At 74.0% G+C, this 57,000-nt stretch carries 50 protein-coding genes, 1 pseudogene and 1 riboswitch (1 of these 52 only partly in view); of the genes and pseudogenes, 22 read left to right on the forward strand and 29 right to left on the reverse strand.

All coding sequences use genetic code 11. The features are described 5' to 3' along the window. The 5 genes from IE98_RS0117530 to IE98_RS0117550 form a co-directional block, all read left to right on the forward strand. The coding region (locus IE98_RS0117530; protein ID WP_030269951.1) for an LLM class flavin-dependent oxidoreductase at nt 1–771 on the forward strand (771 nt) is incomplete at its 5' end. A gap of 160 nt (nt 772–931) precedes the next feature. Further along, nucleotides 932–1,651, forward strand: a complete 720-nt coding sequence (locus tag IE98_RS0117535; protein ID WP_030269952.1) for a hypothetical protein — start codon at nt 932–934, stop codon at nt 1,649–1,651. A 103-nt stretch (nt 1,652–1,754) separates the two neighbouring features. Continuing rightward, the gene (locus IE98_RS0117540; protein WP_030269953.1) at nt 1,755–2,159 is read left to right on the forward strand and encodes a hypothetical protein; all 405 of its coding nucleotides are present in this window, start codon (nt 1,755–1,757) and stop codon (nt 2,157–2,159) included. 91 nt (nt 2,160–2,250) lie between these two features. Then, the gene (locus IE98_RS0117545; protein WP_043174418.1) at nt 2,251–3,168 is read left to right on the forward strand and encodes a hypothetical protein; all 918 of its coding nucleotides are present in this window, start codon (nt 2,251–2,253) and stop codon (nt 3,166–3,168) included. 82 nt (nt 3,169–3,250) lie between these two features. Then, a complete protein-coding gene (locus IE98_RS0117550) occupies nt 3,251–4,066 on the forward strand; it encodes an HAD family hydrolase (protein ID WP_030269958.1) in 816 nt (271 codons plus the stop codon). A 39-nt stretch (nt 4,067–4,105) separates the two neighbouring features. Here the strand turns inward: IE98_RS0117550 and IE98_RS0117555 are convergent, their stop codons facing one another. The 12 genes from IE98_RS0117555 to hisC all read right to left on the reverse strand — a co-directional run bounded on the left by IE98_RS0117555 (nt 4,106) and on the right by hisC (nt 21,028). Continuing rightward, nucleotides 4,106–5,875 carry a GAF domain-containing protein gene (locus IE98_RS0117555; protein ID WP_030269960.1) on the reverse strand — a complete coding sequence of 590 codons (1,770 nt, stop codon included), beginning with the start codon at nt 5,873–5,875 and terminating at the stop codon, nt 4,106–4,108. A gap of 246 nt (nt 5,876–6,121) precedes the next feature. Next, nucleotides 6,122–9,562 carry a thiol reductant ABC exporter subunit CydD gene (gene cydD, locus IE98_RS0117560; protein ID WP_030269962.1) on the reverse strand — a complete coding sequence of 1,147 codons (3,441 nt, stop codon included), beginning with the start codon at nt 9,560–9,562 and terminating at the stop codon, nt 6,122–6,124. Then, a complete protein-coding gene (cydB, locus tag IE98_RS0117565) occupies nt 9,562–10,569 on the reverse strand; it encodes a cytochrome d ubiquinol oxidase subunit II (RefSeq protein WP_030269964.1) in 1,008 nt (335 codons plus the stop codon). The genes cydD and cydB overlap by 1 nt, the downstream gene beginning before the upstream one ends. 13 nt (nt 10,570–10,582) lie before the next feature. Continuing rightward, complete coding sequence (locus IE98_RS0117570) at nt 10,583–12,124, reverse strand: cytochrome ubiquinol oxidase subunit I (protein ID WP_030269966.1); 1,542 nt, start codon at nt 12,122–12,124, stop codon at nt 10,583–10,585. A 264-nt stretch (nt 12,125–12,388) separates the two neighbouring features. Further along, a complete protein-coding gene (locus IE98_RS0117575) occupies nt 12,389–13,606 on the reverse strand; it encodes a sensor histidine kinase (protein ID WP_420706197.1) in 1,218 nt (405 codons plus the stop codon). Between the two features lie 372 nt (nt 13,607–13,978). Further along, nucleotides 13,979–14,737 (reverse strand): response regulator transcription factor, encoded by a 759-nt coding sequence (locus tag IE98_RS0117580; protein WP_043174420.1) that lies wholly within the window; start codon nt 14,735–14,737, stop codon nt 13,979–13,981. A 119-nt stretch (nt 14,738–14,856) separates the two neighbouring features. Further along, nucleotides 14,857–15,537, reverse strand: a complete 681-nt coding sequence (locus IE98_RS0117585; protein WP_043174421.1) for a VC0807 family protein — start codon at nt 15,535–15,537, stop codon at nt 14,857–14,859. Nucleotides 15,538–15,648: 111 nt separating this feature from the next. Then, the gene (locus IE98_RS50110; RefSeq protein WP_052390635.1) at nt 15,649–16,326 is read right to left on the reverse strand and encodes a DUF5666 domain-containing protein; all 678 of its coding nucleotides are present in this window, start codon (nt 16,324–16,326) and stop codon (nt 15,649–15,651) included. Between the two features lie 16 nt (nt 16,327–16,342). Further along, nucleotides 16,343–17,545, reverse strand: a complete 1,203-nt coding sequence (locus tag IE98_RS0117595; protein ID WP_030269975.1) for an ABC transporter permease — start codon at nt 17,543–17,545, stop codon at nt 16,343–16,345. Next, nucleotides 17,542–18,318, reverse strand: a complete 777-nt coding sequence (locus tag IE98_RS0117600; protein ID WP_030269976.1) for an ABC transporter ATP-binding protein — start codon at nt 18,316–18,318, stop codon at nt 17,542–17,544. The genes IE98_RS0117595 and IE98_RS0117600 overlap by 4 nt, the downstream gene beginning before the upstream one ends. Further along, entirely contained in the window at nt 18,318–19,670 is a 1,353-nt protein-coding gene (locus IE98_RS0117605) for an efflux RND transporter periplasmic adaptor subunit (protein ID WP_052390636.1), read from the reverse strand. The genes IE98_RS0117600 and IE98_RS0117605 overlap by 1 nt, the downstream gene beginning before the upstream one ends. Nucleotides 19,671–19,948: 278 nt before the next feature. Then, nucleotides 19,949–21,028, reverse strand: coding sequence for a histidinol-phosphate transaminase (gene hisC / locus IE98_RS0117610; protein WP_030269978.1), 1,080 nt, complete (start codon nt 21,026–21,028; stop codon nt 19,949–19,951). A 340-nt stretch (nt 21,029–21,368) separates the two neighbouring features. Between hisC and IE98_RS0117615 the strand changes: the two genes are divergently transcribed. From IE98_RS0117615 to IE98_RS0117630, 4 genes are all read left to right on the forward strand, one after another. Then, entirely contained in the window at nt 21,369–22,535 is a 1,167-nt protein-coding gene (locus IE98_RS0117615; RefSeq protein ID WP_030269982.1) for a LacI family DNA-binding transcriptional regulator, read from the forward strand. A 159-nt stretch (nt 22,536–22,694) separates the two neighbouring features. After that, nucleotides 22,695–23,894 (forward strand): metallophosphoesterase, encoded by a 1,200-nt coding sequence (locus IE98_RS0117620; RefSeq protein WP_159400954.1) that lies wholly within the window; start codon nt 22,695–22,697, stop codon nt 23,892–23,894. Between the two features lie 279 nt (nt 23,895–24,173). Beyond that, entirely contained in the window at nt 24,174–25,028 is an 855-nt protein-coding gene (locus IE98_RS0117625; RefSeq protein WP_030269986.1) for a hypothetical protein, read from the forward strand. A gap of 168 nt (nt 25,029–25,196) precedes the next feature. Next, nucleotides 25,197–26,105, forward strand: coding sequence for a glycerophosphodiester phosphodiesterase (locus IE98_RS0117630; protein WP_052390637.1), 909 nt, complete (start codon nt 25,197–25,199; stop codon nt 26,103–26,105). 27 nt (nt 26,106–26,132) lie between these two features. Here IE98_RS0117630 and IE98_RS0117635 read toward each other — a convergent pair whose 3' ends face one another. Continuing rightward, a complete protein-coding gene (locus IE98_RS0117635) occupies nt 26,133–27,608 on the reverse strand; it encodes a vWA domain-containing protein (RefSeq protein ID WP_030269991.1) in 1,476 nt (491 codons plus the stop codon). 315 nt (nt 27,609–27,923) lie between these two features. On the opposite strand from IE98_RS0117635, the gene IE98_RS0117640 reads away from it, so the two are divergent. From IE98_RS0117640 to IE98_RS0117650, 3 genes are all read left to right on the forward strand, one after another. Next, complete coding sequence (locus IE98_RS0117640; RefSeq protein ID WP_159400955.1) at nt 27,924–28,871, forward strand: MarR family transcriptional regulator; 948 nt, start codon at nt 27,924–27,926, stop codon at nt 28,869–28,871. Nucleotides 28,872–28,987: 116 nt separating this feature from the next. Beyond that, a complete protein-coding gene (locus IE98_RS0117645; protein WP_324605780.1) occupies nt 28,988–29,371 on the forward strand; it encodes a roadblock/LC7 domain-containing protein in 384 nt (127 codons plus the stop codon). An 85-nt stretch (nt 29,372–29,456) separates the two neighbouring features. Beyond that, on the forward strand, nt 29,457–29,861 hold the full coding sequence (locus IE98_RS0117650) for a hypothetical protein (protein ID WP_106976609.1): 405 nt from the start codon (nt 29,457–29,459) through the stop codon (nt 29,859–29,861). Between the two features lie 134 nt (nt 29,862–29,995). Here IE98_RS0117650 and IE98_RS44710 read toward each other — a convergent pair whose 3' ends face one another. Next, nucleotides 29,996–30,187 carry a hypothetical protein gene (locus tag IE98_RS44710; RefSeq protein ID WP_052390639.1) on the reverse strand — a complete coding sequence of 64 codons (192 nt, stop codon included), beginning with the start codon at nt 30,185–30,187 and terminating at the stop codon, nt 29,996–29,998. Nucleotides 30,188–30,272: 85 nt separating this feature from the next. Here IE98_RS44710 and IE98_RS49160 point away from each other — a divergent pair, with 85 nt between their 5' ends. After that, complete coding sequence (locus IE98_RS49160; RefSeq protein ID WP_159400956.1) at nt 30,273–30,449, forward strand: hypothetical protein; 177 nt, start codon at nt 30,273–30,275, stop codon at nt 30,447–30,449. 37 nt (nt 30,450–30,486) lie between these two features. Here IE98_RS49160 and IE98_RS51955 read toward each other — a convergent pair whose 3' ends face one another. From IE98_RS51955 to thiC, 6 genes and pseudogenes are all read right to left on the reverse strand, one after another. After that, nucleotides 30,487–30,609: a hypothetical protein gene (locus IE98_RS51955; RefSeq protein ID WP_267882340.1), complete on the reverse strand. Its 123-nt coding sequence runs from the start codon at nt 30,607–30,609 to the stop codon at nt 30,487–30,489. A gap of 96 nt (nt 30,610–30,705) precedes the next feature. Then, nucleotides 30,706–31,572, reverse strand: a complete 867-nt coding sequence (locus IE98_RS0117665) for an AraC family transcriptional regulator (protein WP_030269996.1) — start codon at nt 31,570–31,572, stop codon at nt 30,706–30,708. 195 nt (nt 31,573–31,767) lie between these two features. Next, nucleotides 31,768–31,914, reverse strand: coding sequence for a hypothetical protein (locus tag IE98_RS49165; protein WP_159400957.1), 147 nt, complete (start codon nt 31,912–31,914; stop codon nt 31,768–31,770). 284 nt (nt 31,915–32,198) lie between these two features. After that, nucleotides 32,199–34,372 (reverse strand): annotated as a pseudogene (locus IE98_RS42590) (non-reducing end alpha-L-arabinofuranosidase family hydrolase). A gap of 264 nt (nt 34,373–34,636) precedes the next feature. Further along, entirely contained in the window at nt 34,637–37,267 is a 2,631-nt protein-coding gene (locus tag IE98_RS0117680; protein WP_030269998.1) for an RICIN domain-containing protein, read from the reverse strand. A gap of 590 nt (nt 37,268–37,857) precedes the next feature. Continuing rightward, a complete protein-coding gene (gene thiC / locus IE98_RS0117690) occupies nt 37,858–39,675 on the reverse strand; it encodes a phosphomethylpyrimidine synthase ThiC (protein WP_030270002.1) in 1,818 nt (605 codons plus the stop codon). After that, nucleotides 39,671–39,802: riboswitch (TPP riboswitch) on the reverse strand. It overlaps the preceding gene by 5 nt. A gap of 98 nt (nt 39,803–39,900) precedes the next feature. Between thiC and IE98_RS0117695 the strand changes: the two genes are divergently transcribed. Further along, nucleotides 39,901–40,104, forward strand: coding sequence for a hypothetical protein (locus tag IE98_RS0117695; RefSeq protein ID WP_030270004.1), 204 nt, complete (start codon nt 39,901–39,903; stop codon nt 40,102–40,104). Between the two features lie 159 nt (nt 40,105–40,263). Continuing rightward, nucleotides 40,264–41,736 (forward strand): flotillin family protein, encoded by a 1,473-nt coding sequence (locus IE98_RS0117700; protein ID WP_030270006.1) that lies wholly within the window; start codon nt 40,264–40,266, stop codon nt 41,734–41,736. Nucleotides 41,737–41,821: 85 nt separating this feature from the next. Here IE98_RS0117700 and IE98_RS0117705 read toward each other — a convergent pair whose 3' ends face one another. Together IE98_RS0117705 and IE98_RS0117710 are read right to left on the reverse strand one after the other, a co-directional pair. Continuing rightward, nucleotides 41,822–42,805, reverse strand: a complete 984-nt coding sequence (locus IE98_RS0117705; protein ID WP_030270008.1) for a hypothetical protein — start codon at nt 42,803–42,805, stop codon at nt 41,822–41,824. 78 nt (nt 42,806–42,883) lie between these two features. Next, a complete protein-coding gene (locus IE98_RS0117710; RefSeq protein ID WP_234443578.1) occupies nt 42,884–43,594 on the reverse strand; it encodes a VC0807 family protein in 711 nt (236 codons plus the stop codon). A 210-nt stretch (nt 43,595–43,804) separates the two neighbouring features. Between IE98_RS0117710 and IE98_RS0117715 the strand changes: the two genes are divergently transcribed. Genes IE98_RS0117715 through IE98_RS0117735 form a run of 5 tightly spaced genes read left to right on the forward strand, consistent with a single transcriptional unit; the run spans nt 43,805 to nt 48,944 of the window. Continuing rightward, nucleotides 43,805–44,815 carry a 3-oxoacyl-ACP synthase III family protein gene (locus tag IE98_RS0117715; RefSeq protein WP_030270012.1) on the forward strand — a complete coding sequence of 337 codons (1,011 nt, stop codon included), beginning with the start codon at nt 43,805–43,807 and terminating at the stop codon, nt 44,813–44,815. Next, nucleotides 44,812–45,552 carry a glycosyltransferase family A protein gene (locus IE98_RS0117720; protein ID WP_043174429.1) on the forward strand — a complete coding sequence of 247 codons (741 nt, stop codon included), beginning with the start codon at nt 44,812–44,814 and terminating at the stop codon, nt 45,550–45,552. The genes IE98_RS0117715 and IE98_RS0117720 overlap by 4 nt, the downstream gene beginning before the upstream one ends. A gap of 11 nt (nt 45,553–45,563) precedes the next feature. Beyond that, nucleotides 45,564–47,018 (forward strand): class I adenylate-forming enzyme family protein, encoded by a 1,455-nt coding sequence (locus IE98_RS0117725; protein ID WP_043174455.1) that lies wholly within the window; start codon nt 45,564–45,566, stop codon nt 47,016–47,018. Further along, complete coding sequence (locus IE98_RS0117730; protein WP_030270019.1) at nt 47,015–48,064, forward strand: cytochrome P450; 1,050 nt, start codon at nt 47,015–47,017, stop codon at nt 48,062–48,064. Before IE98_RS0117725 ends, IE98_RS0117730 begins: the two co-directional genes overlap by 4 nt. A 4-nt stretch (nt 48,065–48,068) precedes the next feature. Then, on the forward strand, nt 48,069–48,944 hold the full coding sequence (locus IE98_RS0117735) for an NAD-dependent epimerase/dehydratase family protein (protein ID WP_030270020.1): 876 nt from the start codon (nt 48,069–48,071) through the stop codon (nt 48,942–48,944). Nucleotides 48,945–48,997: 53 nt separating this feature from the next. Here the strand turns inward: IE98_RS0117735 and IE98_RS0117740 are convergent, their stop codons facing one another. The 4 genes from IE98_RS0117740 to IE98_RS0117755 all read right to left on the reverse strand — a co-directional run bounded on the left by IE98_RS0117740 (nt 48,998) and on the right by IE98_RS0117755 (nt 51,453). After that, entirely contained in the window at nt 48,998–49,198 is a 201-nt protein-coding gene (locus IE98_RS0117740; RefSeq protein WP_030270022.1) for a DUF5326 family protein, read from the reverse strand. Between the two features lie 171 nt (nt 49,199–49,369). Then, nucleotides 49,370–50,032 (reverse strand): thiaminase II, encoded by a 663-nt coding sequence (gene tenA, locus IE98_RS0117745; RefSeq protein ID WP_030270024.1) that lies wholly within the window; start codon nt 50,030–50,032, stop codon nt 49,370–49,372. A gap of 55 nt (nt 50,033–50,087) precedes the next feature. Further along, nucleotides 50,088–50,405, reverse strand: coding sequence for a cupin domain-containing protein (locus tag IE98_RS0117750; protein ID WP_030270025.1), 318 nt, complete (start codon nt 50,403–50,405; stop codon nt 50,088–50,090). A 97-nt stretch (nt 50,406–50,502) separates the two neighbouring features. After that, on the reverse strand, nt 50,503–51,453 hold the full coding sequence (locus tag IE98_RS0117755) for an LPXTG cell wall anchor domain-containing protein (RefSeq protein WP_030270028.1): 951 nt from the start codon (nt 51,451–51,453) through the stop codon (nt 50,503–50,505). 475 nt (nt 51,454–51,928) lie between these two features. Here IE98_RS0117755 and IE98_RS0117760 point away from each other — a divergent pair, with 475 nt between their 5' ends. Continuing rightward, nucleotides 51,929–52,306 carry a phage holin family protein gene (locus IE98_RS0117760; protein WP_030270030.1) on the forward strand — a complete coding sequence of 126 codons (378 nt, stop codon included), beginning with the start codon at nt 51,929–51,931 and terminating at the stop codon, nt 52,304–52,306. Between the two features lie 16 nt (nt 52,307–52,322). On the opposite strand, the gene IE98_RS0117765 is transcribed toward IE98_RS0117760, so the two are convergent. Then, on the reverse strand, nt 52,323–52,751 hold the full coding sequence (locus IE98_RS0117765; protein WP_030270031.1) for an SsgA family sporulation/cell division regulator: 429 nt from the start codon (nt 52,749–52,751) through the stop codon (nt 52,323–52,325). Nucleotides 52,752–53,096: 345 nt separating this feature from the next. Here IE98_RS0117765 and IE98_RS0117770 point away from each other — a divergent pair, with 345 nt between their 5' ends. Continuing rightward, entirely contained in the window at nt 53,097–53,624 is a 528-nt protein-coding gene (locus IE98_RS0117770) for an NUDIX domain-containing protein (RefSeq protein ID WP_030270032.1), read from the forward strand. Nucleotides 53,625–53,671: 47 nt separating this feature from the next. Here IE98_RS0117770 and IE98_RS0117775 read toward each other — a convergent pair whose 3' ends face one another. Together IE98_RS0117775 and IE98_RS0117780 are read right to left on the reverse strand one after the other, a co-directional pair. Further along, nucleotides 53,672–55,345: a globin domain-containing protein gene (locus tag IE98_RS0117775; protein WP_078661095.1), complete on the reverse strand. Its 1,674-nt coding sequence runs from the start codon at nt 55,343–55,345 to the stop codon at nt 53,672–53,674. Nucleotides 55,346–55,681: 336 nt separating this feature from the next. Beyond that, a protein-coding gene (locus IE98_RS0117780; RefSeq protein WP_030270034.1) for a dihydrolipoamide acetyltransferase family protein crosses the window boundary here: on the reverse strand, nt 55,682–57,000 show its 3' portion. It continues 10 nt past the right edge of the window; the window shows 1,319 of its 1,329 coding nt (coding positions 11–1,329); its start codon lies off the right edge, out of view; its stop codon occupies nt 55,682–55,684.

The following is a 57,000-nucleotide window of genomic DNA, read 5'->3' on the forward strand; positions in this document are numbered from 1 at the left end:
CGGTCGTTCCGGGACGAGCCGTGGTTCGGGTCGGTGCCGACGCTGACGGCCGCCGCGGCGGCGACCGAGCGGATGCGGCTCGGCACGCTGGTGACCTCGCCGAACTTCCGCCACCCGGTGACGCTGGCGAAGGAGCTCGTCACGCTGGACGACGTGTCCGGCGGCCGTACGACGCTGGGCATCGGGGCCGGCGGGGTCGGGTTCGACGCGACGGCGCTCGGGCAGGAGGCGTGGTCGCCGAAGGAACGGGCGGACCGCTTCGGCGAGTTCCTTCCGCTGCTGGACGAGCTGCTGCGCGAGGACTCGACCACGCGGACGGGCACCTACTACTCGGCCGTCGAGGCGCGGAACATCCCGGGCTGCGTGCAGACGCCGCGGGTGCCGTTCTACGTGGCGGCGACCGGCCCGCGCGGACTGCGGCTGGCCGCCGAGTTCGGCCAGGGCTGGGTGACGTACGGGGACCCGAAGGGCCCGGCGGACGTCCCCGTGGAGCAGGCGCCCGCGGTGGTCGCCGCCCAGTTGGCGAAGCTCACCGCGGCCTGCGAGGCCCGCGGCCGGGACTCGGCCGAGCTGGAGAAGGTGCTGCTCCAGGGTTCGACGGCGGAGAAGCCGCTGCAGTCCCTGGACGCCTTCGTCGACTGGGCCGGCACCTACCGCGAGCTCGGCATCACCGAGCTGGTGGTCCACTGGCCCGTCCCGGACTCCGTCTTCGAGAACGACCTCGCGGTCTTCGAGCGGATCGCCACCGAGGGCCTGGCGCAGCTGGGTTGAACCGTCCCGCCGGGGTGCGCCCGCCGTTGCGCGCGGTGCGCCCCGACGAAGGCGGCGATCGCAAACCGTTACCCACCGGTGCGATCTGATGATGATTTAGTTGTCCTCCGTGACACATCCATTCATACGAAGGACAACCGCCGTCTGCGGCCTCGCTTCCGTGCTGCTGCTCTCCGCGTGCGCCGGATCCGGCCCGGGCGGCGCAGCGGCGCCCCCGTCCGCGGCCGTCGCGCCGTCCGCCGTCGCGCCGTCCGCCACGGGGGCGGCCGGCTCGGGTGCGCCCGCGGTGCGGGAGGCGCCCGACGCGCCGGCGCTGGCCGCCTCGGTCGCGTTGAAGCCGCAGGAGTGGGCGGCCGGGTTCGTGCCCGGCGACCCGTACGAGGTGGCCGCACTGGCCGAGCGGATGGTCGACACCTCCTGCGCGTACGTGCCGAACTCCCAGGGCACCGGCCTGGTCGGGGCGATGGCGCGGACGGTGCGCCGGTCGGCGTCCGGCGCTGCCGCCGCGGTGCTCGGCCGTTCGGCCGCCGAGGTGTACGTGCGGGCCGAGGACGCGCACGAGGCGGTCTCCGCCCTGCGGACCGACGCCCGCCGGTGCCAGGAGGTGACCGACGAGCAGTACGGCCGGAAGTACCGGGCCACCCGCGAGGTCGCGCCGCCGCGGACCACCGCCGCCGACGAGGTCTACGCCGAGGAGGGGCAGACCTCGGCGCTGAGCGCCGGCGCGGCCGAGTTCCCGTTCGTCCACGTCGCGGCCCGCCGGGGTGCGACGGTCGTCGAGGTGTTCGTGGCGGTGGAGCAGGCGCAGGGCGTGGCCGCCGCGCGCGAGCAGTCCCGCACGGTGCTGGCCTCCCTGCTGGGCAAGCTGCCCCCGCAGTAGGCGGCGTCGGCGCGGCAGCGCGCCGCGGAGTGTCCGCAGCGGTCGGTGATACGGGGAGGGGGTATCGTCGGCCGGGGCGGGACACCACGGCGGAGGGGGCACGGTGCGCGGCAGGACGACCGGCGCCAGGACGGCCGTGCTCTGTGCCCTGTTGCTCGGCCTGTTCCTGATGCACGGCAGCCCGGCCTCGGCCGCCGACGGCTGCCACGCCGCCCGCCGTCCGGGCATGCCGGCCGTCGCCGCGCACTCCCACGGGTCGGCCGTCCCGGCGGCCGCAGGTCCGGCCGTCCGCGCACCACAGCCGTACGGCACCGGCGGTCACTGCGTCTCCACCCAGGCACGGGGCGGCGCGCCGCTGCCCGCACCGGGGCCGGCCCCGCTGTGCGGGGACGGTGCGGCGGCCGGACGGGTCGGCCCGGGTGCCGCACCCGCGGCCGGGGAGAGCGGACGGGCGCCGCCGGACGGCGGGCGCGGGCTGCTGCTCAAGGTGTGCGTGGCGCGCAGGTGAGGGCACCACCCGGCTCCCCCACGGGATCCGGGCGCCGCCACCTGCCCTCCCCGGGCCCCGCCGAGGGGCCCGCACACCTCGGAGCACACCTGTGACCACGAAGAACCGACGGACCCGCGTGCTCGCGGCCGCCCTCCTCGCCCTCGCCCTGACCGGCTGCGGTTCGGCCGCGAGCGGTGACGGCATGTCCGGCATGCACCACGGCCAGGACGGCCACATGCACGCCACGGCCTCCGGCTCGGCGGAAGCGGGGCACGACATGCCCGGCCACGACGCGACCGGCCACGGTTCCGCCGCCGGCAGCGGACTCGCCGCCGAGCAGGGCGGCTACCGGCTGGACCTGACTGCGGCCGAACTGCCCGCCGGCTCCCCCGCCGAGCTGCGGTTCACCGTCGCCGGACCGGACGGCGCCCGGCTGACCGCCTTCCAGCCCGAGCAGACCGAGCGGATGCACTTCTACGCGATCCGCTCCGACCTCACCGGGTTCCAGCACCTGCACCCCGCGATGGCCGCCGACGGCACCTGGACGGCACCGCTGACCGCGCTGCAGCCGGGCAGCTGGCGGGTGTACGCCTCGTTCGTGCCGGACGCCGGCCCGGGCAAGGGCGCGGGCCTGGTGCTCAGCCGCCCGGTGACCGTGCCCGGCACCGCCGCCGACACCCCGCTGCCCGCCGCCGCGGCGACGACCACCGTGGACGGCTACACGCTGACCGTGGCGGGCACGCCCACCGCGGGCACCGCCGCCGAGCTGAAGGTCACCGTCAGCAAGGACGGCCGGCCCGTCACCGACCTGCAGCCCTACCTCGGCACCTTCGCCCACCTGACCGCCTTCCACGCCGGCGACCAGGCCTTCGCCCACGTGCACCCGCAGCCGGTGGAGGGCGCTGCGGGCGGGCCCGAGCTGACCTTCCACGCCGAGCTGCCGGAGCCCGGCGACTGGCGGCTGCACCTGCAGTTCCGGACCGGCGGCACGCTGCACACCGCCGCGCTGACCCTGCGAGCCGCCTGACCCCGCGTCCCGGGAGGCCCGCCCCGGCCCTCCCGGGACCGCCCCCTCCCGGGGCCGCGGCCCGGTACGCGAAGATGGACCGGTGACCCCCACCACCCCGCGCCCCCGCCTGATCGCCACCGACCTGGACGGCACCCTGCTGTGCAGCGGCGGCACCGTCTCCGACCGGACGGCGTCCGCCCTGGCCGCGGCCGAGCGGGCCGGCCTGCAGGTGGTCTTCGTGACCGGCCGCCCGCCGCGCTGGATGGCGCAGCTCAGCGGGCACATCGGCGGCCACGGGGTGGCCATCTGCTCGAACGGCGGCGCGGTCGTCGACGTGCGGCGCGGCGAGCTGCTGGAGACCTTCCCGCTCGGTGCGGAGGAGGCCCTGGCGGTGGTCCGGGCCCTGCGCGAGCGGCTGCCCGGCACCGCGTTCGCCTTCGAGTTCCCCGGCGGCTTCGCCCGGGAGCCCGAGTACACGCTGGTGATGTGGGAGTCGGACAAGGAGCACCCGGTCGCGGACGCCGAGAAGCTGATCGCCGACGGCCGGGTCGACGGCCTGTTCAAGCTGCTCGCCAAGCACCCCGACCTCGACCCGGACACCTTCCTCGTCCGGGCCCGCGAGGCCGCCGGGCACCTCGCCGAGATCACCCGGTCCAGCCCGGTCAGCCTGCTGGAGATCAGCGCCGCCGGCGTCACCAAGGCGAGCACCCTGGCCCGCTGGTGCGGCGAGCAGGGCATCGACCGCAGCGAGGTGGTCGCCTTCGGCGACATGCCGAACGACCTGGAGATGCTCGCCTGGGCCGGCGCCTCGTACGCCGTCGCCAACGCCCACCCGGACGTGCTCGCCGCCGTGGCCCGGCACACCGTGAGCAACGAGGACGACGGCGTGGCGGCCGTCATCGAAACGCTCTTCTGAGCCCCCTGCGGACGGGACCCGCGGGCGCGGCGGAAACGCTCAGAGCCTGGCCGTCCAGCGGACCCGGGTGCCGCGGCCGCGCGGACCGGGTTCGTGCCAGGCGTCGCCGCCCAGGGCCTCGGCGCGCCGGGTGAGGTTGCGCAGCCCGCTGCGGCGGCCCCCGTCGGGGATGCCCACGCCGTCGTCGGTGACGGTCAGCAGCACGCCCGGCCGGCCGCCCTCCAGCGCCTCCGGGTCACCGCCGAGCGGCCGCCCCTCGGCATCCAGGTGCACGGTCGCGTCGACCTCCACCGCCACCCGGGAGGCCCGGGCGTGCCGGGCCGTGTTGGACAGCATCTCCCGCAGCGCGGCGAGCAGCTGACGGCCCGTACCGGCCCCCACGAGGCTCTCCACCGGGCCGGTGAAACCGACCGACGGCTTGAAGCCGAGTGCCGCCGCGGCCTGACTGGCCTCCCGCAGCACCCGGGTGCGCAGGGTGTCCGGCTCGTTGCCGGTGTCGTGCTGCAGGGCGTAGATCGTGGTGCGGACCTCCTGGATCGTCGCGTCCAGCTCGTCCACCGCCTTGCCGATGCCCTCCTGCACCTCCGGGACGACCGCCCGGCGGGCCGCACCCTCCAGCATCATCCCGGTGGCGAACAGCCGCTGGATCACCAGGTCGTGCAGGTCGCGGGCGATCCTGTCGCGGTCCTGGAACACCGCCAGCCGCTGCTGGTCGCGCTGGCCCTCGGCGAGCCGCAGCGCCAGCGCCGCCTGCGAGGCGAAGGTCTGCGCGAGCTGCTTCTCGCCGTCGGTGAACGGGGCCGTCCCCCGCGTCCGCCACACCACCAGCCCGCCGAGCACCCGGCCCGACGAGACCATCGGCACCGCCAGCGCCGGACCGAACCGGCGGGCCAGCCGGATCACCACGTCCGGATCGGTGGACATGTCGTCGAAGTAGACGCTCTCCCCCGCCAGCAGCCGGCCCGCGAAGCCGCCCTGCGGCATCAGCTCGCCGCGGACGAACTCGGCGGCCTCGCCCGAGGCGTGCGCCACCCGCAGCCGGCCGTCCGCGGTCGGCAGCAGGATCATCCCCAGGGCACCGTCCGCCAGGTCCCGGACCTGCTCGGCGGCGACCGTCAGCGCGACCTCGGCCTCGTCCGTGGAGAGCAGTGCCGTCGTCACCGCCGCCGCACCGGCGATCCACCGCTCGCGGCGGCGCCCCGCCTCGTACAGCCGGGCGTTCTCGATCGCCACCCCGGCGGCCGTCGCCAGCGCCTGCACGACCTGCTCGTCCTCCGGGGTGAAACCGCCGCCGCCCTGCTTCTCGGTGAGGTACAGGTTGCCGAACACCTCGCCGCGGACCCGGATCGGCACACCCAGGAACGAGGTCATCTGCGGGTGGTGCGGCGGGAAGCCGGAGGAGCGCGGGTCCTGCCGCAGGTCGGCCAGGCGCAGCGGCTCGGGGCGGTCGATCAGGGCGCCGAGGATGCCGCGGCCGGTGGGGAGTTCGCCGATCCTCGCCGCCGTCTCGTCGTCGATGCCGACGTGGATGAAGTCGGAGAGGCCGCCGTGCGGGGAGACCACGCCGAGGGCGGCGTACTCGGCGTCGACCAGTTCGGCGGCACCGGCGGCGATCCGCTGCAGCGTCATGTGCAGGTCCAGACCCGCGCCGACCGAGACCACGGCCTCCAGCAGGCGCTGCATCCGGTCGGTGACGGCGGCGGCCGACTGCAGGCGTTCGGACACCTCGCTGACCAGGGTGTCCAGGCCCAGCGAGGAGATCTCCGAGACCCTGCCCCGGCTCCGGCCCCGCTCGTCGAACGGCTCCATGCAGCCGAGCGTATGCCGCACCGCACCACCCTGCAGGAAGGGCGCCTGCGGAGAGCACCCCCAGGTGCAGCCACATCAGGGGCGCGGGGAACTGCGCAGTCCGGGAGTGGTCCACCGACTGAATCGCGCCGACCCCTGGTTCGTACGTCACCCGCATCCGACGTGCGCAGTTCCCCGCGCCCCTGGGGTGATCCCTGCAGTGCCCGGCACACCCGTGGGGTGGCCCCTGCAGGTGCCCGGTCTGGGTTACGCCTGGACTGCGGGGGTGAGTTCGTGGTGGGCGAGGGTGGCGAGGTGGGAGTGGGGGCGGGTGATGAGGTCGGACCAGCGGCCGCGTTCGGCGATGCGGCCGTGGTCGAGGACGAGGACCTCGTCGACGGTGGTGTCGTCGAGGCCGGCCAGGCGGTGGGTGATGAGGAGGGTGGTGCGGCCGGCGGTGGCGGCGAGGAGGTCCGCGGTGAGGGCGTCGGCGGTGGGCAGGTCGAGGTGTTCGGCGGGCTCGTCGAGGATGAGCACGGGGAAGTCGGCGAGCAGGGCCCGGGCGAGCGCGAGCCGCTGGCGCTGGCCGCCGGAGAGCCGGGCGCCGTGTTCGCCGACCATGGTGTCGAGTCCGTCGGGGAGGGTGTCGACCCAGGGCAGCAGGCGGGCGGCGGCGAGCGCCCCGCGGAGGTCGTCCTCGTCGGCGTCCGGCCGGGCGAGCCGCAGGTTCTCCCGCAGGGAGCTGTCGAAGACGTGGGCGTCCTGCGCGCAGAGGCCGATCACCCGGCGGACGTCCTCGCCGGTGAGGGTGCGGGTGTCGACGGCGTCCGGCCCGAGGGTGACGCTGCCGGAGGTCTGGTCGAGGAACCGCAGCAGGACGTGGGCGAGGGTGGTCTTGCCGGAGCCGGAGGCGCCGACGACGGCGATCCGGCGGCCGGGGTCGAGGTCGAGGTCGATGCCGTGCAGGGCGTCGGTGTCCTGTCCGGGCCAGCGGGCGGTGAGGCCGCGGACGGCGACCGGCAGGGGGGCCGCGGGCAGGGGGCGGGGTGCGGTGGGTTCGGTGACGGGTTCGGGGGCGGTGAGGACCTCGTCGAGGCGGGCCTTGGCGGTGCGGCTGCGCTCGCGGAAGCGGACGGCGGTGGGCATCCCGGCGACGGCCTCGAACGCGGCGAGCGGGGTGAGCACGACGACGGCGAGGCAGACCCCGGGCAGGGCGCCGGTGGCGACGCCGTGCACGCCGACGGCGGCGGCGAGGACGACGGTGAGTCCGGTGACGAGGGTGGTGAGTCCGGTGCCGAGGGCGGTGCCGGCGGCGGAGCGGGCGGCGAGGGCGGTGAGCCGGTCGTCGGCGTCGCGGGCGGCCGCGAGGCGGCGGGGGAGGGCGCCGGCGACGGTGAGTTCGGCGGTGCCGGTGAGGGTGTCGAGGACGGCGGTGGTGAGGGCGCCGCGGGCGGCGGCCTGGCGGCGTTCGGCGCGGCCGGAGATCCGCGCGGCGAGCGCGGGGACGGCGGCGCCGGCCAGCAGCAGGCCCAGGGCGAGGACGGCTCCGGCGGCGGGCAGCAGCAGGCCGAGTGCGGCGGCGGAGCCGGCCGAGACGAGCACGGCGACGGCGACGGGCAGCCGCCAGCGCAGGTGGTGGTCCTGGACGGCGTCGACGTCGGCGACGAGCCGGGCGAGCAGGTCGCCGCGGCGGAAGGCGGGCAGCCCGGCGGGGGCGAGCCGTTCGAGGCGGCGGTAGACCGCGACCCGGACACCGGACAGCGCCTTCAGGACGGCGTCGTGGGAGACCAGCCGTTCGGCGTAGCGGAAGACGGACCGGCCGATGCCGAAGGCGCGGACGGAGGTGACGGCGACCATCAGGTACAGCACGGGCGGCATCTCGGAGGCGCGCGAGATCAGCCAGCCGGAGGTGCCGAGGAGGGCGACCGCGCAGCCGAGGGCGAGGGTCCCGAGCAGGACGGCGCCGGCGAGGCGGGGCCGGGTCGGCGGGTGGGGTTCGGGTCCGTCCTCGGTGACGGGCCGGACCTGCACGGGCGGGACGGGCGCGGGCGGGACGGGCGCGGGCAGCGGTCCGGCCGGGGCGTCGGCGGCGGGGCCGGGCAGGTGGTGGACGCGGTCGGCGGCGGCGAGCAGCGCGGGCCGGTGGGCGACCAGCAGCACGGTGCGGGTGCCGTGCAGGGCGCGGACGGCGTCGACGACGGCGGCCTCGGTGGCGTTGTCGAGGTGGGCGGTGGGCTCGTCGAGGACCAGCAGCGGACGGTCGGTGAGCAGGGCGCGGGCGAGCGCGAGGCGCTGCCGCTGCCCGGCGGAGAGGCCGGCGCCGCCCTCGCCGAGCGGGGTGTCGGGGTCGGCGAAGTCGAGGGCGTGGGCGGCGGCGAGCGCGGCGCGGACCTCGCCGTCGGTGGCCCCGGGGCGGGCGAGCCGGACGTTCTCCGCGACGGTGCCGGCGAAGAGGTGGGGGTGCTGGGGGACCCAGGCGATCTGCCGCCGCCACTCCTCGGGGTCGAGGTCGGCGAGGTCGTGGCCGCCGACCCGGACGGTGCCGGCGTCGGGCCGGACGAAGCCGAGCAGTGCGGCGATCAGGGTGGACTTGCCGGCGCCGCTGGGCCCGGTGAGGGCGGTGGTGGTGCCGGGTTCGAGGGTGAGGGTGGCGTCGTCCAGGGCGGGGGTGCTGCGGCCGGGCCGCAGCACGGTGACCCCGTCGAGTTCGACCGCGGCGGTGGCGAGCGGCGGGACGGGCCGGGTGCCGGCGGCGGGCAGCGGGGTCTCCAGCAGGTCGAAGACCTGTCCGGCGGCGCTGAGCCCCTCGGCACTGGCGTGGTAGAGCGCGCCGACCTGGCGGATCGGCAGGTGGACCTCGGGGGCGAGGACGAGGACGAGCAGCCCGGTCTCCAGGTCGAGGGTGCCGTCGACGAGCCGGAAGCCCACGGAGACGGCGACCAGGGCGACGGAGAGGGTGGAGAGGAGCTCCAGCGCGAAGGAGGAGACGAAGGCGATCCGCAGGGTGCGCAGGGTGGCGCGGCGGTGCTCGTCGGTGATCCGGGCGATGGTGCGGGCCTGGGCCCTGGCCCGGTCGAAGACCTTGAGGGTGGGCAGGCCGGCGACCACGTCGAGGAAGTGGTGGGAGAGCCGGGCGAGCTGCTGCCACTGGCGGTCGGTGCGGGCCTGGGTGGCGAGGCCGATCAGCACCATGAAGAGCGGGATGAGCGGCAGGGTGACGGCGATGATCGCGGCGGAGACCCAGTCGGCGCCGAGGATCCGGGCGAGGACGACGGCGGGGACGACGACGGCGAGGGCCAGCTGCGGGAGGTAGCGGGCGAAGTAGTCGTCGAGGGCGTCGATCCCGCGGGTGGCGAGGGCGGCGAGTTCGCCGGTGCGGCGGCCGTCGAGGGCGTCGGGGCCGAGTGCGGTGGCGTGGTCGAGCAGCCGGCCGCGCAGGGTGGACTTGACCCGGGCGACCGAGCGGTGGGCGGTGAGTTCGGTGAGCCAGGCGACGGCGGCCCGCCCGGCCGCGGTGGCGGCCAGGGCGAGCAGCGGTCCGGTGAGGTAGTACCGGTGCTGTTGGAAGGCGCGGACGACGATCTCGGCGATCAGGCCGGCCTGGAGGACGACCAGGACGGCCCCGGCTCCGCCGAGCAGGACGGAGCCGGCGAGGAAGGCGCGGGTGGCGGCGGCGTACCGCAGCAGCCGGGGGTCGACGGGCTTCATCAGTGGTGCACGGCCGCGGGGATGTGCTGGACGCCGATCCGCCGGCGGAACACCCAGTACGTCCAGCCCTGGTAGAGCAGCACGATCGGGGTGAAGACCAGGGCGACGACGGTCATCACCTTGAGGGTGTAGGCCGAGGAGGCGGCGTTCTCGACGGTGAGGCTCCACGCGGGGTTCAGGGTGGAGGGCATCACGTCGGGGAAGAGCGAGAGGAAGAGCATCGCGGTGGCGGCGGCCACGGTGGTGCCGGAGAGGGCGAACGCCCAGCCCTCGCGGCCGACCTGGTTGGCCGCCAGGGCGCCGAGCAGGGCGAGCACGGCGACGACCAGGGCGGCGAGGCTCCAGCCGTCGCCGGAGTCGGCCTGGGTCCAGATCAGGAAGGCGGCGGCGAGGACGGCGGTGGCGAGCCCGAGCCGCAGGGCCTGGGCCCTGGCCCGTTCGCGGATCTCGCCGACGGTCTTGAGCGCGGTGAACACGGCGCCGTGGAAGGTGAAGAGCACCAGGGTGGTGAGCCCGCCGAGGATCGCGTACGGGTTCAGCAGGTCCCAGAAGGTGCCGGTGTAGTTCTTCTGCGCGTCGATGTCGACGCCGTGGACGATGTTGGCGAAGGCGACGCCCCAGAGGAACGCGGGGATCAGGGAGGTCCAGAAGATGGCCAGCTCCCAGTTGCGCTGCCAGTTCTCCTCGGTGCGCTTGGCCCGGTACTCGAAGGCGACCCCGCGGACGATCAGGCAGACAAGGATGACCAGCAGTGGGATGTAGAAGCCGCTGAACAGGGTGGCGTACCAGTCGGGGAAGGCGGCGAAGGTGGCGCCGCCCGCGGTCAGCAGCCACACCTCGTTGCCGTCCCAGACCGGGCCGATGGTGTTGATCAGGACGCGCCGCTCGGTGGTGTTCCGGGCCAGCGTGCGGGTGAGGACGCCGACGCCGAAGTCGAACCCTTCGAGGAAGAAGTAGCCCGTCCACAGGACGGCGATGAGGATGAACCAGAGGTCGTGGAGGTGCATGCCGTTTCCGTCCTCAGTAGGCGAAGGCGAGGGGCTTGTCGGCGTCGTCGCCGTCGGACGGGCCGCGCAGCACCGGGTCCTTCGCGGGCGGCCGCTCCGAGGTGTCGGGGCCGGGCTCGGCGTACTTGACGAGGAGTCGGACCTCGACGACGGCGAGGATCGCGTAGAGCGCCGTGAGGGTGACGAGCGAGCCGGTCTGCAGGCCCACGCCGACGCTGGGGGAGGAGGCGTTGGCGGTCTTCATCAAGCCGAAGACCACCCAGGGCTGGCGGCCCATCTCGGTGAAGATCCAGCCGAAGCTGTTGGCGAGCAGCGGGAAGCCCATGGTGAGGATGCCGATCCGCCAGCTCCACCGGGTGAAGAAGGTGTTCATCTCGCGGTTCTTGGTGAGCATCAGGCGGGGCGGTTCCTCCTCGCCGGTGCGGTACTCCTCGGCGAGCCAGAACCTGCGCCGGGTGGTCCACAGGCCGATCAGCGCGGCGACGAAGGACGTCATGCCGAAGCCGATCATCAGGCGGAAGCCCCAGTAGGTGACGAAGATGTTCGGGATGTAGTCCTCGGGCTGCCCGCCGTACTTCGCGGCCTCCGCGGCCGCCGTGTCGTTGATGCCGGGGACGGAGCTGGAGAAGTCGCTGTGGGCGAGGAAGGACAGTATTCCGGGGATCTCCAGCTCGACCGAGTTGTGGCCGCGGGAGACGTCGCCGACCGCGAAGATCGAGAACGGGGCGGGCGACTGGGTGTCCCACAGGGCCTCGGCGGCGGCCATCTTCATCGGCTGCTGCTCGAACATGACCTTGGCCAGGGTGTCGCCGCTGACGGCGGTGCCGAGGCCGGCGACCACGGCCATGGCCAGGCCGACCCGGAGCGAGGTGCGCATCGCGGCGGTCTTCCGGCCGTCGGTCTCCTTGCCGCGCTTGGCCCGCCACAGGTGGAACGAGGCGATGCCGACCACGAAGGCGGCGCCGGTGAGGAAGGCGGCGGTGAGGGTGTGGAAGGCCTGGACGAGGGTGGTGTTCTGGAACAGCACCCGGGCGATGTCGGTGAGCTGCGCCTTGTGGGTCGCCGGGTCGACCTTGTAGCCGACGGGGTGCTGCATCCAGGAGTTGGCGGCGAGGATGAAGTACGCGGAGAGCACGGTGCCGAGCGCGACCATCCAGATGCAGGCGCAGTGGATCTTCTTCGGCAGCCGGTCCCAGCCGAAGATCCACAGGCCGATGAAGGTGGACTCGAAGAAGAAGGCGATCAGCGCCTCCATCGCGAGCGGGGCGCCGAACACGTCGCCGACGAAGCGCGAGTAGTCGGACCAGTTCATGCCGAACTGGAACTCCTGCACGATGCCGGTGACCACGCCCATCGCGATGTTGATCAGGAAGAGCTTGCCCCAGAACTTGGTGGCGTGGAAGTACTTCTCCCTGCCCGTCCGCACCCAGGCGGTCTCCAGACCGGCGACGGTCGCGGCCAGACTGATCGTCAGCGGGACGAACAGGAAGTGGTAGACGGTGGTGATGCCGAACTGCCATCTGGCGACCGTCTCGTGCGCGACTGCCAGGTCCACAGCGCTCTCCTCACATTCGCCATCATTCGGACAAACGGGTGTATAGCACGCATCCACCCCGAACCATGCCAAGCTTGTCCGCTTGTGAAAGTGAACACGTTCACAAGCGCAGTATGCACCACTCCTACATCGGCGGATGAGGCGGGGGGTGTGTTCGTGCGTCCATCGGATGATCCGACGGACGCGGTGGCGCTCACAAGCAACGACCGGGCGGGTCGGTTCGACGACCCGGCACTTGACAGGGCGGGCCGGCGGACGACCGGCTCAGAGCTGGCGCGGCAGCAGCACCCGGAAGGCGGCGCCGTCGCCCGGTGCGGTGTCCAGCGTCAGGCTGCCGCCGTGCGCGCTCACCAGGGCCGAGGCGATGGCCAGGCCGAGGCCCGCTCCCCCGCCCTCGCGACGGCTGCGCGAGGCGTCCACCCGGTAGAACCGCTCGAAGACCAGGGCGGCCTGGTCGCCCGTCAGGCCCGGCCCGCGGTCGGCGACCTCCAGCAGGCAGCGGCCGTCCACCGCCCCGACGCCGATCCGCACCGCGGTGCCCGGCGGGGTGTGCTTCACCGCGTTGCCGACCAGGTTGGTGACCACCTGCCGCAGCCGCGCCTCGTCGCCCATGACCGGGGCGGCCTGCGGCGCTCCGGCACCGGCCGGGCCGGTCAGCGAGACGGGCCGGCCCGGGTCCAGCGCGGTCAGGTCGTGCAGGGCGTCCGCGGCGAGGGTGCGCAGGTCCATCGGGGCGAGGTCGAGCGGGCGCTCCTCGTCGAGCCGGGCCAGCATCAGCAGGTCCTCGACCAGGCCGCCCATCCGGACGGCCTCCGCCTCGATCCGGTCCATCGCCCGGTCGGTGTCCGGCAGCGCGCCCATCCGGTGCAGTTCGGCGAAGCCGCGGATGCCGGCCAGCGGGGTGCGCAGTTCGTGCGAGGCGTCGGCGACGAAGCGGCGCATCCGCGCCTCGGACTCGGCCCGGGCCGCGAACGCCGCCTCGATCTGCGCCAGCATCCCGTTCAGTGCGGCGGACAGCCGGCCGACCTCGGTGCCCGGTGCCAGCTCGGGCATCCGGTGCGAGAGCTCGCCGGAGGCGATCCGGGCGGCGCCCTCCTCGATCCGGCGCAGCGGTCCCAGCCCGGCCCGGACGGCGAACAGGCCGAGCACGGCGATCAGCAGCAGCACCGCGCCGCCGATCGCCAGGAAGGCGGTGCGCAGCCGGTTGACGGTGCTGCGGACGTCGTCCAGGGAGACCGCCACCAGCACGTAGGCGGGCAGCTGGGTGCTCTGGCCGGTCGCGGTCGGGGAGCCGGAGGCACCGCCCGGCATGCCGACGGCGGCGCCCGGGTCGACCGGCAGCACCAGGACGCGCCACTCCCCCGCGTCGCGCTCGGCGGGCACGTCGAAGGCGGTGCGCTCGTGCGAGGCCAGGGTGCCGCCGGTGAGTCCGCCGAGGTAGGGGGCGCCGTCCGAGTCGCTGACCGGCTGGCGCAGCACCATCTCCACCGCGCCGTCGGCGGACAGGTACTGGACGACGTACTGGCTGGGCAGGAACTGGTTGATCCGCCGCCCGGCGCCGGCCGCGCCGCCGGGCCCGCTGCCGTCGGTCTGGCCCGGTGCGGCACCGCCGGACCGCTGGCCGGTGCCGTTCTGGCCGCCCTGGCCGTTCTGCTGGCCGCCCGCCGGCATCCGGCCGGGGACGCGGCGGGAGAGCGGTTCGCCGAAGCGCTGCAGCTGCTGGTCGGTGCGTTCGACCAGCTGCGACTCGACGGTGGCGATGACCAGGGTGTCGCTGACCACCAGGCCGGTGGTGACCAGCAGCAGGGCCAGTACGAGCAGCCGGACGCGCAGGGAGAGCCGGGCGAGCAACGGTCAGGCCTGCGGCGGGCGGCGCAGCGCGTAGCCGATGCCGCGGACGGTGTGGATGAGCTTGGGCCCGTGCACGGAGGCGCCGGAGTCGAGCTTGCGGCGCAGGTAGGAGATGTAGGACTCGACGATGGAGAGGTCGCCGCCGAAGTCGTAGGCCCACACGTGGTCGAGGATCTGCGCCTTGGAGACCACCCGGCCGACGTTGGCCATCAGGTAGTGCAGCAGCTTGAACTCGGTGGGGGAGAGCGAGACCGGGTGGCCCGCCCGGGTCACCTCGTGCGCGACCGGGTCGAGGGTGAGGTCGGCGACGATCAGCCGGCCGTCCTCGGCGGGGCCGCCGGCCCGGCGGAGGATGGCCCGGATCCGGGCTATCAGCTCCTCCAGGCTGAACGGCTTGGTGACGTAGTCGTCCGCGCCGAGGGCGAGGCCCTGGACCTTGTCGCCGGTGGCGTCCCGGGCGGTGAGCAGCAGCACCGGCACGTGCTCGCCGGCGGCCGGCCACCGGGTCTGGTCGCGCAGCCGCTCGACGACGGTGAAGCCGTCGAGGTCGGGGAGCATCACGTCGAGGACGACGAGGTCGGGCCGCTCGGCGGCGACGGCGGCGAGGGCCTCCTCGCCGGTCGCCGCCGAGGCCACCCGGAAGCCGGAGAACCGCAGGCTGGCGGAGAGCAGTTCGCGGATGTTCGGCTCGTCGTCGACGACGAGCAGGAACGCCTCACCGGGAGCGGCCGCCCCGCCTGCGGTCTGTACTGTCCCTGACACGTGCGCTGCGCCTCCCGGTCCTCACGAAATCTTCTCATCGGACGATAGCCCGGGAAGGCTATGCGGGGTTGATGAAAGTTGGATGATGCTGGCCCCGCCATCGTAAGCGCTCCACCCGGCTACCCGGCGGTCACCGCCGAAGCCGCCGCGGCCGCCGCACCGCGGGCCCGGGCGCGCTTGGCGTAGAGCACCGTCCACAGCACCAGCAGGCCGGTCACGGCGTAGGCGAGCACCGAGTTCACCGCGACCATGGCGCCGGTGGACAGCACGTACGCGAGGCCGACCCGGACGATCGCCTCGACGACGTAGCCGAGGCCCCAGCCGAGGGTCAGGTTGCGCTGCACCCGGCGGAAGCCCTCGAACTGCCAGAGGCCGTTCCACCGGGCCAGGCCCTCGGCGCTGCCGTCGGTGCCGAACTTCCGGCCGAAGTAGAACATCAGCGGCCGGGGCGCGGCCAGCGAGACCAGGCAGACCACCCCGAACAGCCCGGTCACCAGCGAGTCCTTGACCAGCAGCAGCCGGGCGCTGTTCGGGCCGGCCACCGTGACCAGCACGGTGATCGCCAGGAAGACCAGGGTGATCGCGGCGAACTCGTCGACCCGCCGGTGCCAGGCGAGGTAGACGATCACGTCGACCACCGGCCACAGGCCGGAGAGCAGCAGGGCGGTGACCTCGCCGTGGCCGTGGTCGACCAGGTTGTTGTAGGTGAGCAGCGGCGCCACGACGTTCAGGCCGATGGTCAGCACCCAGCCGAGCGCGGTCGCGCCGCCGCCACCGCGGGCGGGCTTGTTCTCCGACACGGTTTCCCCCGATTTCTCTGTACATGTCGAGCCCGGACAGCCTAGTGAGGCCCCGTCAGGTCCGCCATGAAAGAAATGGTCAAGAGGGCCCCCGCCGGGCCCGTCCGGGAGTCAGCGGCTGCCGGTTCCCGCGCCGCCGTTCGCCGTCCCGCCGGTGCCGCCGTTGCCCGTGCCGCCGCCGCGTCCGCCGAAGCCCCCGAAGCCGCCGGCCGCGCCCTCGGTGAGCTGGGTGGCGGTGTAGGTGCCGTCCGAGCCCTTCTGGCCCAGCACGGTGACGGTCTGTCCGGGCTGCAGGTCGCCGACCTTGCCCTCCTTGTTGAGGGTGACCTTGGTGCTGTCGCCGGTGGTGACCTTGACGGTGTTGCCGGAGGCGTCGGTCAGGTAGACGGTCGTGCCGTCCACCGAGGCGACGGTGCCGCGGGTGAAGCCGCCGCCCTGGCCGCCCGGGAGGTTGCCGCCGGCGTTCCCGCCGGCGCTCCCGGCCCGGCCGCCGCCGTAGCCGCCCGCGCCGCCGCCGTAGCCGCCGAAGCCGCCCGGCCCCGCGCCCTGGCGGCCGGCCGTCGCCTGCCGGCCGCCGCCGTTCCCGTCGCCCTTGGCGTACCAGGCGCCGCCGGCGAAGGCCGCGGTGGCTATCACCGCACCGGCCAGCACCAGGGTGGGCCAGGGCAGACGGGGGCGCGGCGGGGCGGCGAGCTCCGCGGCGATGTCGCGGGCGTCGGGCGCGGTGTTCAGCAATTCGGTCGCCTCGACCGGGCCGAGGCTGCGGCCGGGCTCGTTCTCGCTGGTCATGTCGGATGCTCCTGGGTCACTCGTGGCGGAGGGCTTCGATCGGGCGCAGCGAGGCGGCCCGGCTGGCGGGGTAGCTGCCGAAGAACAGTCCGATGGCGACGGCGATGCCGAAGGCGCCGAGGACGGACTCCGGGATGACCACCGGCTCGATGCCGACGATCGTGAAGTGCGAGCCGATCAGGCCGGCCGCGACGCCGAGGCCGGCGCCGGTCACCGAGAGCAGGGTGGACTCGGTGAGGAACTGGCCGAGGATGACCGCGCGGGGGGCGCCGAGCGCCTTGCGGATGCCGATCTCCCGCGTCCGCTCGGTGACGGTGACCAGCATGATGTTGGTGATGCCGATGCCGCCGACCAGCAGCGAGATCGCGGCCACCGCGCCGAGCAGCACGGTGAAGGTCTTGGTGGTGGACTCCCGGGCGGTGAGCAGCGAGGTCTGGCTGCTGATCCGGAAGTCGGCCTTGGTCGGGTCGGCGATGGCGTGGGTGCCGAGCAGGATGCGGGTGATGTCGCCCTGTGCCTCGGTGGTGGCCTCGGCGGAGGTGGCCTGCACCATGATCTGGTTGACCGAGCCGAAGCCGGTGAAGGCGTTCTGCACGGTCGGCAGCGGGGCGATCACCACGTCGTCGGGGTCGTTGAAGCCGGTGGAGCCCTTCGGGGTGAGCACGCCGACCACGGTGAAGGGGGTGCCGCCGATGGTGATCCGCTTGCCGACCGGCTCCTCGGTGTCGAAGAGCTGCTTGGCGGTGGTGGCGCCGATCACCGCCACCTTGCGGGAGTTGAGGACGTCGTCGTTGGAGAAGTAGTCGCCGTCCCTGACCTTCTGGTTGGCCGTCTCGAAGTAGGCGGGGTAGGTGCCGACGATAGAGCCCGGCTGGTACGAGATGTTCCCGTACAGCGCGGTGCCGGAGGTGGTGACGACCGGTGCCACCGACTTGATGGACGTGCTGTCGGCGTCGGTGGCGAGCGCCTTGGCGTCGGCCACGGTGAGCGCCTTCGCGGCCGTGGCGGCCCCGCGGCCGGCGTTGGAGGAGACGGTCAGCGCGTTGGTGCCCAGCGAGGTGATGGACGCCTTCACCGCCTCCGAGGAGCCGTTGCCGACGGCGAGCAGCAGGATCACCGAGGCGACGCCGATGAGCACGCCGAGCATGGTGAGGGCCGAGCGGACCTTGTTGGCGACCAGGCCGCCGACCGCGAAGCGGATCATCTGCCAGAGGATCACGCGGGCACCTCCGCGGCGAGGGCGGGCGGCGGGCCGTCCACCGGGGCGCGGCGGACGTCCTCCACGACCGCGCCGTCGACCAGCCGCAGCACCCGCTTGGCGTGCAGCGCGACCTCGTCCTCGTGGGTGATCACCACGACGGTGCGGCCGGAGGCGTTCAGCCGGTCGATGATCGCCAGCACCTCGGCGGTGGAACGGGAGTCCAGGTTGCCGGTGGGCTCGTCGGCGAGCAGCAGGGCGGGGGCGGTGACCAGCGCGCGGGCGACCGCGACGCGCTGCTGCTGGCCGCCGGAGAGCTCGTTGGGCTTGTGCTGGGCACGGTCGGCGAGGCCGACCAGCTCCAGCGCGGCGAGCGCGCGGCGGCGCCGTTCGGCGGCCCGCACCCCGGCGTAGGCGAGCGGCAGCTCGACCTGGGCCAGGGCGGTGGTGCGGGGCACCAGGTTGAACGACTGGAACACGAAGCCGATCTTGCGGTTGCGCACCAGCGACAGCCGGCTCTCGTCGAGGTGGCCGACGTCGGTGCTGTCGAGCAGGTAGCGGCCGGAGCTGGGCACGTCCAGGCAGCCGAGGATGTTCATCAGGGTGGACTTGCCGGAACCCGAGCTGCCCATCACGGCGACGTAGTCGCCCTCCTCGATGTCGAGGCTGACGCCCAGCGGCTCGCCGGTGCCCGGTGCCGACGGGCCGCGCAGCGCGTGCACGGCGGAGTCGCCCTGGCCGTACGACTTGGTGACCCGGCTGATCCGGATCACCGGGGGCTTGGTGGCGGCCATCAGCGGTTGCCACCGCCGGTGCGGGTGCCGCCGGTGCCGCCGCCGGTGCGGGTGCCGCCGCCACCGAAGCCGCCCGTGCCGCCGAGGCCGCCGGCCGCGCCGGGGAAGGCGCCGTTCGGGAAGCCGTTGCCGGTGGCGGCGGTGGTGGAGGTCAGCTCGACCTTGTCGCCCTCGGCGAGGCCCTCGACCACCTGGACGGTGCTGTCGCCCTCGATGCCGACGGTGACCGACACCCGCTCGGTGGAGCCGTCCTCGTGGACGACGGTGGCGGTGCGGGAGCTGCCGGTGCCGGCCAGCGCGGCGGTGGGCACCGAGAGCGCGTTGTTGGCCTCGCCGACGACGACCGAGATGGTCGCGCTCAGACCGGTGCGCAGCTTGGCGGTGTCGCTGGTGATCTGCAGCACCGCGCCGTACTGGACGGCGCTGCCGCTGCCGCCGGAGGAGCTGGGCAGCGAGCTGACGGACAGCACGGTGGCGTTCAGCTTGGTGTCGGACTGGGCGTTGAGCGTGACGGTGGCGGACTCGCCCTTCTTCAGCTTGAGCGAGTCGAGCTCGGAGAAGTTGGCGCTCACCTGCATGCCGGTCGGGTTGGTCAGCACCACGAAGCCGGTGGGGGTGCCGGAGGAGGAGGACGTGCTGCCGGTGCCCGTGCCGCTGCCGCTGCTCTTGCTGCCGCTGCCCGAGGAACCGCTGCCGGCGGAGCCGCCCGTGCCGGTGCCGCTCACGGAGTCGCCGGCCTTGCCGGCGACCGAGGCGACCGTGCCGTCCGCGGTGGCCTTGAGGGTGGTGCCGTCGAGGGCCGTCTCTGCGTTGGTGAGGGCCGTCTCGGCGGAGTCCACCTGCTGCTGGGCCTGGGCCACCTGGGCGGCGTCCACCTTGGTGGTGGTCGTGGTGGTCGGCGTCTGCTGGGCGGTGCTGCCGCCGCGGCCGCCGGTGCCGCCGGTCGTGGTGGTGACGGTCTCGCCGGCCTTGGCCTTGGTGAGGTTGGCCCTGGCGGTGGCCAGGGCCGACTCGGCGGCGTCCACGTCCTGCTGGGCGGCGGTGGTGTCGACGGTGGCCAGCACCTGGCCCTTGGTCACGGTGTCGCCGACGGCGACCTTGACCGAGGTGAGCCGGCCGCCGGTGACGAAGTCCTGCCCGGTGTCGGAGGGCGAGGAGAGCGTGCCGGAACCGGACACGGTGGCGAGGACCGTGCCCTTGGCGACCGTGGCCGTCCGCACGCGGGTCCCGCTGGCGGCGGAGCTGGTTCCGGAGTCCAGGGTGGTGTACGCCAGGGCGGCCCCGCCGACCAGGGCCACACCGAGCGCGGAGTTGACGAGGACGGCACCACGCCGTCGCGGGAGCACCTTCATGGCGGACAGCTTCGCCCCGCGCTCTTTCCGGTTGCTGGCGCCCCCCTGGGAGCCCGCTGGGACCGTCAATCCGGACAATCCACGCGTACCACTGCGTCAGGGCGGTTCTCTCTACCCTCCGGGGATGAACCGTTGATCCGGCTCCCAGGAAGTTCCCAGCCTTTACGCCCGAGCTTCTGAACTTGCCGGGTTCCCGCCGGGACGGGTACGGGCGTGCGACGGGCCCGCCGCCGTCGCCGGCGGCGGGCCCGTCGGGGGACCCCCGCGGGGTCCTCGGCTCAGAGCTCCTTGCGGAAGGCCTCGGCGGTCGCCAGGAAGATGTCGTTGCCGGCGGTCTCGCCGATCGACACCCGGACGCCCTCGCCCGGGAACGGGCGGACGACCACACCGGCCGCGGCGCAGGCGGCGGCGAAGTCGACGGTGCGCTCGCCGAGCCGCACCCAGACGAAGTTGGCCTGCGAGTCGACGACCGTCCAGCCCTGGGCGCGCAGCCCGGCCAGCACCCGGCTGCGCTCGGCGACCAGCGTCTCGACCCGCTCCAGCAGCGCCTCCTCGGCGCGCAGCGAGGCGACGGCGGCGTCCTGGGCGAGCTGGCTGACGCCGAACGGCACCGCGGTCTTGCGCAGCGCGGTGGCCACCGGCTCGTGGGCGACCGCGAAGCCGACCCGCAGGCCGGCCAGGCCGTACGCCTTGGAGAAGGTGCGCAGCACGCAGACGTTCGGCCGGTCGCGGTAGAGGTCGATGCCGTTGGGCACCTCGGCGTCGCGGATGAACTCGATGTAGGCCTCGTCGACCACGACCAGGATGTGGCCGGGCACGGCGTCGAGGAAGCGCTCCAGCTCGGCGCGGTGGATCACGGCGCCGGTGGGGTTGTTCGGGTTGCAGACGAAGATCAGCCGGGTGCGGTCGGTGATCGCGGCGAGCATGGCGTCGAGGTCGTGCTCCTCGTCCGCGGTCAGCGGCACGGGCACCGGGGTGGCGCCGGCCACCTGGGTGATGATCGGGTAGGCCTCGAAGGAGCGCCAGGCGAAGATCACCTCGTCGCCGGGGCCCGCGGTGGAGAGCACCAGGGACTGTGCGACGCCGACCGAGCCGGTGCCGGTGGCGATGTGCTCGGCCGGGACGCCGAAGCGGGCGGAGAGCTCCTCGGTGAGGCCGGTGACGGCCATGTCCGGGTAGCGGTTGAACGAGGCCGCGGCGGTGGTGACCGCCTCCAGCACGCCGGGCAGCGGCGGGTAGGGGTTCTCGTTGGAGGACAGCTTGTACGCGTCGGCACCGGCCGGCTTGCCCGGCTTGTAGGTGGGGATGCCGTCCAGGGTCGGCCTCAGCCGGGGCCCCTGCGCTGCGGTACCGCTCACGGTCGTTCTCCTTCTGTGCTCTCTTGGGCGCACGTGCCGGGCCGCGCACACCGGGTTCGCCGATCCCGCGCCGCCCCTCGCCACACACCCGCGCCACCCCGGTCGGGTGCCCCGCACGATACCGGCCGGGCTCACCCATGCGGGTGAGATGCCCGATCGGGTTACGGGTGCAGATCAGCCATTCTGCCGCGTCCCCACGGCACATGTCAGAGGTAACAGCCCCGGATCGGAGCGGGTATCGAAGGGTGTGATCCGTTCCGACTCTTGGAGAAACGTATCTTCAGACCGGTGGCCGGGCCCGGTCACAGCCTGCTGTCATGCGCCATACGATCGGTCCGCCATGACAGCAGCAGCCAACCAGAGCGGTCGGCGGTCCGCCTCGCGGCGCCTGGAGCGGGCCGGCATCCGGGACGTCGCGGCGGCCGCCGGAGTGTCGATCACCACGGTCTCCGACGCCCTCAACGGGAAGGGCCGCCTGCCCGAGGAGACCAGAAGCAGGGTGCGCGAGGTCGCCGAGCGCCTGGGCTACCGCCCTTCCGCGGCCGCCCGCACCCTGCGCACCGGGCGTTCGGGCCTGATCGGCCTCACCGTCACCACGTACGGCGAGGAGCCGTTCACCTTCACCGAGTTCGCCTACTTCGCGGAGATGGCTCGGGCCGCCACCAGTGCGGCGCTCGGCCGTGGCTTCGCCCTGGTCGTGCTCCCCGCCTCGTCCCGGCACGACGTCTGGAGCAACATCGCCCTGGACGGCACGGTGGTCATCGACCCGCCCGACCAGGACCCGCTGGTGACCGAGCTCTACCGGTCCGGCGTGCCCGTGGTCAGCGACGGCAAACCGGGCAACTGCCCGGTCACCGCCTGGGTCGACAACGACCACGAGGCCGCCGTGCTGGACATCCTCGACCACCTGTCGGAGGCCGGGGCCCGCCGGATCGGCCTGCTCACCGGAACGAGCACCGACACCTACACCCGGCTCTCCACCGAGGCCTACCTCGGCTGGTGCCGGCGGGTCGGCCAGGAGCCGGTCTACGAGACCTACCCGGCGCACGACCCGGCGGCCGGCGCGGTGGCGGCCGACCGGCTGCTCGCCCGGCCGGACCGCCCCGACGCGGTCTACGGCCTCTTCGACCCGAACGGCACCGACCTGCTGGCCGCCGCCCGCCGGTACGGCCTGCGCGTCCCGGACGACCTGCTGCTGGTCTGCTGCAGCGAGAGCGACGTCTACGCGGGCACCGAGCCGCCGATCACCACCCTCTCGCTCAAGCCCCGCAAGATCGGCACCACGGTGGTCAACCTGCTGATCGACGCCATCGAGGGAGTCGACCCCGGCTCGGGCGGCGGCCACCGCGCCGAGGGCGCACGGCTCTTCCCGCCGCGCTTCCGCACCGCGGGGACGGGACCGCCGCCGGGCACCCTGATGCCGACCGAGCTGATCGTCCGGGCCTCCTCGCAGCGGCGCAGCACGCGCAGGACGGTGAGCCCGCCCCGTTCGCCGGACGGGGGCTGAGCCGCGGTGCCAGCCCCGGCCCGGCCCGCTCCGGCACGAGGTCCAGACCATCCCAGACCGGGTCGGACCGGGCCGCCCGGCCCGGCCCGGTGACGCTCCGAAGGATTGGATGCCCACCAGGTGAGGACGCCGGGAGAGTGGTCTTCCTATGATGGTCGAATGACACCCGAGGACCGCTTCCCCGGGCCTGATCTGCCCCACTCAGGCCCCCGCCACCACCAGGACCTCGACGTGCTCCCGTACGGCTCCTACTACGAACCGTCCGAGCCGCCGGCCGGCTACGGCTACGACGAGACCCACAGCGGCTACGGCGGCGCGCACTACCTCGAACAGCACTGGCACGCCCCGGCCCACCACGGTGCGCACCCGGGCAGCCACGACGCCACCGTGCAGCTCGGCACGCTGCACCGGACGGGGCACGAGCAGGCCGTCCACGAGCAGCCGCCGGTGGCCGTCACGACCGGCGAGGACCCGCCGACCATCGAGCTCGGCCCGCCGCTCACCGAGCAGCCGGTGAACTTCCCGTACCCGCAGCCGGAGCCCGGCGAGGCGCCCGGCCCGCTGTACGTGATCGGCGACGTGCACGGCTACCTCGACGAGCTGCTCGCCGCCCTGCGCCAGGCCTCGCTGATCGACGCGGAGGGCCGCTGGGCGGCCGGCCGCTCCCGGGTCTGGTTCCTCGGCGACTTCACCGACCGCGGCCCCGACGGCATCGGCGTCATCGAGCTGGTCATGCAGCTCGCCGCGGAGGCCGCCGCGGCCGGCGGCTACTGCCGGGCCCTGATGGGCAATCACGAACTGCTCTTCCTCGGCGCCGCCAAGTACGGCGACGAGCCCGTCCAGTCCACCGCCGGCACCGCCTCCTTCCTCGCCGCCTGGCGCCTCAACGGCGGCCAGCAGCACGACCTGGACCGGCTGGAGTCGCACCACATCAGCTGGCTCTCCCGGCTGCCCGCGATGGCGCTGGAGGACGGCCACCTGCTGCTGCACTCCGACACCACCGCCTACCTCGAGTACGGCGAGTCGATCGCCGAGGTCAACGACGCCGTCCACGACCTGCTCGCGGACGAGGGCGCCGACGAGTGGTGGGACTGCTTCCGCCGCTTCACCAAGCGGTTCGCCTTCCGCGGCGAGAACGGCCCGGACGCCGTGCACGAGCTGCTCGGCGCCTACGGCGGCTACCGCGTGGTGCACGGCCACAGCCCGATCCCGTACCTCACCGGTGCGGTGCACGCGGACGACGGCGCGCCGCCGCACGTCCCGGGCCCTTACATCTACGCGGACGAGCTGGCCGTCGCGATGGACGGCGGGGTCACCATGGACGGCCGCCTGCTGATCGCCCGGCTGCCGGTGAACTGAACCGGCCGGTGACCGGCGGGCCGGACGCCGGGACCGGGGGCTGAACACCCGCGCCGCGGACCGAACACCCCCGCCCTTTCCTGACGGGGTGTCGGCGACAGCTGACGGAGCGTCGACGAAGGGCACGGAACACGTTCCGGAGGCACTGAAAATCCGGAAAGCGACTGTCTGAGCCTCGGTGGTCACCCCTACCATCGAGGCACCACGCAGCCGCCCGCCCGTCACCGGGCCGCCGCGTCGCACCAGTCCACCTCCGTGAATCAGCGGAACGGGGTCCCCATGACCGACGCCCCGCACCTGCTCGCCGAGGACCGCCCGGACTACGAGCGCATCCTCGACGAAGCACTGCGCGACGCAACCATCCTCGAAGCACTGCGCGCCCCCGACCACCACCTCAACGCCGAACAGCTCCGCACCAAGGCGATGCTCAACGCGGAGACCGTCGCCGCGGCCGCGGCACCGGAGTACCGCCACTACCTCGGGCTGCGCGAGAACCTCGGCCGCGCGCCCGCCCCGGCCCACCCCCACGGCGGCGGGCTCGGCGGCGAACTCTCCGGCCGGCTGCGCTCCGACGAGGGAGCCGGCCTGTTCCCGGTGCTCACCGTGCTCGCCCCGATCCTGTCCTGGTCCGCCGCCGCGCTGCTGCTCGCCATCGGGTACGCGCTGCGCGCCGCCCGGCCCGCCCTGGCGCTCGGCCGGAGCGTGGTCACCGCCGGCTGGGCCGCGATCGCGGTGGGCACCGCCGCGATGGCCGTGGGCATCGTCGGCCTGCTGCTCACCGCACTGCGGGACGGCTCCGCGGGCCCGGCCGGGCAGGACCCGAACCTCGCCGCCGACGTCGCCGAGGCCCGCCGGGCCTGGCACACCGCGCTGCGCGACCGCGCCCTGCTCCCCTACCTGCACGACAACCTCGGCTCCGCCCCTGCACTGTCCCCGCAGCCCGCGGGCCGGCCGGTGCCGCCCGACCTCCTGAGCCCCGGCTACAGCCGGCCCGGGTACAGCAGCGCCGGATTCACCAGCCCGGGCGTGGAGGGGCTGACCGACCAGGAGGGACGCGAGCCGCGGACGGCCGAGTTCACCAGCCCCGGCTACACCCCGCCCGGCTTCACCGGGCCCGACGAGGTCTCCAGCTGACCCTCCGTCCCCGGCGCTGCCCGCCGCACTCGCCGTCCGCCGCACCTGGTGCCGTGTCAGCCCGCGCGTCGCTCCCGTCACCCGGTCGGGCGGTCGCGCTGGGCCGAGCGGCGCACAGCACCCGTGGCACCGGCCCCCGGACCGGCGCGCGGGCCCACCATCCCCGGCATGAGGACCTCCCGGCGGACCCTGCGGGCCGCGACGGCGCTCGCCGCCGCCCTGGCGGCCACCGCGTTCGGGCTGCCCGCCGGCGGCGTGCACCGCACCGGGCCGCCGCCCGGCGCGGGCGACACCGCGGGAGCACCGTCCGCCGGCGGCGCGGTGCTGCCGCAGCCGGTGCCCGCCGTGCCGGTGCCGCGCTGCCCCTCGCTCGCCGTGGCCGGCCACCGCGGCGCGCCGACGGCCGCCCCGGAGAACACCCTGGCCGCCTTCCGGGCCGCCCTGGCCGGCGGCGCGGACTGGCTGGAGACCGATGTACGGACCACCCGGGACGGCGTTCCGGTGCTGATGCACGACGACACCGTCGACCGGGTCACCGACGGCCACGGCCGGGTGGCCGAGCTGACGGCCGCACAGATCGCCGCCCTGCACGTCACCGCCGGCCCCGGCCCCGCGCAGCCCGTCCCGACCCTCGACGACCTGCTCCACGAGCTCGCCGGCACCCGGACGAGACTGCTCATGGAGATCAAGGAGGAGCACGGCCCCTCGGACGCGGTGCGGGCGGCCCGCGCCGCCGCGGCGAGCGGGGCCGACGTGGTGCTGTACTCCTTCTTCCCCGCGATGCTGCAGGCCGCCCACCGGGCGGCACCGGGCCTGCCGGTCGTCCTCGTCCAGGGCCGGGCCGTCGCCCGGGACCCGGGCGGGCTGCGGCTGGACGGCATCGCGCTCGACGAGCCGCTCGCCACCGCCGGGCGGATCGCGCGCGAGCACGCCGCCGGCCGGCAGGTCTACGTGTGGACGCCGGACCACGACGCCGACTGGCGGGCGGCGGCCGACCGGCACGCCGACGCCGTGATCACCGACGTGCCCGCGGCCGCCCGGGTGTGGGCCGACGCCCACTGCCCGCCGGTGCTCTGACGCGCGGTCGGGTCCGCGGCCCGGCCGTCAGTGCAGGATGCCCGCCCGCCGGGCGGCGACGAGCCAGGAGGGGAACTCGGTGAGCAGCCGGTCGTAGAGCTCCGGGTCCGAGATCGAGTCGATGTCGTCCACGGCGAAGAAGCCCACGTTGTCGACGCGGCGGCCGGGCAGCGTGTCGAAGCGTTCCAGCACCCCGTAGTCGGACTGCCCGAGGCCGACGAACTGCCAGAAGACCGGCTCCTCCACGGCCGCCCGCAGCTCCTGCTCGATGGCCGCGTTCCGGTAGACGCCGCCGTCGGAGAAGAACAGCACCAGGGTCGGGTCCGCCGTCGGATGCGCCCGGACGTGCGCGCGGACCTCGGCGATGACCTTCTGCTCCTCGTTCTGGATGCCGACGAAGCGCATGTCGACCTGGCCCGGCAGCAGACCGTGCCGAGGCCTCTTCGGACGGCCGAACAGGGTCAGCTCGCCGACCCGCACGTGGGTCGGGATCCACTCCGGCAGCTCGGCGAGGTGCAGGTCCGGCAGGCGGGCCGGGTGGGTGGCGAAGGTCCACGCGTGCATCCGGCCGTCCTCGGCCAGCTGCGCGGCGACCGCGGCCATCCGCTCGACCACCCCGGCGACCGTGCCCCGGCGGTACAGCCCGGACATCGACCCGGAGGCGTCCAGCACCAGCACCACCCGGGCCCGGACACCGGCCGCGCCGTGCTTCTCCAGGCTCACCGCGACCTGCTGCTTGCGCAGCGAGAGCCGCTTGCGGATGTCCACCGGCAGCGCCTCCTCCGCGGCCGTTGCCGGCCCGGTGGCGCGTACTTGCGGGGTCGGAGGCGTCTGCGGGGTCGGTGGTGTCCGCGGGGGCTCCGGCTGCGGGGGTGTCGGCTGCAGGGGTTCCGGCGCCGGAGGCAGGTGCGTCGGAGGCAGGTGCGGGGCGGCCGACACCTGCGAAAGCGGCGCGGCTGCGGGCGGTTCGACGGCAGCGGGCGGTTCGACGGCTGCGGGCGGTTCGACGGCTCCGTGGTCGGCGGTGAGGCCGGCCCAGCCGGTGGCCCAGCCCTGGCCCACCGCACGGAACTTCCACTGGCCCGCCCGGCGGTAGAGCTCGCCGCCGACCACCGCGGTCTCCCGGCCGGCGGCGATCGGGAAGTGCGCCAGCGGGTCGCCGGTCCGGGCGTCCGTCAGCAGCAGCTCCAGCCCGCGCAGCCGTCCGAGGCTCCCGTCGTCGACGGTGGCGCAGAGCAGGATCCGATCGACCTCCGGCGCGAGTCCGGCGAGGTCCGCGTCGACCGCGCGGGCAGCGCTCTGCCGGACCCGGCCGGAGGGGTCGGCCGGGCGGGGGCCGCCGACCGCGCAGCCGTCCCCGAGGGCGCGGCCGTCGGCGTCGAGCAGGACCGCCCAGACCCGCACCGACGGCCCGTCCGGCGCCGGCGCCCAGGAGAACGCGGCCCGCACCTCCGGCACCCCGACCATCACGTTGGCGCCCTTGCCCAGCGAACTCGACGTCATCCCGCCAGTCTGCCAACCGGGACGCAGCGGCGGCAGCCCGACGCCGTTCTTGCCGTGGACATTCCACGGAAATCCCGCGGGATATCACGCCGGAATTGCCGCTGTCCATCACGCGGCGGAGTGGCTTGACTACGGATCGACAGGGACGGTTGGATGTCGCACGTTGCCATCGGCGGGGAATTCGCCGGTATTCGGCCGCCGCCGAGGGGGAGTCGTGCATGAATTCGCCGGGACCGGCCGAATATTTCTCCGCACTGCCGCTGCGGGGCTTTTCGTGACCGTTTCCGATCGCCGCGCGGACCGCGGGGCGCGGGCGTGACGGCACCCCGAGCGACGGGCGGTGCGGCGCTGCCCGCCGTGGTGCGGACGGACGCCGCCGGTCGGCTCGCCACCGCCCTCGCCGCCACGCCGGGCGGACGCCCCTCCGGCACCCTCACCGTGCTCGGCGACCCGGGCGGGGTGTTCCACCTCGCCTCCGGCGTCGTCACCGCGGTCGACTCGCCCGGCGCCCCGGACGTGGCCACCCTGCTGCTGCGGTCCGGCCGGGTCAGCACCACCGACTGGGAGGCGGCCTGCCGCGCGGGCGCGGCCGGCGAACGGACCGGTGCGGAGCTCGTCGCACGGGACCTGCTGGGCGCGGCCGAACTCCAGCTGATGTGCACGATGGCCGCCCTGGACGGCGCCTTCGCGGTGGCCGCCGGCCGGGTCGACGGCTGCACCCTGGCAGGTGGTCCGGCCCGGCACCACCTGCCCGCGCCGCAGGGCGTGGACCCGGAGTGGCTGCTGCACGAGACGGACCGCAGGCTCCGCGCGCTCGCCGCACTCCGCCCCCCGCTCTGCCCGCTGCGCGACCGGATCGGCCCGACCACCGGGGCGCGCCGGGAGGCGGCGGCCGGGTCCGCCGGCCGGCTCACCGGCGAGCGCCGGGAGATCCTGCGCTGCGCGGACGGCCGCCGCAGCGCACGGGACATCGCCTTCCGGCTCGGCCGGGGCCTCTACGCCGTCACCGTGGAGCTCTCCCGGCTGCTGGCCGAAGGGCTGGTGGAGGTCGTACCGCACGGGCCCGCCCCCGCCGGGCCGGGAGCGCTGCCGGCACCGGTCGGCGGCACCGGGGTGACGACGGCCCGCCGACCACCGGATCCGCCGCCGGCGTACCAGCCGGCGGGACGGCTGCCGGTCCGCCGGCGGGGTGCCAGCGGGATCAACGACGTCCTCGCGTGGCGGTCGGCCGCCGGGCGGCACCGGCGCGCCCGCGATTCCTGACCGGCCTGCCCCCGCCCCCGGGCATTCGTCCGCAATTCCCGCGCGTCGGCGGGGCGGTTCGGCATGCCCGAGAAATCGTCCGGCACCGGCCGGCACATTCCCAGAACAGGAGAGATGTGAGCAGCGAGAACGGCGAATTGCTCGCCGAAATGCGTGGGCTGCGCGACCGGGTCGCGGGTGTCACCGACCTCGCGGTGGCCGCCGTGGACGGCCTGCTGATCACCGCGGACGCCGAGGACGGCATCGACACCGAGGGCCTGGCCGCGCTCGCCGCCGCGGCGCTCGGGCTCGCCCGACGGGCCGGCCAGGCCACCGGCAAGGGTCTGCTGCACCGGACGGTGGCGCAGTTCAGCCACGGCTACGTGGTCGTCCAGCCGATCGGCCGGATGGGGTTGATGACCGTCCTCGGCGACTCCGGGATGGACATCGCACGGCTGCACACCGAGTCCCAGGCCGCCGCCGACCGGATGGACCGCCTGCTGGCCGCACCCCAGTCCTGACGCACCGCCCGACCGGGCCGCCTGCCCGCACCCCGCCCGAACCACGAGAAGGAGCACCGTGAGCACACCGCAGGGATTCCAGAGCATGTCCGACCGGGTGAACGCCCTGGTCAAGGGCCTCCGCACGGAGGTGCCCGAGTGCCTGGCCTCGGGGATCATCGACATGTCCACCGGCATGCTGCTGTCCGTCGAGACGGTCGACTCGCACCCGCCGGAGGTCCTCGACATGCTGGCCGCCGCGACCCTCGACCTCTTCCAGGGCCGCAACGTGGTGATGATCGAGGGCATCTTCAAGGAGCGGCGCGGTGTGGTGAGCGACCGTCACTACTTCCAGGAGATCCTGGTCAACAGCGACAACCTGGCCCACCTCTTCCTCCGGGTGGACAGCGCCGACGACATCGTGGCCGTGGTCGTCTGCCGCAACAGCGTCAACGTCGGCATGCTCTTCGCCCAGTCCCGCCGGGTGCTGAAGGACCACGGCCGGCTCTGACCCCGGCGCGGCCCGCACCGGCACGTGCGGCGGGTCCGGACTCCCCCGGTTCGGGGGCCCGGACCCGGCGCACGGTGCATTCCGCGGCAGGTGCCTTCGGCGGCGGTCGGCTCGCGGCCGCCGTTCGGCGGCGGTCAGTCGGTGGCGGGTTCGGTGGCTCGGCCCGTACTGCGCTCGGCCAGCAGCATCACCGCGGCCAGCAGGACCACCAGGACCTGCGTACCGCCCCGCACCGCGCCCGGGCCGGCGACCGGGACACCCGCGCGGGGCTGCCGGCCCTCGCCGAGGCCTACCTGGCGTTCGCCCGGGCCAGGCCCGCGGTCCACGCCGCCATGTTCGCGCGCGGGACGGGCCTCGCGTTCGGCAGCGCGGCGACGCCGGCCCCGCCGCGGGCCGCCCCGGACGAACTCCATGCCGCGGTCGGACCGCTGGCCGCCGCCAGCGGCGCCCGACCCGGAGGCCTGCACCGAAGTCCTCCGGAGCACCCTGCACGGCCTGGCCGCCCTCACCGGGAGCAGCCGGCTGCGCCCCGGCGCCCACCGTGCACGGCTCGACCTGCTGGTCGGACTCCTCACCGCGGGCACCTGAGCACCCCCACCCGCCCCGGCCTCACGACCGGACCGGGTCAGTAGTGGATCGCGGACGGCGGCGCCTGCGTGATCACGGTGTCGCCCGAAAATTCGATCTTGAAGTTCGACGGGGCGGACCTGCGGAACTCCTCGATCAGCGCCAGGTGCTCGGGGTTCACCTCTCCCCCGGGATCTCGGTCCGGCACCCACGCTAGCGGCCGGGTCCACCGAGGTCGCCCGGTTCGTCCCCGAGCCGCCATGACCTCCGACGTCCGTCAGGACACCGTCCGCTCCACCGGGATCCAGAGCTGGCTGGTCGCCTCGGACCAGTCGGCCGACGGCCGGGTGCGGAGGATCTCCGGACCCGGGCGGGTGGCGTACGGATTGGACGGGAACCACTCCGTGAAGACGTCCCGCCAGAGGTACTGCAGGGACTGGGGGAACGGGCCGGTGTTCTCGAAGACGGCCCAGGTGCCGGCCGGGACGGCCAGGACGTCGAGGTCCTCCGGAGCCTCGGCCCCGGTCACCACCGCGTGGTAGTAGTCCAGCAGGACGCCCTCCTCCCGGCTGTCGGAGAGGTGCACGACCGCGGAGACGATGCCCTCCGGCTCCTGGTCCGACAGTTCGGTGATGCGCTGCACGGTCTCCGGCGGGACGCCCCCGATCATCTCGGCGATGTGCGGGTTGACCCCCTCGTGGATCAGCGGGACGCGGGCCGTCCGGCCGACGACCCGGAACGCGTCCTTCTCGACGATCCGGTACTTCATGGTGGTGCTCCCTTCGACGACGAGTCGGAAGGACATCCGGGGCTGCGAGTGCAGGACCGCACCCGTCCGCCGGGCCTCGCCGGGGCCGACCCCGTGCATCGCACGGAACGCCCGGGCGAAGGCCTCCGCCGATCCGTAGCCGTGCCGCACGGCGACCTCCAGCAGGGTCCGCTCGCCCGCGAGCACCTCGGCGCCCGCGACGGTGAGCCGCCGGCGCCGGACGTACTCCGACAGCGGGATCCCGGCCAGCGCGGAGAACATCCGCCGCAGGTGGAACTCGGACGTCAACGCGATGCGGGCCAGTTCGGCCGCGTCGATCTGCCGGTCGAGGTGCGTCTCGATGTGCGCCATGACCTGGTTCAGCCGGTCCAGCACTCGGCCTCCTTCCCTTCCGCCCACCACCGTAGGAAGGGACAGCCTCCCCCGACCCGACAATCCGTGCCCGTTCCGGTCGGGTCCACGGGACGGGAGCGGGGGCAGGAACGACGGCCGGACGGAACCGCACGGAGGGGCGCCGCGCCGGGAAGCCCCCTCCTGCCTCCCGGTGCGGCGCCCCCCGAACACCGGGTCTCAGTCCGCCAGCGGCAGGTAGACCCGGTTGCCCTGGGCCGCGAACTCCTCCGACTTGGCCTTCATGCCCTCGACGGCCTCCGCGTCGTCCTCGGGCTCGGGCGCACCGTTGCCATACTTCTCTGTGATGGTTCGACTGATCTTCATCGAGCAGCGGTTCAGTCCGAACCCAGCACGTTCCCTGGTGCCCGACGTACCGACGGCCAACGTCCGCCGGATTCCGGTGCTCACCAGCCCGCGAATGTCGCACACTCCTCGGCGTCACCCTCTGTTCTCGCAGGACCCGCTGATGACAGTCCACGAAAGAGGAACCCCAGCCGACGCACGGCTGGGGTTCCTCTATGCGGTAGTACCGGTCAACAGGTCGCGTCGGGCCCGTTCCTACGTGCCGGCAGGCCGCACCCGATCGTGATCACCGCCGATCGGGCGGGTCAGCGCTGCAGGGTGAGGACGCCGGGCCGGTACGGCAGCTGGTCGTAGGGGCCGCTCGCGGTGGGGGACTTGCCCTGATAGAGGAACTGCAGGTTGCACGGGTCGATGGTCATGGTCTGGTCCGGGTTGGTGCGGACCAGGTCGCCGTGGCTGATGTCGTTGGTCCAGGTGGCACCGCTGTTGGCCTTGCCCGCGAAGGGGTTGCTCTCGGTGGCGGCCTGCGGGGTCCACGAGCCGTTCAGGCTGGTGGCCGTGAACGAGCGGAAGTAGCGCTGCTCGTTCGCGCCCCGCGCCTCGACGATCATGAGGTACTGGTTCCGGTCCTTGACCTTGTAGACCTGCGGCGCCTCGAACAGGTTCTTCACGGTGTCGGTCATGACCGTGGTGTAGGAGGAGCCGAAGCTGCCCGGGAAGTTCCCGATCGGCATGCTCGCCCGGTAGATGGGATCGCTGGAGGTGCGGTAGACGAACGGCCACGCGCCCCACTGGTACGCGAGCACCCAGATGGCCTTCGGCGCGAAGTAGAACAGCGTGGGCGCCACCGCGGCCTGGCCCATCCCGCTCTGCCCGGCGGACGCCATGTCCGACCAGTTGGTGCCCACCCGTTCGCCGGCTGTGCCAGCGCACCCGTGGAGGACCACCGGTAGCTCGACGGAAGGGCGCACGTGCCGCCCGACGCGGTCGGGGTCGGGGTCGGGGTCGGCGCCGGGGTGGACGACCCGGACGACCTGAAGGTCCAGTGCTGGTTGGCAGCACCCCAGGAGTCCCAGATCTGGACGGGGGTGCCGTTGGCGGTCTGGTTGCCGGGGGTTTCCAGGGCCCGGCCGCTGGCGATGTTGATCAGGGTGTAGGAGCCGTCGCCGTTCCGGGCCGCCTTCCAGTGCTGGTTGGCGCCGCCGTTGGAGTCCCAGACCTGCATCTTCGTGCCGTTGCCGGTCTGGCCGCCCGGCTCGTCCAGGACCCGGCCGCTGGCGACGTTGGTCAGCGTGTAGGAGCCGTCGCCGTTCTTGGTGGCCTTCCACTGCTGGTTGGTGGCGCCGCCGGCGTCCCAGACCTGGAGCTGGGTGCCGTTGCCGTTCTGCCCTGCGGGCTCGTCGAGGACGCGTCCGGCGGCACCCATCGCGGAGAGCGTGTAGACGGTGCCGGAGTTGATGCCGCCGTCCGGCGTGCTGTTGCCGGCGCCGCCGAGAGTGGTGAGGGCGGCGGTGTAGGCGGGCTTCTTGTTGCCGTTGCTGTCGAACAGCAGCGGGTTCTCGCCGCCGCGCCAGGAGTCGCTGTCGCGGATGCCCCACACCGTGATGCCGGTGCAGCGGGCGACGTTGAGGCAGGCCTGGACGGCGCTCGTGTAGGCAGTGGGGGACGCCTGGGCGATGTCGAGTTCGGTGATCTGGACGTCCACGCCGAGCGCGGCGAAGCTGGACAGGGTGGTCCGGAAGCTGGCCGGGGGGCCGCCGGCGCCGAAGTGGCTCTGGAATCCGACGCAGTCGATGGGCACGCCGCGGGACTTGAAGTCCTTGACCATGCTGTAGACGCCCTGGGTCTTGGCGTCGGTCCAGTTCTCGATGTTGTAGTCGTTGTAGCAGAGCTTCGCCGAGGAGTCGACGCTCCGGGCGGTGCGGAAGGCCTCCTCGATGAAGCCGTTGCCCAGCACGTTCTGGAACACCGAGCTGCGGTGTTGACCGCTGCCGCCGTCGGCGAAGGCCTCGTTGACCACGTCCCAGGCGTAGATCCTGCCCTTGTAGTGGGTCATCTCCTGGGTGATGTGGTTGTCCATCACACTGCGCAGGGTGGTGGCGTCCTTGATGGACGAGACCCAGTTCGGCAGTTGGGAGTGCCAGACCAGGGTGTGGCCGCGCATCCTCTGGCCGTGGGCGGAGGCGTGGTTGACGATCGAGTCGGCGGCGCCGAAGGTGAACGACCCGCGGGAGGGCTCGACGGCGTCCCACTTCATCTCGTTCTCCGGGGTGACCATGGTGAATTCCCGGTCGAGAACGGTGGAGTACGTCGAGTCCCCGAGCCTGCCCGCGGCCACTGCCGTGCCGAAGTAGCGGCCGCTACCGGCCGCTGCGTCACCGAGGACGGTCGGCGTGCCGGCACTCGACGTGAATGCGGCCTGGGCGACCAGCGGTACGGCAGCACCCACGGCGGCGAGCACCACGGCGGCGGCGATCAGGCGGCGGGTCGCCGGACGGCGGCGATGAGAGCGGTTCTGATCTGGCAACGGCTTTTCCCTCTGGCGCAGTGGGTCGCGGTTCGGCCCGATTACCCATCAGTTGTCGCTGCTCACATGAAGGTTGCCGTGATCGGGAAGAATTTCCTGTCGAGCCGGAGACCGGCGCGGCCCTCGTCCCGTCGGGGCGAAGTCGCGGCGGATCGCGAGGGCGCCCGCGGCGGGGCAGCGGGCCGTTCGGCTCGCGGCCCCGCTCAGGGGGTCGGGTCAGGAGGGGTCGCCGTACTGGAGACCGCGGCCGTTGGTGCCGATGTACACGCGACCGTAGACGTCGGGGTCGCCGGTGACGATGCCCTGGCTGGCGAAGTTGCCCCACTGGTGCGCGTCGTCGTTGACCCGGACCCAGCCGGCGCCCTGGTCGGTGGAGCGGAAGACGCCCGCGACGCCCTTGACGGTGCCGATCAGGTACAGCGCCTGGTACGAGGTGCCCGGAGCGGCCTTGCCGAAGCCGAGGGCGGAGGCGGACTGCACCGAGGAGAGCGTGGTGAAGCTGCGGCCGCCGTCGGTGGAGTGCAGCAGACCCGTGCCGCCGCCGGAGAGCCACAGGTCACCCGCGACACCGGGGACGGCGCTGAGCTTGCCGCTCGGCAGGTTGGAGGCGCGGGCGCCGAAGGTCGCGCCGCCGTCGGTGCTGGCGTAGAGCGTGCCGTTGTTCAGCGAGTAGAAGGTGCTGGCCGAGGACCGGTCGGCGACGACCACGGCCCCGTTGCCCAGACCGTTGACCTTCGACCAGCTCGCGCCCCGGTCGGTGGAGCGGTACGGGGCCTGGCCGGCCTCGGTCCAGACGAAGCTGGAGCCGTCCGCCGCGATCGCGATGCGGCCGCTGTCCGCACTGGACACCGGCTCGCCCCTGAAGCCGTTCCAGGTGTGGCCGCCGTCGGTGGAGAGGGCGCCGTCCTGCTCGCCGCCCCTGCCGACCCGGACCACCAGCGAGGGGTTGGACTGGGCGAAGTCGACGGAAGTGCTGTTGTAGATCGTCGGGTTGACCAGCCGCCCGGACGGCTCCTTCTTCAGGTCGTCGTACACGAAGCCGCCCTGGTCGCCCATCGAGGTGATGAGGGCGGCGGCGCCGGGCGGGGAGACCGCGTCGTACAGCGCCGTCTCCTCCAGCCCACGGGCTCCGACGAACCAGTGGCTGGTGCCGCCGTTGTCGGTCGCGTCGGCGTCCTTACTGGCCCAGATGCCGTTGCCGGTGCCGTACATCACGTGCCCGGAGTCGAACGGGTCGATGCTCAGGGCGGTCATCCAGTGCCCGATGCCGGTGCCGAGGTACGGGGCGATGGAGGCGTCCCGCACGGACTTGTCGGACTGGGTCTTCCAGGTCGCACCGCCGTCGGTGCTGCGGTAGACCTCGTCCTGCGGCCACCAGCGGTCCAGCGTGGTGACCATCACCGTGGACGGCTTCTGCGGGTCGACGGCCAGACCGGAGAACCCGTAGCCGCCCTTGGACGGCGAGATGTTCTTCCACGCCCCGCCGGAGGCGTTGTACTTCCACACCGAACCCGCCGTCACGTCGTTGGGCCCGGGGGCGTTGCTGTACGTCAGGTACAGCGAGCCGTCACCGGAGAGCACGCCGTGCTGCGGCACCTGGCCGGTGGGCTGCCCGGAGACGGCATGCCAGGTGTTGCCGCCATCGGTGGAGCGGTAGAGGTTGGTGGACCTGTCGGCGACGCCGACGTAGATCGTGTTGCTGCCCGCCGGGCCGTACGTCACGAAGGAGATGCCCGTGCCGGAGCTCGCCCCGTCCTTGACGGGGAACGAGGAGACCTGGTTCCAGGTCTGGCCGTGGTCGGTGCTGCGCCACAGGCCGTTCTTGCGGGTGCCCAGCAACAGGGTGTCGTGGTTCGCGGGGTCGATCACCAGGCGCTCGCCCGCCCCGCGGCCGTCCTCGTTGCCGCCCAGCTTGAACGGCAGGTCGGTGCGCTGGAAGGTGCGGCCGCGGTCACTGGAACGCAGGAGCGCGCCGTTGCCGGCCCAGCCGTTGGTGTAGGTGCCCGCCGCGAGGTAGAGCCGGTCGGGGTCGACCGGGTCGGTGGCCAGCGACTCGATGCCCAGCAGGTTCCAGTCCTTCTCGCCGACCCAGTCGGTGAGCGGTGTCCACTGCTCGGCGCCGGTGTCCCAGCGGTACGCGCCACCCATGTCGGTGCGCGCGTACAGCAGGCCCTTCTCCTTCTGGTTGAAGACCAGGCCGGTGACGTAACCGCCGCCCGCCACCGGGGCGTTGTGCCACACGTACGATCCGGCCCCGGTCTGCGCGCCGCCGCTCTCAGCCACCTTCACCAGTTTCCACTGCTGGTTGGCGCCGCCCCAGCCGGGCCACTGGATGACCTGCGCGCCCCGGGCCGTGGAGCTTCCGGAGACGTCCAGGACCTGACCGCTCTTGCGGGAGGTGAAGGTGACGGCGTCGGAACCGCTCACGTCGTCGATCCGCCACTGCTGGAAGGCGGAGGAGCTGTCCGTCTGCTGCTCGGCGGCAGCCGCCTGGGCGGTCGAGCCGCCCGCGATCCCCAGCACCTTGCCGCTGTTGCGGTTGACCAGCTCGTAGTAGCCGTCCCCGGTGGACTTCAGTCGCCACTGCTGGTTGGCGGTGTTCTGGTCGGTCCACTGCTGAATGCGGGTGCCGTCGGCGGTGGAGAAGGCGTTGACGTCCAACACCTGGCCGCTGCGTACCGAGACCAGCCTGTAGTAGGCACCGTTGTCGACCGTCGCGGCCTGGGAGTCCTCGGGTGTGAACATGAAGTACGAGACGCCGGCGAGGGGCACACCGAGCGCCAGAGCGGTGGCGCTCAAACGACGGCGGTGACGCCCGCGGCGCCGGCCGTTCGAGGGGTTGCTCATGGGTAGACGTTCTCCTTGCGAACCGTGCACGAGAGAAGGCGGATCGGGACACCGGAACCGGCCGGATCCACTTCCTTGTGGTCACAGGCTCCGCAAAGGGTTGCCGCGAGCCGGGAACTTCTTCGGGTCACCTCGTGGTCAGGTGTCGATCAGCGTCCAGGGTGACGTCGGCTCCACGGCTGAGCAGTCACCTCGGATGCGGTGGCGCCGGGAAGCAGTACTTCTCCGCAATGCTTTTGCTGATCTCCATCGAGGACGACTCCAGTCTGGAAGCAGCACATTCGCGGCCCGACGACGGAGCAGCGCCACCACGTGCGTCGGTCCGCCGGAGGACTCCACGGCGAATCGGCGGTCCTCGGTCCAGCCCGCCCCCACGAACGGGAACGGCGGGGCAGGCCGCCGGCCGACCCACGAGACACCGCTGAGGAGATGTGCGCCGGTCAGGGATCGATCGGGGAGAAGACCTCGACCACGCACTTCGCCGCGCCGCTGCGTTTGATCCTCGCGTCGCTCGGCTTCGACGCCCAGCGGCGGAGCGCTGCTCCGGGAAGCCCCCTCCACCTCCCGGAGCAGCGCGGTCGGTACCGGTCTCAGTCCGCCAGCGGCAGGTAGACCCGGTTGCCCTGGGCGGCGAACTCGGCCGACTTCTCGGCCATGCCGGCGAGCGCCTCGGCGTCGTAGCCGGAGGCGACCGCGGTGGAGCCGTCGCCGTGCTCGTCGCGGATCTTCTGACTGATCTTCATCGAGCAGAACTTCGGCCCGCACATGGAGCAGAAGTGCGCGGTCTTGGCCGGCTCGGCGGGCAGCGTCTCGTCGTGGAACTCGCGCGCGGTCTCCGGGTCGAGGGCCAGGTTGAACTGGTCCTCCCAGCGGAACTCGAAGCGGGCGTCGGAGAGCGCGTCGTCCCAGGCCTGGGCGCCGGGGTGGCCCTTGGCGAGGTCGGCCGCGTGGGCGGCGATCTTGTAGGTGATGACGCCGGTCTTCACGTCGTCCCGGTTGGGCAGGCCCAGGTGCTCCTTGGGCGTGACGTAGCAGAGCATGGCGGTGCCCCACCAGGCGATCATCGCGGCGCCGATGCCCGAGGTGATGTGGTCGTAGCCGGGCGCGACGTCCGTGGTGAGCGGGCCGAGGGTGTAGAAGGGTGCCTCGTCGCAGATCTCCTTCTGGAGGTCCATGTTCTCCTTGATCTTGTGCATCGGGACGTGGCCCGGGCCCTCGATCATCACCTGGACGTTGCGCTCGCGGGCGATCCGGCCGAGCTCGCCGAGCGTCTGCAGCTCCGCGAACTGGGCCTCGTCGTTGGCGTCCGCGATCGACCCCGGGCGCAGGCCGTCACCGAGCGAGAAGGTGACGTCGTACGCGGCGAGGATGTCGCAGAGCTCCTCGAAGTTGGTGTAGAGGAAGTTCTCCCGGTGGTGCGCCAGGCACCAGGCGGCCATGATCGAGCCGCCGCGGGAGACGATGCCGGTCTTGCGGCGGGCGGTCAGCGGCACGTAGCGCAGCAGCACGCCGGCGTGGACGGTCATGTAGTCGACGCCCTGCTCGCACTGCTCGACGATGGTGTCGCGGTAGACCTCCCAGCTGAGGTCCTCGGCCCGGCCGTCGACCTTCTCCAGCGCCTGGTAGAGCGGCACGGTGCCGATCGGCACGGGGGAGTTGCGCAGGATCCACTCGCGGGTGGTGTGGATGTTGCGGCCGGTCGAGAGGTCCATGACGGTGTCGGCGCCCCAGCGGGTCGCCCAGGTCATCTTCTCGACCTCCTCCTCGATCGAGGAGGTGACCGCGGAGTTGCCGATGTTGGCGTTGATCTTCACCAGGAAGTTGGTGCCGATGATGGCCGGCTCGACCTCGGGGTGGTTCACGTTGACCGGGATCACGGCACGGCCGCGGGCGACCTCGTCGCGGACGAACTCCGGTGCCAGCCCCTCCCGGAGGGCCACGAACTCCATCTCGGGCGTGATCACGCCCTGCTTGGCGTAGGCGAGCTGGGTGACGGCGGCGCCGGCCCGGCCGCGCAGCGGGCGCCGCGGGCGGCCGGGGAAGACCGCGTCGAGGTTGCGGAGGTTCCCGCCGCGCGGCGAGGTGTGCTTGATGCCGTCGTCCTCGGGGCGGGCCTCGCGGCCCTCGTACTCCTCGACGTCGCCGCGCTGGCGGATCCAGGCGTCGCGCAGGGCGGGCAGGCCGCGCCGCACGTCGGGCTCGTAGGAGGGGTCGGTGTACGGGCCGGAGGTGTCGTACAGCGGGACGGTCCGGCCGTTGGTGAGGAGGACCTCCCGGTACGGCACCCGGAGGTCGGGGCGGCTGCCCTCGCGGTGGGCCTTGCGCCAGGCCGGGGTCGGGTAGCCGGTGGACGCGCTGCTGACGCCCCGGCCGGAGACAGACTGCGGCTGTGCTTCAAAGGTGGTCATGAGACCCTCTACTCCCTACGCCGGCATTACCCGGTCAGGTTCCTGCGGTCGGCGCAGCGGTCGGTCCGTGTACCGCGGACCTTTCAGCGCCCTCTCAGCCCGGTGCTCCGAGCTCCCGTTGGTCGCAGGCGGATGCCTGCGACAAGACGTCAACACCGTAGCGGCAGCGTCGTGGCAGGTCCAGACGGGTTCCGGCCAGTGGACGGGCGCGGCAGACTGGCCGGCATGGTGGGCAGCACAGGGCGGGTGACCGGGCGCGTCGGGCCGGGACTGGTGGGCGAGGTGATGGTGTTCGTTCCCGAACGGCGCGGGACGGAGGCCTTCCTGGCGCACCCGGCGGTGCCGGGCGAGGCGCTGGCGGTGGGCACTCCGGTGGTCGTCGTGGAGTACCAGCCGCCGCGCACGGTGTACGTCGCGGCGGTCCTTTGACGGAATCTTGACGCACTCCTGGGCGAATCGCGGCCGCCGGGCCCTTCCGCAGCGATCACCACAGGCGCAGAATCTCCTGCTGCCGCCGGCTACCGCGCCTTCCTGCACACCAGAGCGCAGCCACGGGACACCGGCGTGCCCTGAAGGGGGAATCAGCCGATGTTGATCGGCATCGCGGGGGCCGTCGCGGCTTCCATCGTCGTACTGATCGTGCTGTTCAAGCTCATGTGGCGGGTCGCCGAGCCGAACGAGGCACTGATCATCTCCGGGTCCCGGCACCGCTCCGAGGGGGTCGCGGACGGGCTCGGGTTCCGTATCGTCACCGGGCGCGGCACGCTGGTGCTGCCCGGTGTCCAGGTGGTGCGCCGGCTCTCGCTGGACCTCAACGAGGCCGAGCTGGACGTCGAGTGCGTGACGTCGCAGGGCATCCCGGTGCACGTCAAGGGTGTGGTGATCTTCAAGGTCGGCGACGACCCGGTGTCGATCGCCAACGCCGCCCGCCGCTTCCTCGACCAGCAGAAGATGATGGGCCACCGGGTCCACAACGTCTTCGCGGGCCATCTGCGGTCCATCGTCGGCGGGTTGACGGTCGAGGACATGATCCGCGACCGGGAGCGGATGACCGGGGAGACCCGGGCCGCGTCCGGCAGCGAGATGGAGAAGCTCGGCCTGATCATCGACTCGCTGCAGATCCAGGAGATCCTCGACCCGACCGGCTACATCACCAACCTGGCCGCCCCGCACGCCGCCGCGGTGCAGCGGGACGCCCGGATCGCGGCCGCCGAGGCGGACCGCCGGGCCACCGAGGCCGAGCAGGAGGCGTTCGCCCGCAAGGCCGAGGCCACCCGCAACTCGGGCATCCAGCAGGCCGGTTACCAGGCCGAGCTGGAGACGGCGCAGGCCCGGGCGTTCCAGGCCGGTCCGCTGGCGCAGGCCGCGGCCCGGCAGGAGGTCGTCGTCCAGGAGACCAAGGTCGCCGAGCTGGAGGCGGACCGCAAGGAGCAGCAGCTGCAGGCGGACGTCCGCAAGCCGGCCGACGCCCGGGCGTACGAGACCCGGACGAAGGCGCAGGCCGACCGCGACGCGCGGATCTCGGCGGCCGAGGCACTGGCCCGGGAGACCGAGCTGAAGGCCGCGGCCGAGGCGAACCGGGTGAAGATCGCCGCCACCGCGGAGGCGGAGGCCACCAAGGCCCGCGGCCTGGCCTCGGCCGAGGCCACCCGGGCGACCGGTCAGGCCGAGGCCTCGGCCGCGGAGGCCAAGGGCCTGGCGGCGGCCGAGGCGGCCCGCGCGCTCGGTCTGGCCGAGGCGGAGGCGATCAAGGCCCGTGCGGCGGCCCTGGCGGAGAACCAGGAGGCGGTCGTCGCCCAGCAGTTGGCCGAGAACTGGCCGGAGATTGTCCGGGCCGGTGCGGAGGCCTTCGGCAACGTCGAGCACATGGTGCTGCTGAACGGCGCCGAGGGCATGGGCGAGATGATGGCCAAGGCGCTCACCATGGGCGGCACCGGCCTCGGCCTGGCCCGGCAGCTGCTGGCCGCGATGGGCCCGCAGCAGGCACCGGCCGAGCCGGTGGCCGCCGCCGGGCGCGCGGTGAGCCACGCCATCCCCGTCCAGGAGGGCTCGGAGGGCTGAGCACGGCGGCAGCCCGCCCTCGCCGCGGTGTGCGGTGGGGGCGGGCTGCTGCGTGTCCGGGGGCGGGCGGGAGCGGGATCAGGGCTCAGGCCCGGTAGGCCTCGGCGAGGGCGGTGAAGACGGCCTTGGGGCGGCGGACGCCGTCCTGCAGGGCGACCGCGCCGTACGAGCCGAGGTCGAGGTCGTGGGCCGGGTCGTCGGGACGGTGCGGGGCGCGGTAGCCGGCCCAGGTGAACCAGAAGGCGGCGTCCAGGCCCTCCTCCTCCTCGAAGACCGGCAGCAGCTCCTGCAGGTAGCGCACCTGCTCCTGCTCGTCGCGGACGAGGCCGGCACGGACGGCGGGCGGCTGCGCGGTGCGGTCGATCACGTCCCAGCCGAGGCCGCCGCGGTCGCCGGCTCCGGCGTAGGTGCAGCAGCCGAACTCGGTGACGGCGACCGGCTTGCCGTGGGCGGCGTGAGCGCGCAGCTCGTCGCGGTAGCGGGCGGCGTTGTGGGCGTCCCGGTAGGCGTCGACGGCGACCAGGTCGAAGGGCGTCCAGTCGATCCGCTCCCAGGTGCCGGAGGCGTAGGTGATCCGGCCGCCGAACACGGCGCGGCAGGCGGCGGCGGTGTCGGCGAGGAAGGCGTCGAGGCGGGCGGTCACGGCGGGCATCGTCTGCCGGGTGTCGGGGCGGAGGAGCGCGGCGATCCGCTCGCCGAGGTCGGCGCCGGGCAGGAACCCGTCGGCGAAGAGCGTGAGTTCGCAGCCGAGGACGAGGACCACCTCGGCGCCGGCGGCCCGCAGTTCCTCGGCGCGACGGGCGCAGTCCAGCAGGACGGGCCCCATGGCCCGCTCGTCCAGGCCGCAGGGGAAGGGCGCGAACCAGACCTCCAGGCCGTGCGCGGCGGCGTGCTCGGCGGCGAGGGCGATCCGCTCCGGGTCGGCGCCGGTGATCCGGACGGCCGTGCAGTGCAGGTCCTCGGCGATGCTGCGCATCTCGGCGCGGACCTCGGCCGGGTCGAAGTGCGGCCGGGAGGACTCCCCGTCGGGGGTGAAGCCGGTGTCGTAGTTGATGCCCTTGGCGCGCATGGCGGTCGGTCCCCCGTGGTCTTGGTGCGGCTGGTGGTCGGGTGCTCGGTGCGGGTGCTCGGTGCGGGGCGTGTCCCGTCACTCGGCGTCGGCGATGACCTGCTTGGCGATCCGCTCGGCGACCGTGTTGCCGGCGAGGATGCCGACGCCGATCGCGGCGACCAGGAAGACGGTGCCGAGCCAGGCCATGGTCTCCACCGGCAGGGTGTAGGCGCCGACGACCCGGGCGGTGCACTCGGCGACCAGGACGGAGCCCCAGACGAGCGAGAAGGTCCGCTCCCGGCGGCGGAAGGCGGCCGAGCCGGCGGCCAGCCGGTCCCAGGCGGCGTCCCGGGCGGCGATGCCCTTGACGATGAAGGGCTTCAGGCCGGCGGTCATCAGCGGGCGGCGGCCGAAGGCCGAGACGATGATCGAGATGCCGATGATGCTGCTGATCGCGCCGTCCTTGGCGAGCATCAGCCGCGGGTCGCCGCTGATCGCGGAGAGCGCGATGCCGGCGGTGTTGACCACCAGCATGAGCAGCGCGAGTCCGTTGAGGGTGCGCTCGCGGAGCAGACCGGCGACGGTGCGGACGGCCGGCACGGCGCTGGAGAGCGCCAGCGAGGGCACCAGGCCGAGGCCGAGGGCGCTGTGCGCGGCGAAGTACACGCCGAGCGGGACGGCGACGTCGACCGCGAGCGGCCTGAGCGCCGCCAGCTTGGTGGCGGTGGCCTCGCTGCGGCCGGTCTTCGCGGCCTGCTCGGTCCGCTCGGTCGTGTCGATCGCCGCGGTGGTGGTGATGGTGGCCATGGTGTCCGCTCCCCGTTGTCGGTGGTGCCCTCTTCCCGATGCATCGAGAATCCCGTGGACGGGGGGCCGCCCGGCAGTGCCGGCCGCACCGGGATCCGCATGACGGATGTCACGGCCGCGTCCCGGCAGGGAGGTTGGGGGTGATCGCCGACCGGTCCTGAGTACGGGTACTCAGGCCGTGGCCGCCCGCGTCCCGGCAGCATGGCGGGCATGGACCTTCGATTCCCGAGCGTGGGCATCACCGCGGTGGGCGCCGGCCTGCCGGCCCGGGTGCTGACGTCGCAACAGCTCCAGGACGAGGTGGTGGCCGGCAGCGGACTCCGGCTCCCCGACCGGATGTTCGAGAAGGCCACGGGCATCGTGACCCGCCGCTTCGCCGCCGACGACGAGTACGCCTCCACCCTGGCGCTGGCCGCCGCCCGGAACGCCCTCGACAGCGCCGGGTACGACCCGCTCGACATCGACCTGCTGGTGTACGCCTCCGCCACCCGGGACGTCTGCGAACCCGCCACCGCCCACCTGGTGCAGGCCGAACTCGGCTCCCGGGCGCACGCGTTCGACGTCTCCAACGCGTGCAACAGCTTCATCAACGGCATCGACGTGGCCCGCGCGATGATCCTCGCCGGCCGGGCCCGGCGCGCGCTGGTGGTCACCGGTGAGACGCCCAGCCGGGCGATGCGCCGCGACCCGTCCGGTCTCGCCGACTTCCGGGACGGCTTCGCCGGCTACACCTTCGGCGACGCGGGTGCGGCCGTGGTCGTCGAGCCGGTCGAGCGCGGCGGCATCCTCGACGTGGAGACCGAGACGGCCTCCGAGCACTGGGCGGTCGGCGGGATACCCGGCGGCGGCTCGCGCCACCCGCGCGGCGACGAGTACAGCTACTTCCGCGGCGGCGGCAAGGAGTTGCGCGGCGTCTTCGAGAAGATCGGCGGCGACATCCTGACCCGGGTGGCGGCCCGCACCGGCCTCGGCTGGGGCGCCTACGCCCGGGTGCTGGTGCACCAGGTGACGCTGCCCTACCTGGAGCGCTTCGTGGAGCTCACCGGGGTGCCGGCGGAGAAGCTGGTGCTGACCGTGCCCGAGCTGGGCAACGTGGCCAGCGCCACCCTGGGCGTCCAGCTCGACCGGATCCACGGCGAACTCGCCTCCGGCGACAAGGTGCTGATGGTCGGCCTCGGCGGCGGCGTCAGCCTGATGACGATGGTCTGGGAGGTGCCGTGACCGCGCTCTGGGTGGTCGTCCCCGCGTACCGCGAGGAGGTCCGGATCGGCGGCACCCTGCGCGCCCTCGCCGCGCAGCGGGACACCGACTTCACGCTGCTGGTGGTGGACAACGCCTCGGACGACCGGACGGTCGCCGTGGTCGAGGAGTTCGCCGCCGGCGCGCCCTTCCCGGTGCACGTCCTGGTGGAGCCGGAGAAGGGGGTCGGCTGCGCGGTCGACACCGGGTTCCGGCACGCCATCGCGCACGGTGCGGGCCTGCTCGCCCGCACCGACGCCGACTGCCTGCCGGAACCCGGCTGGACGGCCGCCGCCCGCGCCGGGATGCTCGCCTCCTGCGGCCTGGTCTGCGGCCACATCACCGCCCGCCGCGACGAGCACGGGCCGGTCGGCCGCCGGGTGTTCCGGGCCCTGGTGGTGACGGGCGCCTTCTTCGGCCGGATCCGTCCCGCGCACCACCGCCGGCACGGCTACCTGGTGCCCTACCGGATGCACGCGGGCAACAACATGGCGATCACCGCGGCCCTGTACGAGGCGGTCGGCGGGATGCCGCGCCGTCCCTCGCCGACGGACCGCACCTTCATCAACCGGGTCCGCCGGCACACCACCGCGATCGTGCAGCAGCGCGACATGGTGGTGCAGAACTCCACCCGCCGGATCCGCGCCTACGGTGTCCTCGGCACCGCCCGCTGGTACCTGGAGCGGGGCAGCGGCGGCCGCTCCGTCGACCCCCGATGAAGGAGCCGGACGTGCTCGACCACCTCAGCCGGGTGCTGCGCGAAGGCGCCGACCGGCCGGCCGTCCTCGGCTGCACCCGCAGCGGCTCCGTCCGGGTCCGGGCCCGCTGCGGCGAGATCGCCGACCTCGCCGACCGGTACGCCGCCGCACTGCACCACGGCCACGGGCTGACCGCCGGGGACACCCTGGGCGTCGCCGTCCGGCCCGGACCGCGCGCCCTGGCGCTGATGCTCGCCGCGCACCGGCTCGGTCTGCGCGCCGCCGTCCTCGACCCGTCCGCCGGTCCCGACGTGCTGCTCGCCCGCCTCGAACTGGCCCGGCCCGCCCTGGTCGTCGCCGACGCCGCCGCGCAGGCCGTCGCCGGCTGGGCCCGCGGCCTGGCCCGCCGCGCCTCGCTGGAGCTGCCCCGGCTGGACGCGCTCGGCCCGGTCGCCACCGCCGGTCCGCGCCGCCCCGGCTGCGCCCCCGCCCTGCGCACCGTCGGCGGACGCCCGCCCGCCCCGTACGACGGGGACGGCGACGCCGTGGTCGTCTTCACCTCCGGCACCACCTCGGCCCCGCGGGCCGTGGTGCACACCCGGGCCTCGGTCGCCGCCGGGATGCGGGCCGTCGCCGGGCTGGTCCGCCCGCAGGCCGGGGAGGCCGTGCTCGGCGGCACCTTCTTCGTCCTGGTGCCCTCGCTGGCGGCCGGCGCCACCGTCGCCCTGCCGGCCCGCTCGCCGAAGGTGCTCGGCCGGCAGGTCCGCCGTCTGGAGCCCGCCGAGACGTACCTGACACCGCCGCAGCTGCGCGGCCTCGACCACCTCACCGGCCGGGTCTGGACGGGCTCCGCCCCCGCCTCCGCCGAACTGCTGCGCCGCGCCAAGCAGGCCGGCGCCACCGAGGCCTGGGGCGTGTACGCGCTCACCGAACTGTTCCCGGCCGCAGCCGTCGAGGAGTCCGAGAAGTCCGCCTTCGACGGCGACGGCGACCTGCTCGGCCACCCGCTGCCCGGTGTCACCACCCGGCTCGCCGACGGCGGCGAACTGCTGCTCTCCGGGGCCGCCGCCCGCGACCGCTATCTCGGCGAACTCCCCGACCCGTGGGTGCGCACCGGCGACCGCGCCCACCTCGACGCCGACGGCCGGATCGTCCTCGCCGGCCGCTGCAAGGACATGGTGCTGCGCCGCGCCGAGAACATCTACCCCGGCCTGTACGAGCCAGCCCTGCACCTGCCCGGTGTCGAACTCGCCCTGCTGGTGGGCGTGCCAGCCGGGGACGGCGACGAGCGGCTGGTCGCCCTCGTCCAGCCGCGCCGCGGCACCGACCCGCGGCGGCTGCGCGCCGACCTGGAGCGCCCGCTCGCCCGGATGGGCAGTGCCCGCCCCGACGCCGTCCTGCTCGGCGAGGTGCCGCTGGCCGGGCGCTCCCGCAAGCCCGACCGGGCCGCCGCCGCCCGGTTCTGCGCCCGCGAGCTCGCCCGGTGAGCCCCGCGGACACGGTCGCCCGGGCCCGCACCCACCGCACCGCCCGGCGGCTCGACCGCCGGGTCTACCAGGCCTCCCACCCGGTGCTGTTCGCCCTGCTCGCCGCCACCCGGCGCCGCCCGGTGCTGCGGCTCGGCCGCACGGTGCTGGTGCACGGCGCCGAGGCGTACCGCGAGGTGCTCACCCGCGTCCCGCTGGACCGCACCGCCGAGGGCACCACCGGCGGCGCCGCCGCCCGGCGGACCGACGGCGGGCTGCTCTTCGACCAGGACGGCGGCGAGCACCGGGCCGCCCGCCGCGACCTCACCGAGCTGCTCGGGGCGAAGGGCACCGAGCAGCTGCGCCCGGTCTGGCGGGCCGTCCTCGACCGCCGTCTGGGCGCACTCACCGGCACCGTCGACCTGGTGGACGTCGTCCGGGAACTCGCCGGGGCCACCGCCGCCGCGCTCACCGGCAGCACCGCCGGTCCGCTGCACCTGGCCCTGGCCTGCGCCGACGCCGCCGCCGAGGCCGCCCGCGAGCACCTGCCCGGCCTGCCCCGGCGCACCTCCACCGCGGCCGCCGAGCACCTCAACTCCCTGCTGCCGCACGGCCGGGACGCCATGCTCGCGGTCGCCGCGGTCAACACCACGATCGCCGCGCTGCCCAGGGCCGCCGCCTGGTGCGCCCGGGCCGGCCTGTGGGACGGGGTCTCGCCCGAACTCGCCGTCGAACTGCTCCGGTTGACCGCCCCCTCGCCGCTGCTGCCGCGGGTCGCCGCCGGCGACGGCACCGCGGACGGCTGCCCGATCGGCCGCGGCGACCGGCTCGTCCTGGTGGCCCGGCACGCGGCCGGCGCCCACCGCACCGGGTCCGCCGACCCGCAGGCCGCCCAGGCGGTCTTCGGCGCCGGCCCGCACGCCTGCCCCGGCGCCCGGCTCGCCCGCGCGCAGCTCACCGACTTCCTGGCCGCGCTGGCCCCGCACCGGCCTGTCGTCGTCCGGGCCGCGGTGGACCGGCGTGCCGCCCTGCCCGGCTACTCCTCGCTGCTCGTACGGAAGGGCTGACCGCATGCTCCGGATCGCCGTGACCGGCGCCAGCGGCTTCTGCGGCTCGTACGTCGCCCGGGCGGCCGCGGCCGGCGGCGCCGAGGTGCGCTGCCTGGGGCGCCGCCCCGGCCCGGTCGGCCGCCACGTCCGCTGGGACGCCGCCGCCGAGGCCCCCGACCTGGCCGGCGCCGACCTGGTGGTGCACTGCGCGGCCGCCGTCGGCGACCACCCGCCGGGCTCCCCCGCCGAGGCCGAGCAGCACGCCGTCAACGTGGACGGCACCGCCCGGCTGCTGGAGGCCGCGGCCGGTCTGCCCGTGGTGTTCGTCTCCAGTGCCAGCGTCTACGACCCGCGTGCCGACCGCGCCCTGGTCCGCGAGGACCACCCCACCGCGGGCGGCCACCGCAACGCCTACGGCCGCACCAAGGCCGCCGCCGACCGGCTGGCCCTGGCGGCGGGTGCCGTGGTGCTGCGGCCGCGCGCCGTCTACGGGCCCGGCGACCCGCATCTGGTGCCGCGCCTGCTGGAACGGGTCCGCCGCGGCCTCCTGCTGCTGCCGGGCGCCGACGTCCCGCTCAGCCTGACGGCCGTCCAGAACCTGGCCGACGCCTGCCTCGCCGCCGCCGACTGGGAGCCGAGCGCGTACAACATCGCGGACGCGGCGCCGTACCGCCGCGACGCGGCCGTCCGCACGGTGCTGGCCGGGCTGGGCGTCCCAGTACGGATCGGCCACGTGCCGACCGCCGCCGCCGAGTTCGCGGCCCGCCGCGGCCTGCTGCCCGGGCTCACCCCGTACGCCGTCGACCAGCTCGCCCGCCCGGTCGTCCTGGACACCGCGAAGGCCGTCGGCCGGGGCTTCCGGCCGCGGTGGGAGCTGGCCTCCGCACTCGCGGCCTGACGCGCCCGGGCCCCGGACACCGTGGGGTGTCCGGGGCCCGGGGGTGGTCCGGCTCAGCTCTTGGCGGCCTTCTTGACCAGGATCACCACCGCGGCGCCCAGGCCGACGACCAGCAGGACCTTGATCAGGAATCCGATCAGCGAGCTGACCACGCCGACCACGAACCAGATCAGGTTCCAGGCCAGGATCAGCACCAGGATCGGGACGACGATGTTGCGCACCCACGAGGGCAGCGACTTCCAGAGCTCGGCCATGTCCGTTCCTTCTCTCCCCTCGGGCTCGGCGCCGGTCCGTCCGCCGCTTTCCCGCTCGCTTCCGATGCTTCGATCGTAGGCGCCACCGGGAGCCGGATCGAGGGCCTGCGGCCCGGAGAGAACCCGGAGATCACCCCGAGGCCGGCCACCGGGTCATCCCTCACGGGGAGATCAGACCGGCCAGGTCTCACCGCGCCAGGCGGCGTCCCAGAACATCCACTCGTAGCGCGAGGTGGTGGTGAAGTGCCGTACCGCCCGGCGCCGTTCGGTCGGGGAGATCTCCTCGCCGAGCCGGTCGGTGAGGTCGAGCACCCGGCGGACGACCGACTGGAAGGCCTCGTCGCCGTAGGTGGCGATCCACTGGGCGTAGAGCGGGTCGGGGGAGGACTTCGCCAGCAGCTCCTCGCCGACCCGGGCGTAGATCCAGTAGCAGGGCAGCACCGCGGCGACCGCCTCGGCGAAGGACCCGCCGTGCACGGTGGCCAGCAGGTAGCTGGTGTAGGCGAGGGTGGTGGGCAGCACCGGTTCGGCGGCGGCCTCCTCGGCGCTCCCGCCGAAGGCGGTGAGGAACGCCCCGTGCATCTCCTGCTCGGCCGCGAGCGCGCCCACCGCGTCGTCGGCGAAGGCCCGCACGTCGGCCTCGTGCGGCGCCTTGGCGGCGCAGACGGCCAGCGCCCGGGCGTAGTCGCGCAGGTAGTGCGAGTCCTGCACCACGAAGTGGCGGAAGGCCTGCCGGGGGAGGGTGCCGTCGGTGAGGCCGGCCAGGAAGGGGTGGGCCAGGATCTCGTCGTAGACCGGCTCGATCGCCGACCAGAGTTCGTCCGTCAGGGCCACTGCTCTCGCTCCTCGTGTCGGGTGGTCGCGCCCGGCCGCCCCTATCCGGCGGAGGTCAGTCCTCGGGCGGCGAGAAGATCACCAGGACGCGCAGCTCCTCGGTGATGTGGTGGAAGCGGTGCGGCACCCCGGCCGGCACGTAGACGACGCTGCCGCGGCCGACGGTGGCGGTCTCCCGGCCCACGGTGATCTCGGCCCGGCCGCTGATCACCTGGTAGATCTCGTCCTGGGCGTGCGGGGCCTGGGTGTCGGTCTCGCCGGGGGCGAGCGCGTACAGCCCGGCGGACATGTTCCGTTCCTTGAGGAACTGCAGGTAGGAGCCCTGGTGGGCGGCCCGTTCCGCGTCCAGCTCGTCCAGCCGGAAGACCTTCATCGCGCGCTGCTCCTCTCCGGGTCGGGACCATTCAACACCCGGACGGCCTCCGGCCCGGCACCCGCACGGGGTACCGGGCCGGAGGGACGTGCGGACGTCAGGCGCGGTGCGAACCGGCGTTGCGACGGCGCAGCACGACCAGCGTGCCGACACCGAGCGCCAGCACACCGGCACCGGTCGCCGCGATCACACCGGCGTGGTCGCCGCCACCGGTGTTGGCGAGGCGGTCGCCGGCCTTCGCCTTGGCCTTGGTGACCGTGGCGGTGGACGGCTTCTTGGTCGGCACCACGCCGCCCGGCTTCACGGTCGGCTTGTGGGCCGGCTTGGTGGGCTTGCTGCTCGGCTTGGCCGAACCGCTCGGCTTGGCCGAACCGCTCGGCTTCGCCGAGGTGGAGGCCGACGCGGAGGCGGAGGCGGAGGTGCTCGGCTGGGCCGAGGCGGAGGAACCGCCGCCGGCCGCGACGATGGCGAACTCCTGGGGCTCGCCGACGACGGTGTTGCCCGCCTCGGCCTCCTCGTCGTCCAGCGCGAACAGGACGGCGAGGGACTGCGCGACGGCCGCACCCGGCTTGGCAGCAGCGCCCAGGCTCAGGCGGACGTCGATGTCCAGGGTCTCGCCCGCACCGACGAACAGGAAGGAGTCCTCGTCCGGACCCTCCTCGCCGAGCTGGCCCAGGATGACCGCGACGCTGCCGTCCTCGCCGCCCTCGACGGACGCGCTCAGCCACTTGCCGCTGTCGGGGTGCTTGTACTGGACCTTCACCTGGCCCGCGGTCAGACCGTTCTCGGCGCCGAGGACGACGGCCGGGATGAGCAGCGCGTCGCCACCGGAGTTGGCGATCTGCTCGGTGAAGGTGGCCTCGGTGCCGCCGGCGGTGACCTGGGCGGGGAAGTTCTTCAGCGTCACGCTGCCGCCCGCCTTGGCGGCGGCGGCGTGGGCGATACCCGGCGCGACGGGGGCGGCCAGGGCGGCCGGGGCGGCGAGGACGGCCGCTCCGGTGACGAGCGTCGTGGCGGCGGATATCGCCAGGGCACGGCGCAGCTTCATGGAAACCTCACAGGTCTGCCGGCACACCCGGTGTGCCGGCACGGGGGAGTGTCATGGGGGCGGCATCCGTGGATGCCGCGGACCCGCGGTGTTCCGCAAGATCGGAGCCGGATCGTATCCATATGAATAAGTGCTGGATAAGGCCGGGGTGCCCACTGGGAGTTCGCACCCCCTCCATCACTTCAGCACGCCGTGTACACGACATCAGCGCCTTCGCCAAGCGCCCACCGACGCATCGTCAGCACACGGGCCCACCTCCGGAGATGGATCTTCGGACACCGGGCGGCCGAGGCCGCTCCGGACGGGCGCCCGTCGACGGACGGGCGGGGATCCCGCACGCCCCACCCCCACCGGGACGTGACAGGGATCACATCACCCGTCGACGGGCGGCCGCCCGTCCCGGAACCGGTACAGCTCGACGCCGTGGCTGCCGGGAGCTTCACAGCAGGCCGACGGCCTGCCACCATCCGGTGCCATGAAGAGTTTCGTGATCAAAACGCTCATCAACGCGGCGGCCATCTGGGTCGCCGCCTGGATCGTCGACGGGATCACCCTCTCGGACGGCAGCTGGGGCCACCAGGCGCTGACCGTGATCGCGGTGGCGCTGGTCTTCGGCGTGGTCAACTTCCTGATCAAGCCGTTCGTGAAGCTGCTCTCGCTGCCGCTGTTCGTGCTCACGCTCGGGCTGATCACCTTCGTGATCAACGCGCTGATGCTGTGGCTGACGTCCTGGGCCTCCGACAAGATCGGCCTGGACTTCCACGTCTCGGGCTTCTGGTCGGCGCTGCTCGGCGCGCTGATCATCAGCGTGGTCTCGTGGGGCCTCGACCTGGCGCTGGGGGACGACGACTGAACCGCCGGGCGGGACGTCAGCCGGCGTTCTCGCAGCCGCCGCTGAGGATCAGGTCGAGCTGCGCCTCCAGCTCGACCTCGCTCTCCTCCTGGCCCATCGGCACCAGGCGGTCGGTGCGGGCCAGGAAGGCGATCAGCGGCGGGGCGGGCGCGTGCAGGGTGGCGTCGCCGTCGGGCGAGCGGAGCACCACGCCGATCTCGGTGAGGTCCTCGCCGATCGGGTGGATGTGGACGTCACCCTCGCCGGCCGGGCGACTGATGCCGTCGACCAGCAGCTCGCGGGCGAAGTACCAGGTGACCGGGGCGTCCCCGGGCAGGTGGAAGGTGAAGCGGACCGCGTACGGGTCGTCGGTGTCGTAACCGAGGTCGACGGCGATGCTGACGGAGAGCTCGTCGCCCGCCACGAGGTTCATCACCACATGGCCCTGGACTGTGCTGCTGTGCATGCGCGCGCTACCTCCGCGATCCGTTGGTGTCGCCTGCCCCGGCTGGCGGCCATTGCAGCACAGGGACCACCCCGCTTCAATGATTACAGCGGGTGAAGACGCCAATTGAGCTTCAATTCGAAGGCCAAAGTCTATTCATATCTTAGCGATCGACCACACCCTTAGGGGCGACCTTCGAATGGAAGATCCAATACCGTGACCGCCCGGACCGGCTCGAACACGCAGCGGCACGCCGAATCATCCGTTCGGCCCAACGTTTTCCCCCCGTTCGCCCAAGTGTGCGAGTTTCATTCCGACCGGCGCGCGGGAGAATCCCGCACAACCCACGTGCTCCCGGAGGTGGCCATGGCCGTCCCCGTCCGCCCCGTCGTCAAGCGCACCGCGCGGGCGATCCTGTTGGAGGACGATCCCGGCGATCCGCACGCGCCCGCCACCATCGTGCTGATCCGGCGGGTCCGGCCCGGTGCCGCGCACCCGTACTGGATCACCCCCGGCGGCGGCGTGGAGCCGGAGGACCGCTCCGTCGTCGACGCCCTGCACCGCGAGCTGGACGAGGAGCTCGGCGCCAAGGCCGTCGACGTGGTGCCGGCCTTCGTCGACACCGTCGCCCACTCCCACCACGACGACGGCACCCCGGCCCATCCGCACGGGGTGAAGGTCCAGCACTTCTTCGTCTGCCGACTGGCGTCCATGGACCTCTCCCGGCGGCACGGCCCCGAGCTGGAGGACCCGAACGGCGAGTACGAGGTCGTCCGGCTGCCCTTCACCCGCGAGGGCGTCACCTCGGTCAACGTGGTGCCGCCGAGCCTGCGCGCCTACCTGGCGGCCAACATCGAGGGCGTCCGCGCCCTGCTCGCCCGCGACCTGGCCTGAGCTCGCCCCGGGCGGTCCGGCGTCCGCCCGGGTCCCCCGCCGGCGGCTCACCCGGCGAGCTGCTCGGCCACGAGGTCGTGGTGGATCCGGTCCTGCGCGATCCCGGCGCGCAGCACCACCCCGACGGCCCGGCGCACCATCGCCGCGGGACCGCTGAGGAAGGCGTCGTGGCCGTGCCAGGGCGCGTAGCGGGAGACCACCTCGGGGAGCAGGCCGACCACCGCCTCGCCGGGCGCCGTGCCCGGCGCCTCGACCACGGGGTGCACCTTCAGCCAGGGGTGTCGCCGGTCGAGGCGGCGCAGTTCCTCCAGGGCGTAGAGCTCGGCCAGGCTGCGGGCGCCGTAGAAGACCTCGACCGAGCGGCCGTTCGCGCCGTGCTCGGCGACCTCCTCGACCAGGGCGGCGACCGGGGCGATGCCGGTGCCGCCGCCCAGGCAGAGCAGGTCGGCACCGCGGGCGTGGTCGACGACCATCCCGCCGGTCGCCGGGCCCAGCCGCAGCACGTCCCCGGGCGCCGCCCGGCCGACCAGCGCGGTGCTCACCCAGCCCGCCTGCACCCCCCTGACGTGGAAGGTCAGCAGCCCGTCCGGACGCGGCGCCGCGGCCAGCGAGTAGGGACGCCAGACCCGCGGCCACCAGGGCGTCTCCACCGCGGCGTACTGGCCGGCCCGGAAGGGGTAGGGCTGGTCGGGCCGCACGGTGAGCACGGCGACGTCACCGGCCCGGCGCTCGTGCGAGACGACCTCGGCGTGCCACCAGGCGGGCGCGGTGCGGGCGGACTCGTCGGCCGCCTCGATCATGATCCTGGAGACCAGCCCGTACACCCGGCGCCAGGCCAGCTCCGTCTCGTCGTTCCAGCGGTCGCCCGCGTACTTGGCGAGCGCGGTGAGCAGGCACTCCCCCACCGGCCCGTAGTGCGCGGTCCGCACGCCGTACTTGCGGTGGGCCCGGCCGAGGCCGGTGAGGTAGTCGGTGAGCTTCGCCGGCTCGCCGGCGCTGCGGGCGGCCGTCGTCAGCGCCCGGAACAGCCGGTCGCGCTGCACGTCCATGGCGGCCGGGAAGAGCGCCCGGACCTCCGGGTGGTGCAGGAAGATCAGCGCGTAGAAGTGCGCGGTGGCGCGGTCGGCGACCGGTTCGACGGCCGCCAGGCTGTCCCGGACGAGGGCGAGGTCGCGCGGGGTGGGCGGCCGGTCGGCCTCGGGGGAGGCGGTCCGCGGCAGCGGCGCGGGCGGCGGGGCGGCGATCGGGGCGCCCTCCGTCCAGGCCCGGGCCCAGCGGTCCCCGGGGCCGGACCGGTCGGGGGCGGGCACGTCGGTGAACCGCGGCGCGGGAGGGCGACCGACCGGCGCGGCCGGGCCCGCGTCCGGGCGGCCGGGGGCGGGGATCCGCGGCGGGACGGTGGGCGGCGCCGGCACGGCCGGCAGCGCCGGGCGGGGCTCCGGACCGGTCCCGGCGGCACCGGACGGCAGGCCCTCGGGGGCGGCCGCGGCGACTGCGGCCGCGGCGCCGGCGGGGGTGCCCGCCGGGAGCGCCGCCGGGGCGGCAGGGGCCGGCACCGCGGGGGCGGCCGGGGCACCGGCCGCGGGGAGTGCCCGGGTGTCGGGAACGGGAGAGACGGAGGGGACGGAGGGGGCAGCGGGTTCGGCCGGGGCCAGCCCCGGCACGGTGGTCGGTCCGGTGGAGCCCGAGCCGGCTCTGACCCGCAGCGGACGGGCCTTCAATGCGACATGACGAGTACCCAAGAGAATCGTTTCGCTTCCGGTCGCCCTGCAGCCACACGGCTGGCTTCGCTCTGCTGACGCCCTCAGCAGCCTGGCACGACGCGGGTGCTCGTCCCACGAATCAACGGAACCGCGGACACATGCCCGGCGTACGCGCTAGTCTCGCGCAACCCGCGCCCCTCGCTACCCGTTGCGCGCCCGGGCGCCCGTACCCGAGCGGCCGTGGAGCTCCGGGCGCCCTCGTGCATCCGAGCGCCGGGACGGGCGCGGGGAACGCCGACGGGCCGGGCCCCCGATGGGGACCCGGCCCGGTGCCGTCCGGCGCCTCGCGGGCGGCTACAGCGTGCGCAGCAGCAGTCCCGGCTGCTCGACGCAGTCCGCGACGAAGCGCAGGAAGCCGCCGGCCGTACCGCCGTCGCAGACCCGGTGGTCGAAGGTGAACGACAGCTGGGTGACCTGCCGGACGGCGAGCTCGCCCTCGTGGACCCACGGCTTCGGCGTGATCCGGCCGACGCCGAGCATCGCCGCCTCCGGGTGGTTGAGGATCGGCGTGGAGCCGTCCACCCCGAAGACCCCGTAGTTGTTCAGGGTGAAGGTGCCGCCGGTGAGTTCGGCGGGCGTGAGCGTGCCGGCCCGGGCCGACTCGGTGAGCCGGGCGAGCTCGGTGGTCAGCTTCTCGGTGCCGAGCAGGTGGGCGTCGCGGACCACCGGGACGACCAGGCCGCGCTCGCTCTGGGCGGCGAAGCCGAGGTGCACCACCCGGTGTCGGATGATCTGCGAACCGTCCGGCGAGACGCTGGAGTTCAGCTCGGGGAAGCGCTCCAGCGCGGCCGTGCTGATCCGGGCGAGCAGGGCCAGCACGCTGACCTTCGGGCCCGCGGCCCGGTTCAACTGGGCGCGCAGTGCCATCAGTTCGGTGGCGTCCGCGTCGACCCAGCAGGTCGCGGCCGGGATCTCCCGGTGGCTGCGGCCGAGCTTCTCGGCGATGGTGCGCCGCAGGCCGCGCAGCGGGATCACCTCGGCGTCCCGGTCGGCGGGTGCGGCGGCCGGTGCGGCCGCGGCCGGCGCGGTCGCCCCCGCGTCCACGGCACGCTGGACGTCCGCCCGCATGATGAGGCCGTCCGGGCCGCTGCCGGCCAGGGCGGCCAGGTCGATGCCGTGGTCCCGGGCCATCCGGCGGACCAGCGGCGAGATCACCGGCACCACGGCCGGGACGGCGGCCGCGACCGGTGCCGGGGCGGCGGGTGCGGGCACGGGTGCGGGAGCGGGCGCGCCGACGGACGCCGACGCGGCGGCCCGGACCCGGGCCCGGCGGCTGCCGCGCGACTCGGCGACGCCGTAGCCGACCAGCGGACGCTCCACCGGCTCGCCGGGGCCGCCCGCGGACGGCGCGGCGGAGTCGGCCGCACCGCCGCCGGGGGCGGACACCGCGACCGTCACCAGCGGAGCGCCGACCGGCACCTCCTCGCCGACCGCGCCGAAGAGCGCGGTGACCACCCCGCCGTACGGGCAGGGCACCTCCACCACGGCCTTGGCGGTCTCCACCTCGACCACCGGCTGGTCGACGGCGATGACCTCACCGACCTCGACCATCCACCGCACGACCTCGGCCCCGGTGAGGCCCTCGCCGAGGTCGGGCAGGGTGAACTCGCGGA

The organism is Streptomyces sp. NRRL B-24484 (genome assembly GCF_000717715.1).
Lineage (GTDB): Bacteria > Actinomycetota > Actinomycetes > Streptomycetales > Streptomycetaceae > Kitasatospora.

Excerpts from the sequence above, each read along its gene's own strand:
- IE98_RS0117555 (WP_030269960.1), bottom strand. The coding sequence starts at position 5,875 with ATGGAGCCGTTCGACGAGCGGGGCCGGAGCCGGGGCAGGGTCTCGGAG.
- cydD (WP_030269962.1), bottom strand. The coding sequence starts at position 9,562 with ATGAAGCCCGTCGACCCCCGGCTGCTGCGGTACGCCGCCGCCACCCGC.
- cydB (WP_030269964.1), bottom strand. The coding sequence starts at position 10,569 with ATGCACCTCCACGACCTCTGGTTCATCCTCATCGCCGTCCTGTGGACG.
- IE98_RS0117575 (WP_420706197.1), bottom strand. The coding sequence starts at position 13,606 with ATGGTGCTGCGCCAGCCGGTCAGCGACTCGGACGGCGCCCCCTACCTC.
- IE98_RS50110 (WP_052390635.1), bottom strand. The coding sequence starts at position 16,326 with ATGACCAGCGAGAACGAGCCCGGCCGCAGCCTCGGCCCGGTCGAGGCG.
- IE98_RS0117600 (WP_030269976.1), bottom strand. The coding sequence starts at position 18,318 with ATGGCCGCCACCAAGCCCCCGGTGATCCGGATCAGCCGGGTCACCAAG.
- IE98_RS0117605 (WP_052390636.1), bottom strand. The coding sequence starts at position 19,670 with ATGAAGGTGCTCCCGCGACGGCGTGGTGCCGTCCTCGTCAACTCCGCG.
- IE98_RS0117615 (WP_030269982.1), top strand. The coding sequence starts at position 21,369 with ATGACAGCAGCAGCCAACCAGAGCGGTCGGCGGTCCGCCTCGCGGCGC.
- IE98_RS0117620 (WP_159400954.1), top strand. The coding sequence starts at position 22,695 with ATGACACCCGAGGACCGCTTCCCCGGGCCTGATCTGCCCCACTCAGGC.
- IE98_RS0117625 (WP_030269986.1), top strand. The coding sequence starts at position 24,174 with ATGACCGACGCCCCGCACCTGCTCGCCGAGGACCGCCCGGACTACGAG.
- IE98_RS0117630 (WP_052390637.1), top strand. The coding sequence starts at position 25,197 with ATGAGGACCTCCCGGCGGACCCTGCGGGCCGCGACGGCGCTCGCCGCC.
- IE98_RS0117635 (WP_030269991.1), bottom strand. The coding sequence starts at position 27,608 with ATGACGTCGAGTTCGCTGGGCAAGGGCGCCAACGTGATGGTCGGGGTG.
- IE98_RS0117650 (WP_106976609.1), top strand. The coding sequence starts at position 29,457 with ATGTCCGACCGGGTGAACGCCCTGGTCAAGGGCCTCCGCACGGAGGTG.
- IE98_RS49160 (WP_159400956.1), top strand. The coding sequence starts at position 30,273 with ATGCCGCGGTCGGACCGCTGGCCGCCGCCAGCGGCGCCCGACCCGGAG.
- IE98_RS49165 (WP_159400957.1), bottom strand. The coding sequence starts at position 31,914 with ATGAAGATCAGTCGAACCATCACAGAGAAGTATGGCAACGGTGCGCCC.
- IE98_RS0117680 (WP_030269998.1), bottom strand. The coding sequence starts at position 37,267 with ATGAGCAACCCCTCGAACGGCCGGCGCCGCGGGCGTCACCGCCGTCGT.
- thiC (WP_030270002.1), bottom strand. The coding sequence starts at position 39,675 with ATGACCACCTTTGAAGCACAGCCGCAGTCTGTCTCCGGCCGGGGCGTC.
- IE98_RS0117695 (WP_030270004.1), top strand. The coding sequence starts at position 39,901 with ATGGTGGGCAGCACAGGGCGGGTGACCGGGCGCGTCGGGCCGGGACTG.
- IE98_RS0117700 (WP_030270006.1), top strand. The coding sequence starts at position 40,264 with ATGTTGATCGGCATCGCGGGGGCCGTCGCGGCTTCCATCGTCGTACTG.
- IE98_RS0117705 (WP_030270008.1), bottom strand. The coding sequence starts at position 42,805 with ATGCGCGCCAAGGGCATCAACTACGACACCGGCTTCACCCCCGACGGG.
- IE98_RS0117710 (WP_234443578.1), bottom strand. The coding sequence starts at position 43,594 with ATGGCCACCATCACCACCACCGCGGCGATCGACACGACCGAGCGGACC.
- IE98_RS0117715 (WP_030270012.1), top strand. The coding sequence starts at position 43,805 with ATGGACCTTCGATTCCCGAGCGTGGGCATCACCGCGGTGGGCGCCGGC.
- IE98_RS0117735 (WP_030270020.1), top strand. The coding sequence starts at position 48,069 with ATGCTCCGGATCGCCGTGACCGGCGCCAGCGGCTTCTGCGGCTCGTAC.
- IE98_RS0117740 (WP_030270022.1), bottom strand. The coding sequence starts at position 49,198 with ATGGCCGAGCTCTGGAAGTCGCTGCCCTCGTGGGTGCGCAACATCGTC.
- IE98_RS0117750 (WP_030270025.1), bottom strand. The coding sequence starts at position 50,405 with ATGAAGGTCTTCCGGCTGGACGAGCTGGACGCGGAACGGGCCGCCCAC.
- IE98_RS0117755 (WP_030270028.1), bottom strand. The coding sequence starts at position 51,453 with ATGAAGCTGCGCCGTGCCCTGGCGATATCCGCCGCCACGACGCTCGTC.
- IE98_RS0117760 (WP_030270030.1), top strand. The coding sequence starts at position 51,929 with ATGAAGAGTTTCGTGATCAAAACGCTCATCAACGCGGCGGCCATCTGG.
- IE98_RS0117765 (WP_030270031.1), bottom strand. The coding sequence starts at position 52,751 with ATGCACAGCAGCACAGTCCAGGGCCATGTGGTGATGAACCTCGTGGCG.
- IE98_RS0117770 (WP_030270032.1), top strand. The coding sequence starts at position 53,097 with ATGGCCGTCCCCGTCCGCCCCGTCGTCAAGCGCACCGCGCGGGCGATC.